This is a genomic window from Pseudosulfitobacter koreensis, assembly GCF_024733015.1.
GTDB lineage: Bacteria > Pseudomonadota > Alphaproteobacteria > Rhodobacterales > Rhodobacteraceae > Pseudosulfitobacter > Pseudosulfitobacter koreensis.
The window spans coordinates 164,153-220,112 of record NZ_JANKJG010000001.1; the positions used below are offsets into that span (position 1 = coordinate 164,153).

57 protein-coding genes (2 of these 57 cut by a window edge) are annotated in these 55,960 nt (G+C 62.8%); 26 read left to right on the plus strand and 31 right to left on the minus strand.

What is annotated here, in order from left to right; translation table 11 throughout:
* The 7 genes from NTA49_RS00925 to NTA49_RS00955 all read left to right on the plus strand — a co-directional run.
* Window positions 1–72, plus strand: the final stretch of a protein-coding gene (locus NTA49_RS00925) for a glycine zipper 2TM domain-containing protein (RefSeq protein WP_258292766.1). The gene continues 189 nt to the left of window position 1, outside the view; only the last 72 of its 261 coding nucleotides appear in the window; its start codon lies off the left edge, out of view; it ends in the stop codon at window positions 70–72.
* Between the two features lie 125 nt (window positions 73–197).
* Window positions 198–1,661, plus strand: a complete 1,464-nt coding sequence (gene pdxR / locus NTA49_RS00930) for a MocR-like pyridoxine biosynthesis transcription factor PdxR (RefSeq protein WP_258292767.1) — start codon at window positions 198–200, stop codon at window positions 1,659–1,661.
* Window positions 1,662–1,772: 111 nt separating this feature from the next.
* Complete coding sequence (xsc, locus tag NTA49_RS00935; protein ID WP_261368055.1) at window positions 1,773–3,551, plus strand: sulfoacetaldehyde acetyltransferase; 1,779 nt, start codon at window positions 1,773–1,775, stop codon at window positions 3,549–3,551.
* Between the two features lie 3 nt (window positions 3,552–3,554).
* Window positions 3,555–4,655, plus strand: coding sequence for an acetate/propionate family kinase (locus NTA49_RS00940; protein ID WP_258292769.1), 1,101 nt, complete (start codon window positions 3,555–3,557; stop codon window positions 4,653–4,655).
* Complete coding sequence (locus NTA49_RS00945; protein ID WP_258292770.1) at window positions 4,645–7,467, plus strand: molybdopterin oxidoreductase family protein; 2,823 nt, start codon at window positions 4,645–4,647, stop codon at window positions 7,465–7,467. The genes NTA49_RS00940 and NTA49_RS00945 overlap by 11 nt, the downstream gene beginning before the upstream one ends.
* Complete coding sequence (locus NTA49_RS00950; protein WP_261368056.1) at window positions 7,464–8,228, plus strand: 4Fe-4S dicluster domain-containing protein; 765 nt, start codon at window positions 7,464–7,466, stop codon at window positions 8,226–8,228. The genes NTA49_RS00945 and NTA49_RS00950 overlap by 4 nt, the downstream gene beginning before the upstream one ends.
* A 1-nt stretch (window position 8,229) precedes the next feature.
* Complete coding sequence (locus NTA49_RS00955) at window positions 8,230–9,102, plus strand: dimethyl sulfoxide reductase anchor subunit family protein (protein ID WP_258292771.1); 873 nt, start codon at window positions 8,230–8,232, stop codon at window positions 9,100–9,102.
* Between the two features lie 54 nt (window positions 9,103–9,156).
* On the opposite strand, the gene dapA is transcribed toward NTA49_RS00955, so the two are convergent.
* Complete coding sequence (dapA, locus tag NTA49_RS00960) at window positions 9,157–10,029, minus strand: 4-hydroxy-tetrahydrodipicolinate synthase (RefSeq protein ID WP_258292772.1); 873 nt, start codon at window positions 10,027–10,029, stop codon at window positions 9,157–9,159.
* A 126-nt stretch (window positions 10,030–10,155) separates the two neighbouring features.
* Here dapA and NTA49_RS00965 point away from each other — a divergent pair, with 126 nt between their 5' ends.
* Window positions 10,156–12,129, plus strand: a complete 1,974-nt coding sequence (locus NTA49_RS00965; RefSeq protein ID WP_258292773.1) for a lytic transglycosylase domain-containing protein — start codon at window positions 10,156–10,158, stop codon at window positions 12,127–12,129.
* Here NTA49_RS00965 and NTA49_RS00970 read toward each other — a convergent pair.
* Together NTA49_RS00970 and mnmD are read right to left on the minus strand one after the other, a co-directional pair.
* On the minus strand, window positions 12,094–12,963 hold the full coding sequence (locus NTA49_RS00970) for a DMT family transporter (protein WP_258292774.1): 870 nt from the start codon (window positions 12,961–12,963) through the stop codon (window positions 12,094–12,096). The two genes, NTA49_RS00965 and NTA49_RS00970, sit on opposite strands and share 36 nt — an antisense overlap.
* Window positions 12,960–13,619 (minus strand): tRNA (5-methylaminomethyl-2-thiouridine)(34)-methyltransferase MnmD, encoded by a 660-nt coding sequence (gene mnmD, locus NTA49_RS00975; protein WP_258292775.1) that lies wholly within the window; start codon window positions 13,617–13,619, stop codon window positions 12,960–12,962. Before mnmD ends, NTA49_RS00970 begins: the two co-directional genes overlap by 4 nt.
* 57 nt (window positions 13,620–13,676) lie before the next feature.
* On the opposite strand from mnmD, the gene NTA49_RS00980 reads away from it, so the two are divergent.
* On the plus strand, window positions 13,677–14,702 hold the full coding sequence (locus NTA49_RS00980) for an NAD(P)/FAD-dependent oxidoreductase (RefSeq protein WP_258292776.1): 1,026 nt from the start codon (window positions 13,677–13,679) through the stop codon (window positions 14,700–14,702).
* On the opposite strand, the gene NTA49_RS00985 is transcribed toward NTA49_RS00980, so the two are convergent.
* Window positions 14,694–15,440 carry a hypothetical protein gene (locus tag NTA49_RS00985; RefSeq protein ID WP_258292777.1) on the minus strand — a complete coding sequence of 249 codons (747 nt, stop codon included), beginning with the start codon at window positions 15,438–15,440 and terminating at the stop codon, window positions 14,694–14,696. The two genes, NTA49_RS00980 and NTA49_RS00985, sit on opposite strands and share 9 nt — an antisense overlap.
* A gap of 68 nt (window positions 15,441–15,508) precedes the next feature.
* Here NTA49_RS00985 and NTA49_RS00990 point away from each other — a divergent pair, with 68 nt between their 5' ends.
* Window positions 15,509–15,910, plus strand: a complete 402-nt coding sequence (locus NTA49_RS00990; protein ID WP_258292778.1) for a VOC family protein — start codon at window positions 15,509–15,511, stop codon at window positions 15,908–15,910.
* Between the two features lie 9 nt (window positions 15,911–15,919).
* On the opposite strand, the gene NTA49_RS00995 is transcribed toward NTA49_RS00990, so the two are convergent.
* The 4 genes from NTA49_RS00995 to NTA49_RS01010 form a co-directional block, all read right to left on the minus strand.
* Complete coding sequence (locus NTA49_RS00995; protein ID WP_258292779.1) at window positions 15,920–16,462, minus strand: NADPH-dependent FMN reductase; 543 nt, start codon at window positions 16,460–16,462, stop codon at window positions 15,920–15,922.
* Between the two features lie 110 nt (window positions 16,463–16,572).
* Window positions 16,573–17,241, minus strand: a complete 669-nt coding sequence (locus NTA49_RS01000) for an OmpA family protein (RefSeq protein ID WP_258292780.1) — start codon at window positions 17,239–17,241, stop codon at window positions 16,573–16,575.
* 165 nt (window positions 17,242–17,406) lie between these two features.
* Window positions 17,407–18,261 (minus strand): methylated-DNA--[protein]-cysteine S-methyltransferase, encoded by an 855-nt coding sequence (locus NTA49_RS01005; RefSeq protein WP_258292781.1) that lies wholly within the window; start codon window positions 18,259–18,261, stop codon window positions 17,407–17,409.
* Window positions 18,262–18,312: 51 nt separating this feature from the next.
* Window positions 18,313–18,984, minus strand: coding sequence for a Hint domain-containing protein (locus NTA49_RS01010; protein ID WP_258292782.1), 672 nt, complete (start codon window positions 18,982–18,984; stop codon window positions 18,313–18,315).
* Between the two features lie 152 nt (window positions 18,985–19,136).
* Here NTA49_RS01010 and nth point away from each other — a divergent pair, with 152 nt between their 5' ends.
* The 3 genes from nth to NTA49_RS01025 are packed head-to-tail and all read left to right on the plus strand — an operon-like array spanning window position 19,137 to window position 21,363.
* Entirely contained in the window at window positions 19,137–19,781 is a 645-nt protein-coding gene (gene nth, locus NTA49_RS01015; RefSeq protein ID WP_258292783.1) for an endonuclease III, read from the plus strand.
* Complete coding sequence (locus NTA49_RS01020; protein WP_258292784.1) at window positions 19,778–20,767, plus strand: adenosine kinase; 990 nt, start codon at window positions 19,778–19,780, stop codon at window positions 20,765–20,767. Before nth ends, NTA49_RS01020 begins: the two co-directional genes overlap by 4 nt.
* Entirely contained in the window at window positions 20,767–21,363 is a 597-nt protein-coding gene (locus NTA49_RS01025) for a GNAT family N-acetyltransferase (protein ID WP_258292785.1), read from the plus strand. The genes NTA49_RS01020 and NTA49_RS01025 overlap by 1 nt, the downstream gene beginning before the upstream one ends.
* A gap of 3 nt (window positions 21,364–21,366) precedes the next feature.
* Here NTA49_RS01025 and NTA49_RS01030 read toward each other — a convergent pair whose 3' ends face one another.
* The gene (locus NTA49_RS01030) at window positions 21,367–21,849 is read right to left on the minus strand and encodes an RNA pyrophosphohydrolase (RefSeq protein WP_258292786.1); all 483 of its coding nucleotides are present in this window, start codon (window positions 21,847–21,849) and stop codon (window positions 21,367–21,369) included.
* Between the two features lie 113 nt (window positions 21,850–21,962).
* Between NTA49_RS01030 and NTA49_RS01035 the strand changes: the two genes are divergently transcribed.
* From NTA49_RS01035 to NTA49_RS01050, 4 genes are all read left to right on the plus strand, one after another.
* Entirely contained in the window at window positions 21,963–23,993 is a 2,031-nt protein-coding gene (locus NTA49_RS01035; RefSeq protein ID WP_258292787.1) for an NADPH-dependent 2,4-dienoyl-CoA reductase, read from the plus strand.
* A gap of 190 nt (window positions 23,994–24,183) precedes the next feature.
* Complete coding sequence (locus NTA49_RS01040) at window positions 24,184–25,212, plus strand: IS110 family RNA-guided transposase (protein ID WP_258292788.1); 1,029 nt, start codon at window positions 24,184–24,186, stop codon at window positions 25,210–25,212.
* Window positions 25,213–25,510: 298 nt separating this feature from the next.
* Window positions 25,511–26,449, plus strand: coding sequence for a zinc transporter ZntB (locus tag NTA49_RS01045; RefSeq protein ID WP_258292789.1), 939 nt, complete (start codon window positions 25,511–25,513; stop codon window positions 26,447–26,449).
* Window positions 26,450–26,751: 302 nt separating this feature from the next.
* The gene (locus NTA49_RS01050) at window positions 26,752–27,657 is read left to right on the plus strand and encodes a LysR family transcriptional regulator (protein WP_258292790.1); all 906 of its coding nucleotides are present in this window, start codon (window positions 26,752–26,754) and stop codon (window positions 27,655–27,657) included.
* A 47-nt stretch (window positions 27,658–27,704) separates the two neighbouring features.
* On the opposite strand, the gene NTA49_RS01055 is transcribed toward NTA49_RS01050, so the two are convergent.
* From NTA49_RS01055 to NTA49_RS01070, 4 genes are read right to left on the minus strand one after another with little or no spacing between them, the layout of a single operon-like run.
* On the minus strand, window positions 27,705–28,667 hold the full coding sequence (locus tag NTA49_RS01055) for an OmpA family protein (protein WP_258292791.1): 963 nt from the start codon (window positions 28,665–28,667) through the stop codon (window positions 27,705–27,707).
* A complete protein-coding gene (locus NTA49_RS01060) occupies window positions 28,664–29,236 on the minus strand; it encodes a peroxidase-related enzyme (protein ID WP_258292792.1) in 573 nt (190 codons plus the stop codon). Before NTA49_RS01060 ends, NTA49_RS01055 begins: the two co-directional genes overlap by 4 nt.
* Window positions 29,233–29,955 carry a GNAT family N-acetyltransferase gene (locus NTA49_RS01065; protein WP_258292793.1) on the minus strand — a complete coding sequence of 241 codons (723 nt, stop codon included), beginning with the start codon at window positions 29,953–29,955 and terminating at the stop codon, window positions 29,233–29,235. The genes NTA49_RS01060 and NTA49_RS01065 overlap by 4 nt, the downstream gene beginning before the upstream one ends.
* Complete coding sequence (locus NTA49_RS01070) at window positions 29,952–30,674, minus strand: competence/damage-inducible protein A (RefSeq protein WP_258292794.1); 723 nt, start codon at window positions 30,672–30,674, stop codon at window positions 29,952–29,954. Before NTA49_RS01070 ends, NTA49_RS01065 begins: the two co-directional genes overlap by 4 nt.
* Before the next feature lie 49 nt (window positions 30,675–30,723).
* On the opposite strand from NTA49_RS01070, the gene sfsA reads away from it, so the two are divergent.
* Window positions 30,724–31,428 carry a DNA/RNA nuclease SfsA gene (sfsA, locus tag NTA49_RS01075; protein WP_258292795.1) on the plus strand — a complete coding sequence of 235 codons (705 nt, stop codon included), beginning with the start codon at window positions 30,724–30,726 and terminating at the stop codon, window positions 31,426–31,428.
* Window positions 31,429–31,497: 69 nt separating this feature from the next.
* Window positions 31,498–32,307: a type I methionyl aminopeptidase gene (gene map, locus NTA49_RS01080; RefSeq protein WP_258292796.1), complete on the plus strand. Its 810-nt coding sequence runs from the start codon at window positions 31,498–31,500 to the stop codon at window positions 32,305–32,307.
* Window positions 32,308–32,311: 4 nt separating this feature from the next.
* Here map and NTA49_RS01085 read toward each other — a convergent pair whose 3' ends face one another.
* From NTA49_RS01085 to NTA49_RS01095, 3 genes are all read right to left on the minus strand, one after another.
* Complete coding sequence (locus NTA49_RS01085) at window positions 32,312–33,109, minus strand: substrate-binding domain-containing protein (protein WP_258292797.1); 798 nt, start codon at window positions 33,107–33,109, stop codon at window positions 32,312–32,314.
* Between the two features lie 129 nt (window positions 33,110–33,238).
* On the minus strand, window positions 33,239–33,790 hold the full coding sequence (gene rsmD / locus NTA49_RS01090) for a 16S rRNA (guanine(966)-N(2))-methyltransferase RsmD (RefSeq protein WP_258292798.1): 552 nt from the start codon (window positions 33,788–33,790) through the stop codon (window positions 33,239–33,241).
* Window positions 33,787–34,989, minus strand: a complete 1,203-nt coding sequence (locus NTA49_RS01095; protein WP_258292799.1) for an NAD(P)/FAD-dependent oxidoreductase — start codon at window positions 34,987–34,989, stop codon at window positions 33,787–33,789. The genes rsmD and NTA49_RS01095 overlap by 4 nt, the downstream gene beginning before the upstream one ends.
* A gap of 103 nt (window positions 34,990–35,092) precedes the next feature.
* Here NTA49_RS01095 and NTA49_RS01100 point away from each other — a divergent pair, with 103 nt between their 5' ends.
* The gene (locus NTA49_RS01100; RefSeq protein ID WP_258292800.1) at window positions 35,093–35,605 is read left to right on the plus strand and encodes a peroxiredoxin; all 513 of its coding nucleotides are present in this window, start codon (window positions 35,093–35,095) and stop codon (window positions 35,603–35,605) included.
* Window positions 35,606–35,663: 58 nt separating this feature from the next.
* On the opposite strand, the gene NTA49_RS01105 is transcribed toward NTA49_RS01100, so the two are convergent.
* The 7 genes from NTA49_RS01105 to NTA49_RS01135 form a co-directional block, all read right to left on the minus strand.
* Entirely contained in the window at window positions 35,664–36,500 is an 837-nt protein-coding gene (locus NTA49_RS01105; protein WP_258292801.1) for a mechanosensitive ion channel family protein, read from the minus strand.
* Window positions 36,501–36,518: 18 nt separating this feature from the next.
* On the minus strand, window positions 36,519–36,815 hold the full coding sequence (locus NTA49_RS01110) for a 4a-hydroxytetrahydrobiopterin dehydratase (RefSeq protein WP_258292802.1): 297 nt from the start codon (window positions 36,813–36,815) through the stop codon (window positions 36,519–36,521).
* Window positions 36,812–37,999, minus strand: coding sequence for a GNAT family N-acetyltransferase (locus NTA49_RS01115; protein ID WP_258292803.1), 1,188 nt, complete (start codon window positions 37,997–37,999; stop codon window positions 36,812–36,814). The genes NTA49_RS01110 and NTA49_RS01115 overlap by 4 nt, the downstream gene beginning before the upstream one ends.
* 76 nt (window positions 38,000–38,075) lie before the next feature.
* Window positions 38,076–38,837, minus strand: coding sequence for a glycerophosphodiester phosphodiesterase family protein (locus NTA49_RS01120; RefSeq protein WP_258292804.1), 762 nt, complete (start codon window positions 38,835–38,837; stop codon window positions 38,076–38,078).
* On the minus strand, window positions 38,837–39,295 hold the full coding sequence (locus NTA49_RS01125) for a RidA family protein (RefSeq protein WP_258292805.1): 459 nt from the start codon (window positions 39,293–39,295) through the stop codon (window positions 38,837–38,839). The genes NTA49_RS01120 and NTA49_RS01125 overlap by 1 nt, the downstream gene beginning before the upstream one ends.
* Before the next feature lie 70 nt (window positions 39,296–39,365).
* Window positions 39,366–40,676 carry an HlyD family type I secretion periplasmic adaptor subunit gene (locus tag NTA49_RS01130; RefSeq protein ID WP_258292806.1) on the minus strand — a complete coding sequence of 437 codons (1,311 nt, stop codon included), beginning with the start codon at window positions 40,674–40,676 and terminating at the stop codon, window positions 39,366–39,368.
* On the minus strand, window positions 40,673–42,409 hold the full coding sequence (locus NTA49_RS01135; protein WP_258292807.1) for a type I secretion system permease/ATPase: 1,737 nt from the start codon (window positions 42,407–42,409) through the stop codon (window positions 40,673–40,675). The genes NTA49_RS01130 and NTA49_RS01135 overlap by 4 nt, the downstream gene beginning before the upstream one ends.
* 168 nt (window positions 42,410–42,577) lie before the next feature.
* Here NTA49_RS01135 and NTA49_RS01140 point away from each other — a divergent pair, with 168 nt between their 5' ends.
* The gene (locus NTA49_RS01140) at window positions 42,578–43,372 is read left to right on the plus strand and encodes an MlaA family lipoprotein (RefSeq protein ID WP_258292808.1); all 795 of its coding nucleotides are present in this window, start codon (window positions 42,578–42,580) and stop codon (window positions 43,370–43,372) included.
* Window positions 43,362–43,955 carry an MlaC/ttg2D family ABC transporter substrate-binding protein gene (locus NTA49_RS01145; protein ID WP_258292809.1) on the plus strand — a complete coding sequence of 198 codons (594 nt, stop codon included), beginning with the start codon at window positions 43,362–43,364 and terminating at the stop codon, window positions 43,953–43,955. Before NTA49_RS01140 ends, NTA49_RS01145 begins: the two co-directional genes overlap by 11 nt.
* Window positions 43,956–43,985: 30 nt before the next feature.
* Here NTA49_RS01145 and NTA49_RS01150 read toward each other — a convergent pair whose 3' ends face one another.
* Window positions 43,986–46,175 (minus strand): transglycosylase domain-containing protein, encoded by a 2,190-nt coding sequence (locus NTA49_RS01150; protein ID WP_258292810.1) that lies wholly within the window; start codon window positions 46,173–46,175, stop codon window positions 43,986–43,988.
* A gap of 258 nt (window positions 46,176–46,433) precedes the next feature.
* Between NTA49_RS01150 and NTA49_RS01155 the strand changes: the two genes are divergently transcribed.
* Window positions 46,434–46,772: a P-II family nitrogen regulator gene (locus NTA49_RS01155; RefSeq protein WP_258292811.1), complete on the plus strand. Its 339-nt coding sequence runs from the start codon at window positions 46,434–46,436 to the stop codon at window positions 46,770–46,772.
* Between the two features lie 28 nt (window positions 46,773–46,800).
* A complete protein-coding gene (locus tag NTA49_RS01160) occupies window positions 46,801–48,147 on the plus strand; it encodes an ammonium transporter (protein WP_261368057.1) in 1,347 nt (448 codons plus the stop codon).
* A 144-nt stretch (window positions 48,148–48,291) separates the two neighbouring features.
* Here the strand turns inward: NTA49_RS01160 and NTA49_RS01165 are convergent, their stop codons facing one another.
* The 3 genes from NTA49_RS01165 to smpB all read right to left on the minus strand — a co-directional run bounded on the left by NTA49_RS01165 (window position 48,292) and on the right by smpB (window position 50,912).
* Window positions 48,292–49,476 (minus strand): amino acid aminotransferase, encoded by a 1,185-nt coding sequence (locus NTA49_RS01165; RefSeq protein WP_261368088.1) that lies wholly within the window; start codon window positions 49,474–49,476, stop codon window positions 48,292–48,294.
* Window positions 49,476–50,330, minus strand: a complete 855-nt coding sequence (gene sseA / locus NTA49_RS01170; RefSeq protein WP_258292813.1) for a 3-mercaptopyruvate sulfurtransferase — start codon at window positions 50,328–50,330, stop codon at window positions 49,476–49,478. Before sseA ends, NTA49_RS01165 begins: the two co-directional genes overlap by 1 nt.
* A 102-nt stretch (window positions 50,331–50,432) precedes the next feature.
* Window positions 50,433–50,912, minus strand: a complete 480-nt coding sequence (smpB, locus tag NTA49_RS01175) for an SsrA-binding protein SmpB (protein ID WP_258292814.1) — start codon at window positions 50,910–50,912, stop codon at window positions 50,433–50,435.
* Window positions 50,913–51,025: 113 nt separating this feature from the next.
* Between smpB and NTA49_RS01180 the strand changes: the two genes are divergently transcribed.
* Window positions 51,026–51,694, plus strand: coding sequence for an SGNH/GDSL hydrolase family protein (locus NTA49_RS01180; RefSeq protein ID WP_258292815.1), 669 nt, complete (start codon window positions 51,026–51,028; stop codon window positions 51,692–51,694).
* Here the strand turns inward: NTA49_RS01180 and NTA49_RS01185 are convergent.
* On the minus strand, window positions 51,691–52,509 hold the full coding sequence (locus NTA49_RS01185) for a sulfotransferase family protein (protein ID WP_258292816.1): 819 nt from the start codon (window positions 52,507–52,509) through the stop codon (window positions 51,691–51,693). The genes NTA49_RS01180 and NTA49_RS01185 overlap by 4 nt on opposite strands.
* Before the next feature lie 144 nt (window positions 52,510–52,653).
* On the opposite strand from NTA49_RS01185, the gene NTA49_RS01190 reads away from it, so the two are divergent.
* Window positions 52,654–54,231 carry a beta-1,6-N-acetylglucosaminyltransferase gene (locus NTA49_RS01190; RefSeq protein WP_258292817.1) on the plus strand — a complete coding sequence of 526 codons (1,578 nt, stop codon included), beginning with the start codon at window positions 52,654–52,656 and terminating at the stop codon, window positions 54,229–54,231.
* A gap of 9 nt (window positions 54,232–54,240) precedes the next feature.
* Here NTA49_RS01190 and NTA49_RS01195 read toward each other — a convergent pair whose 3' ends face one another.
* From NTA49_RS01195 to NTA49_RS01205, 3 genes are all read right to left on the minus strand, one after another.
* Window positions 54,241–54,933, minus strand: coding sequence for a L,D-transpeptidase (locus NTA49_RS01195; protein ID WP_258292818.1), 693 nt, complete (start codon window positions 54,931–54,933; stop codon window positions 54,241–54,243).
* A 55-nt stretch (window positions 54,934–54,988) separates the two neighbouring features.
* Window positions 54,989–55,324 carry a hypothetical protein gene (locus NTA49_RS01200; RefSeq protein ID WP_258292819.1) on the minus strand — a complete coding sequence of 112 codons (336 nt, stop codon included), beginning with the start codon at window positions 55,322–55,324 and terminating at the stop codon, window positions 54,989–54,991.
* Between the two features lie 77 nt (window positions 55,325–55,401).
* On the minus strand, window positions 55,402–55,960 hold the 3' portion of the coding sequence (locus NTA49_RS01205; RefSeq protein ID WP_258292820.1) for a DUF1523 family protein. 89 nt of this gene lie beyond the right edge of the window; only the last 559 of its 648 coding nucleotides appear in the window; its start codon lies off the right edge, out of view; it ends in the stop codon at window positions 55,402–55,404.

Genomic DNA, 55,960 nt, shown 5'->3' on the forward strand with positions numbered 1-55,960 from the left:
GGCAAGACGCAAAACGGCCAATGTGTGTACCAGCGTGCAGACGGCTCGCGTTACTACGCTGCCTGCCCGTAAACGGCAGTTTACCCGACCGACACTTCACATGTCCAAGCAAAGGCCCCGGTTTCGACCGGGGTCTTTTGCTTACGGGGGCATAGCGCCACATTGCCGAGGCTATAGGTCCAGTGTAGACCCGCGGCATGACAGTCCCCGTCGAAACATTCTTTCTACACCCCGAGGCCGAGGGCACGCTGCAAAGCCAGATCCAGCAGATGATCGCCCAAGGCATCCTGTCGGGCCGGTTCCAGCCGGGTGAAAAGCTGCCCTCGACCCGCAAGCTGGCACAGCATCTGGGGATCAGCCGCATCACCGTCACGCTCAGCTACACCGAGCTTCTGTCGAACGACTACCTGACATCGCGCGGACGGTCGGGCTATTTCGTCTCTGATACCGCCCCCGTGCCGCCGGTCTTTGCGGCCTCGCCCGTCTCGCCCGACGCAGTGGATTGGACCCGCGCCATCGGGCAAAGGTTCTCGGGCGGGCAAACCCCGACCAAGCCGCAGGATTGGGCGCACTACCGGTTTCCGTTCATATACGGTCAGGCCGATCCGACGCTGTTCGATCACGCCAACTGGCGGCTGTGTGCGATGCAGGCGCTGGGGCAACGCGATTTCGGCCCGATGACGACCGATTATTTCGATCAGGACGACCCCAAGCTGATCGAATTCATCGTGCGCCATTCGCTGCCCCGTCGGGGCATCACCGCCCGCCCCGAACAGGTTCTGATCACGCTGGGCGCGCAGAATGCGCTGTGGCTGACGACGCAGGTGCTGCTGACCCAGCGCCGTCACGCCGCCCTGGAGGAACCCTGTTATCACGCGCTGCACGATATTCTGAACCAGTCGCGCTGCCGCATCAGCCATGTGCGTGTCGATCAGGACGGCCTGCCGCCCGATGCAATCCCGCCGGGAACCGACGTGATCTTCACCACGCCCAGCCACCAGTGCCCGACCACGGCCACCATGCCGATGGACAGACGCCGCGCGCTCTTGGACCGCGCCGCCGAGATGGATGCGCTGATCGTCGAGGATGACTATGAATTCGAGATGTCGTTCCTCAAACCGCCCTCGCCCGCGCTGAAATCTCTGGATGCGGACGGGCGGGTGATCTACGTCGGCTCGTTCTCGAAATCGCTGTTTCCGGGGCTGCGGCTGGGATACCTCGTGGGGTCCGAGCCGTTCATCCGCGAGGCGCGTGCCCTGCGCGCATCGGTGCTGCGGCACCCTCCGGGGCATATCCAGCGCACCGTCGCTTATTTTCTGTCACACGGCCATTATGACGCGCTGGTGCGCAAGATGAGCACGACATTGCACAAACGCCGCGACGCGATGCAGCAGGCGATCACAGACACCGGCCTGACCATCGCGGGTCAGGGTGCCTCGGGCGGATCGTCGTTCTGGATGCGCGCGCCTGCGTCGGTGGACACCAGTCAGCTGGCACAGATGCTCAAGCCGCAAAGCGTGCTGATCGAACCGGGCGAGTCCTTCTTTTCCGGCCACGACAGACCGCGCAATTTCTACCGGCTGGCCTATTCGTCGATCCCGTCCACCCGCATCGCCGAGGGCGTCGAACGCGTGGCCGAAATACTGTTGCGTCTGGCCTGACCTTCTGGCCTGATCCGCCAAAGTCATCTGGCCCTAACCGCCCCCGCCGTGCAATCGTACTCTGCGACGAAACGCGGAATCATTCCCTTAACCTGCCGGAGCCCCCTTGCCATGAAAATGACGACCGAAGAAGCATTTGTAAAAACACTGCAAGCGCATGGCATCGAACACGCCTTTGGCATCATCGGATCGGCCATGATGCCGATCTCGGATCTGTTTCCGCAGGCGGGTATCACGTTCTGGGACTGCGCCCACGAAGGGTCGGCGGGCATGATGTCCGACGGCTACACCCGTGCGACTGGCAAGATGTCGATGATGATCGCGCAGAACGGGCCCGGTATCACCAATTTCGTGACCGCCGTGAAAACCGCATACTGGAACCACACGCCGCTGTTGCTGGTCACCCCGCAGGCCGCGAACAAGACCATTGGCCAGGGCGGGTTTCAGGAAGTCGAGCAGATGAAGCTGTTCGAGGACATGGTCGCCTATCAGGAAGAGGTTCGCGATCCGACCCGCGTGGCCGAAGTGCTGACACGCGTGATCGCCAAGGCGAAACGGCTGTCAGGCCCTGCCCAGTTGAACATCCCCCGCGATTTCTGGACGCAAGTGGTCGATATCGAAATTCCCGAGCCGATCGAGTTCGAGCAATCGCCGGGCGGTGAAAATTCGGTCGCGGCGGCGGCTGCCCTGCTGTCGCAGGCCAAGAATCCCGTGATCCTGAACGGCGCGGGCGTGGTCCTGTCCAAGGGCGGCATCGCCGCGTCAAAGGATCTGGCCGAGCGTCTGGATGCGCCCGTCTGCGTCGGCTACCAGCACAACGACGCCTTTCCCGGATCGCACCCACTGTTCGCGGGGCCGCTGGGCTATAACGGGTCCAAGGCGGGGATGGACCTGATCAAGGACGCCGATGTCGTGCTGTGCCTCGGCACCCGTCTGAACCCGTTTTCGACATTGCCGGGCTATGGCATGGATTACTGGCCGACGGCAGCCAAGATCATTCAGGTCGACATCAACCCCGACCGCATCGGGCTGACCAAGAAGGTCACCGTGGGCATCGTCGGTGACGCCGCCAAGGTGGCAAAGGGCATTTTGGCGCAACTCTCTGACGACGCGGGCGATGCAGGCCGCGCGGATCGTAAAGCGCGCATCGCGCAGGCGAAATCCACATGGGCGCAGCAACTGTCCAGCATGGACCACGAGGACGACGACGAAGGCACCACATGGAACCAGCGCGCCCGCGCCGACAAACCCGACTGGATGAGCCCGCGCATGGCATGGCGCGCGATCCAGTCCGCCCTGCCGCGCAACGCGATCATCAGCTCGGACATCGGCAACAACTGCGCCATCGGCAACGCGTACCCTGACTTTGACGAGGGCCGCAAATACCTGGCACCCGGTCTCTTCGGCCCTTGCGGCTATGGCCTGCCCGCCATCGTCGGCGCCAAGATCGGCCAGCCGGATGTGCCCGTGGTCGGCTTTGCCGGAGACGGTGCGTTCGGCATCGCGGTGAACGAATTGACGGCGATTGGCCGAGGCGAATGGCCCGCGATCACCCAGGTGGTGTTCCGCAACTATCAATGGGGCGCGGAAAAGCGCAATTCGACCCTGTGGTTCGACGACAACTTTGTCGGCACCGAGCTGGACACCGAAGTCTCCTATGCGGGCATTGCGCAGGCCTGCGGGCTGCAAGGTGTCGTTGCGCGCACGATGGAAGAGCTGACAGCGGCCCTGACCAAGGCGGTGGACGACCAGATGAACCACGGCAAGACCACGCTGATCGAAGCGATGATCAATCAGGAACTGGGCGAGCCGTTCCGCCGCGACGCGATGAAAAAGCCGGTGTCGGTGGCGGGCGTGTCCAAGGCCGACATGCGCCCGCAATCGGTCTGAGGCATGGCGCGCGCGCATATCCTTGTCATCAATGCGGGATCGTCTTCGATCAAGGCGGCCCTGTTCGACACCGATCTGCACGAGGTCCTGCGGATCGAGGCGACAGGCATCGGCGGTGCGGGCGAGGTCAGGTCCGGTGACAGCCGGTCGGAAACGCCCCTGCCCGATCACAAAGCAGCACTTGGGGCGATATTCGACGCGCTTGCGGCACAAGGCATCGACGCCACCGATCTGCGCGCGGTAGCCCACCGGGTGGTTCACGGCGGGCCGGAATTGACGGCCTCGGCCCGGATCACGCCGCAGGTGCGCGCCGCCATCGCGGATGCGGTGCCGCTGGCACCTCTGCACAACCCGCACCATTTGGCCGCCATCGACGCGGTTGCCAAACTGATGCCCGACCTGCCCCAATGCGCCACCTTCGACACTGCGTTTCATGCGACCAACCCGGATGTGGCGCGCCGCTACGCGGTTCCCGATGTGCCCGAGACAGATGGTTTGCAACGCTATGGCTTTCACGGCACCAGCTTTGCGGCCCTGGTGAAAGGCTTCGAGGAAACCACCGGCACGCCGTTGCCGCGCCGCCTGCTGGCGCTGCATCTGGGCAACGGGGCCTCGCTCTGCGCGATCCGCGAAGGGCAATCGGTGGCGACCACGATGGGATTTTCCCCGCTCAGCGGTCTGACGATGGGCACCCGCGCCGGCGAGATCGACGCAGGTGCCGTGCTGCATCTGGTCGAAGTCATGGGCGCGGAGGCCGCGAGCGAGATGCTCTATCATGACAGCGGCCTTCTGGGCCTGTCGGGTATCAGCTCCGACATGCGCACGCTGACCGCCAGCGATGACCCCAGGGCCCGCTTTGCCCGCGAGCATTTCTGCTATTGGATCGCCCGTCAGTCCGGGTCGATGATCGCCGCGATGCAGGGCCTGGACGGCATCGTGTTCACCGGCGGCATCGGAGAGAACGACGCAGACATCAGGAATAATGTTCTTGCACAGCTATCATGGTTGGGAAATATTCCCCATTGGGTGATCCCCGCCGCCGAAGAGCAGCAGATCGCCCGCGACGCCATCACGCTGCTGAAGGATCACAGACTTGCCCCATAAGCAGCCCACACTGAACCTGTCACCCAAAGTGTCGGACGAGGTCCGCAAGACCACCTGTTACATGTGCGCCTGCCGCTGCGGCATCAACGTCCACATGAAGGGCGGCAAGGTCGCCTATATCGAAGGCAACCGTGACCACCCGGTGAACAAGGGCGTGCTTTGCGCCAAGGGCTCGGCCGGCATCATGCAGCACAACGCCCCCGCCCGCCTGCGCGCGCCGCTGAAACGTGTGGGCCCGCGCGGCTCGGGCGAATTCGAGGAAATCAGCTGGGACGAGGCGCTGGACATCGCCACCGGCTGGCTGGCACCGATCCGCCGCGACAACCCCGAAAAGCTGGCGTTCTTCACCGGACGCGATCAGTCGCAATCGTTCACGTCCTTCTGGGCGCAGAACTTCGGCACGCCCAACTACGCGGCCCACGGCGGGTTCTGTTCGGTCAACATGGCGGCGGCGGGCATCTACACGATGGGCGGCGCGTTCTGGGAATTTGGCCAGCCCGACTGGGACCACACCAAGCTGTTCATGCTGTTCGGCGTCGCGGAAGACCACGACAGCAACCCGATCAAGATGGGCATTGGCAAGATCAAGGCACGCGGCGCGCGGGTCATCGGGGTCAACCCGATCCGCACCGGCTATAATGCCGTGGCCGACGACTGGGTCGGGATCACGCCGGGCACCGACGGGCTGTTCATCATGGCGCTGATCCACTGCCTGATGAAGGCGGGCAAGATTGATCTGGACTATCTGGCGCGGTTCACCAATGCGCCTTGCCTTGTGAACAGCGACGAGAAATCGCCCGAGTACGGCCTGCTTTTGCGCGATCCGGACGGCAAGGAACTGGTGATCGACCGTAACACGGGCAAGCCTGCACCGTTCGACCAGAAAGGCGTGCGCCCCGATCTGGCCGCCACCCACCGCGCTGCTGGTGTCACGCACCGCCCCGTCATGCACCTGATGGCCGAGCGTTACCTGTCGGATGACCACGCCCCCGAGGCCGTGGCCGACCGCACCGGTATCTCTGCTGCGCGCATCCGCGCCATCGCGTCGGAACTGGCCCGCGTCGCCTTTGACGAGGCGTTCGAGCTGGATCATGCATGGACCGATTTCCGGGGCGAGCACCACACCAAGATGACGGGCCGCCCCGTCAGCTTTCACGCCATGCGCGGTATCAGCGCCCATGCCAACGGCTTTCAGACCTGCCGCGCGCTGCATGTCTTGCAGATCATCCTCGGTACGGTCGAGGTGCCGGGCGGGTTCCGGTTCAAACCGCCCTACCCCAAGCCCGCGACGGCGCACCCGAAACCGCATTGCCAGGCCACGTGTAACGGCCCGCTGGATGGCCCGCATCTGGGGTTCGTCCAGGGCCCAGAGGATCTGGCGCTGAAGCCCGACGGCACGGCGGCGCGGATCGACAAGGCGTTTACATGGGACAACCCGATGTCGGCCCACGGGCTGATGCACATGGTGATCTCCAACGCGCACGCGGGCGATCCCTACAAGATCGACACCCTGTTCATGTACATGGCCAACATGGCGTGGAATTCGTCGATGAACACGCGCGGCGTGATCGACATGCTGACCGACACGGACGAGAGCGGCGACTATGTGATCCCGCGCATCATCTATTCGGATGCGTATAGTTCCGAGATGGTCGCCTATGCCGACCTGATCCTGCCCGACACTACCTATCTGGAACGCCACGACTGTATCTCGCTGTTGGACCGTCCGATTTGCGAGGCGGACGCCGCCGCCGACGCGATCCGCTGGCCTGTGGTCGAGCCCGACCGCGACGTGCGCGGGTTCCAGTCGGTGCTGTGCGATCTGGGCGCGCGTCTGGACCTGCCGGGCTTTGTGACCGAAGCGGGCGACCAGAAATACGCAGACTATGCAGACTACATCATCAACCACGAACGCCGCCCCGGCATCGGCCCGCTTGCGGGCTGGCGCACGGGCGAACAGGGTCTGACCGCAGGACGCGGTGCGCCGAATGCCAGCCAGATCGACAATTACATCGAAAACGGCGGCTTTTTCGTCGAGCATATTCCCAAAGGGGCCAACTACTATAAACCGTGGAACATGGCCTATCAGGATTGGGCCGTGGGCATGGGCCTCTTCGACAAACCACTGCCCTATCTGTTTTCGCTTTACGTCGAGCCGATGCGCAGGTTCCAGTTGGCCGCCGAAGGCCACGGCGACCGCCAGCCGCCCGATCACCTGCGCGAGCGTATCCGCCGCACGATGGACCCGCTGCCGATCTGGTATGATCCGTCTGGCGACAACCGTGCGGAGGAGTATCCCATCACCGCGCTGACCCAGCGCCCGATGGCGATGTACCATTCGTGGGGCAGCCAGAACGCATGGCTCCGGCAATTGCACGGGCACAATCCGCTGTATCTGCCGCCGAACCTGATGCGGGACAATGGTCTGAAAGACGGCGATTGGGCCACTGTCACATCCCCCCACGGCGAGATCACCGTGCCGGTGCTGGAGATGGCGGCGCTGAACCCCAATACCGTCTGGACCTGGAACGCCATCGGCAAACGCAAGGGCGCTTGGGCGCTGGACAAGGACGCGCCCGAGGCCACGAAAGGCTTTCTGCTGAACCACCTGATCCACGAGCTGCTGCCGCCGAAAGGCGACGGGCTGCGTTGGGCCAATTCCGACCCGATCACCGGACAGGCGGCGTGGTTCGACCTGAAGGTGCGCATCGCCAAGGCTGCACCGCAAAACCAGTCGAAACCCGTGATGAAGCCGATCAAATCCCCAGTCGGCCAAGGCCCGGACAATCTGGCGTGGAAGGTGGGCAAATGACCGCGCTGCCCGACAAGACCGACCGCAAGCTGGGCCTTGTGATCGACCTGGATACTTGCGTCGGCTGCCATGCCTGCGTGATCTCGTGCAAGGGCTGGAACACCGAGAATTACGGCGCGCCGCTGTCTGATCAGGACGCCTATGGCGCGGCCCCCTCGGGCACGTTCCTGAACCGCGTCCACAGCTACGAAGTGCAGCCATTGGCAACCTCTGACAAGGTGCAGCCGCCCGCGCAACTGATCCACTTTCCCAAATCCTGCCTGCATTGCGACGACGCGCCCTGCGTCACCGTCTGCCCCACGGGGGCCAGTTACAAACGGGTCGAGGACGGCATCGTGTTGGTCAACGAAAGCGATTGCATCGGCTGCGGACTGTGCGCCTGGGCCTGCCCCTATGGCGCGCGCGAAAAGGACGAAGCCGAGGGCGTGATGAAGAAATGCACGCTTTGCGTCGACCGGATCTATAACGAGAACCTGGAAGAAATCGACCGCGTGCCGACCTGCGTGCGCACCTGCCCGTCGGGCGCGCGCCACTTCGGCGATCTTGCCGACCCCGACAGCCATGTGTCGCGCCTGACAGCCGAGCGTGGCGGCATGGACCTGATGCCGGAAATGGGCACCAGACCCGTGAACAAGTACCTGCCGCCACGACCCAAGGACGCGCTGCCCGAGATCGACGTGCTGGCGCCCTATCTGGCCCCCGTGGACGACGCGCCTGGCGGTTTTCTCGGCTGGCTGGACAAGACGCTGGAGAAGCTCTGAGATGCACCCGGCGCCTTCCGTCATCATCTTCACCACGTTTTCAGGCCTTGGCTTTGGCCTGCTGGCATGGCTGGGACTGGGATTTCCAGACGTCACCGGATGGTCGGCCTTTGCCTTTTTCACCATCGCCTATGTCTGTGCCGTGGGCGGGCTGATGGCGTCCGCCTTTCACCTTGGCCGCCCCGAACGCGCACTCAAGGCGTTCACCCAGTGGCGGACAAGTTGGCTGAGCCGCGAGGCCGTCACATCTGTCGCGGCGCTGCTGGTGATGGGCGTCTATGCCATCGGCACGATCTTTTTCGACAAGGCCCTGCCGCTGGTCGGGGTCATCGGTGCTGCGCTATCGCTGCTGACGGTCTTCACCACCTCGATGATCTACGCACAACTCAAGACCGTGCCGCGCTGGCACACGGCCCTGACGCCGGTGATGTTTCTGGCGCTGGCCATTGCGGGCGGTGCACTGCTGGCCGGAGAGGTGACCACCGCCGCCGTGTTGCTGGCATTGGCGGGCGTCGTGGTGATGGCGACGTGGCTACACGGCGATGGCGCCTTTGCACGATCAGGCACGACGCTGGCCACCGCCACGGGCCTGGGCTCCATCGGGACGCCCCGCGCGTTCGAGCCGCCGCACACCGGCACCAACTATCTGCTGCGTGAATTCGTGTTCGTCGTGGGCCGCAAGCACGGGACCAAGCTGCGGATCATCGCCTTTACCCTCGCCATAGCTCTGCCCGTGATCCTGCTGCTGGTCCCCTTTTCGCATTGGCTGGCTGCGGTTGCCGTCCTGAGCCACGTTGCGGGCGTTCTGGTCACCCGCTGGCTGTTCTTTGCGCAGGCCGAGCATGTGGTAGGGCTGTACTACGGCAAACGGTAAAGGGGCCGCGGATCGCAGCCCCTTTCAGGTAAAACCAGACGTTTTGTGCAATACTTACAACAGGCCCGCGTGTGCCAGCGCCTTGTCGACCAGCGCCCGCGTGGATTCGGTCAGCGGCACGTGCGGCAGGCGCACTTCGGCGCTGCACAGACCCAGACGCGACATCGCGTATTTCACCCCGACCAGACCCGGTTCGGTAAAGATCGCCTTGTGCAGCGGCATCAGTTTGTCCTGCAACGCCAAAGCCTTGGCATAGTCACCTGCAGCACAGGCGGCCTGCACATCAGCGCAGAGCTTCGGTGCGACGTTCGCGGTGACCGAGATGCAGCCGACGCCGCCCTGGGCGTTGAAGCCATGCGCGGTGCCGTCCTCGCCCGACAGCTGGATGAAATCCGGCCCGCACATCATCCGCTGGTCGTTGACCCGTTGCAGATCGCCGGTGGCATCCTTGACACCTACGATCCGCTCCATCTTGGCCAGTTCCGCCATCGTCGCATTCGAGATGTCCACGACGGACCGGCCCGGAATGTTGTACACAATGATCGGTAATTTGCACGCATCGTGAACGGCGGCGAAATGGGCGATCACGCCCGCCTGTGTCGGCTTGTTGTAATAGGGCGTCACCACCAGCACCGCGTCGGCACCCGCAGCTTCGGCGTGGCGGGCCAGACGCACGGATTCGACCGTATTGTTCGACCCGGCACCCGCAATCACCTTGATCCGGCCGGCGGCGGCCTTGACCACCTCCTCGACGACCTTGTCGTGTTCGCCATGCGACAGTGTCGGGCTTTCGCCGGTCGTGCCCACGGGCACCAGCCCCGAAGAACCCTGTTCGATCTGCCAATCCACCAGCTTCTTGAGCGTGTCCAGATCCAGTGCGCCGTCCTGGAACGGCGTGACGAGTGCGGGCATGGAACCCTTGAACATATTCACGCTCCTTTTTTCAGTGTCATGGCCGAATTTGGCCGGATTTCATGACCCTGCCGCAGACGTGAGTTGCAGAGCCGCGCCAAGATCATATGTTGGAACGCACTAGCCTTGCCACGACAGGAAATGCAAGTGATCACCCGCCTCGCAGTCCTTGTGCTGTGCCTTTTTGCCACCACCGCAACCGCTCAGCCAGAGCGCCCGCGCCCCCTGGGCTGGGCGATGGATGCGATGCGTGCGGGCAACTGGGAAACTGCCGAACGGCTGGCCGCACGCGACGGTCTGGTGGCGGCGGACGTGATCGAATGGCACCGCCTGCGCGCGGGGCGCGGCACCTACACCGAATACATGGATTTCCGCAATCGCCGCTTTGACTGGCCCGGCATGGACTATCTGCGCCGCCGTGGTGAAGAGGCCGCAGTGGCCGCAGGCCCCGCCGCCGTGCGCGCCTATTTCGCCGAGGCCGAACCGCAAACACCGCGCGGAATTCTGGCCTATGCCGATGCCAAGGCCGAGCAGGGGCAGACCGGCGAAGCGCAAGCGAGCGTGGTTTTGGCCTGGCACAGGATGCCGATGGACGCGGACGAGCAGGCGCAGTTCCTGTCCAGACACGGCGACCTGTTGCGCCCCCACCACGAGGCGCGTGCCGATACGATGCTGTGGCTGGGCGAGCGGACCGAGGCCCGACGTATGCGCCCGCTTCTGGATGCCGGTCACCAGGCCTTGCTGGACGCGCGGATCGCATTGGCCAACCTTGACAGCGATGTAGACGCAAAGATTGCAGCCGTTCCCGCTGCACTGAGTTCCTACGCGGGCCTGCAACACGCCCGTTTCGAATGGCGCATCCGCAAGGAGCGGACGGACGACGCCAAGGCGTTGCTCCTCGAACGCTCGACCAGCGCCGCCGCCCTGGGGCGGCCCGATGCATGGTCGAACCGCCGCCGCGCGCTGGCGCGGGACGAGATGCGCGATGGCGATGCCAATCGTGCCTACCTGCTGGCCGCGCAGCATTTCCTGACGACCGGCTCTGACTATGCCGATCTGGAGTGGATCGCGGGCTATGTCGCCCTGCGCAAGCTTGATGATCCCGCGACCGCGTTGACACACTTCCTGAACCATCGGCGGGCGGTTGAAAGCCCGATCTCGCGCGGGCGCGCAGGATACTGGACCGGCCTCGCTTACGAGGCGCTGGGGGATATGGCGGCGGCGGATCAGGCCTTTGCCGACGGCGCGCAATTCCAGACGTCGTTCTATGGCATCCTGGCTGCGGAAAGGGCGGATCTGCCGTTCGATGTGGGCCTTGCGCCACAGGACGCGGCACCTGACTGGCGCACCAGTCCGCTGATCCATGCGCCACTGTTCGAGGCCGGGATGCTGCTGCAAGCCTCGGGCGAGCGCAGCGTGGCCGAACGGTTCTGGACCCATCTGGCCGACCAGTTGGACGAAAAGCAGGCGGCGCAACTGGGCCAGGCCGCGATTGACACGGGCGAGCCGCATCTGGCGGTGATGATCGGCAAAAGCGTGGCCTATCGCGGCATCACGCTGGCCGAGCCATACTACCCGCTGCACCCGTTGGTGGATCAGGATCTGGCCATCGCGCCGGAAATGGCGCTGTCGATCGCGCGGCGCGAATCCGAGTTCGACCCCATCGTGCAATCGGGTGTTGGCGCGCGCGGGCTGATGCAGTTGATGCCCGCCACCGCACAGGAGGTCGCCGCCGGTCTGGGCCGAAGTGGCGAACATTCGACCGCGCGGCTGACCGCCGATCCGGTCTATAACGCCGAACTGGGTGCTACATTCCTGTCGACGCTTGCGGGCCGGTTCGATGGCAACGTGGTTATGATGTCGGCGGCTTACAACGCGGGCCCCTCGCGGCCGATCCGCTGGATGGACATCTATGGCGATCCGCGCACCGGTGCTGTCGATATCGTCGACTGGATCGAACACATCCCCTTCCGCGAGACCCGAAACTACGTGATGCGGGTGACCGAAAGCCTGCCTGTCTACCGCGCGCGGCTGGGCAAGGAGGCACTGCCGATCCCGTTCAGTGAAGAGCTGACCGGCTCAACCCTGCTGTCGTTCGCGCCAAAGGGTGAATAGCCCCGCAGCAACCACGATGCCCGCGCCCGTGGCCACATTCCACGCGATCACTTCGCCGAAGACGCTGACGCCGATCATCGAGCCAAAGACCAGTTGCAGATAGGCGAATGGCTGAACCGCGCTGGCCTCGGCTACCTCATAGACGCGGATCAGCAGCCAGTGCCCGAACGCGCCGGTCACGCACAGGGTCGCCATCCAGGCCCAGTCGGTCGGCATCATCGGCTCCCAGAACCAAATGCCCACGGCGGTCATCGCCACCGCACCGGCCACGCCGGTCCAGAAAAAGCTGGTAGCGGACGTGTCCTTGCGCGCGGCAAAGCGCGTCAGCAGCGCATAGAGCGCGAACATCATCGCCGCAAGCAGTGGGATCACCGCTGCCGGTTTGAACACACCGATGCCCGGTTGCAGAATGATCAGAACGCCCACAAACCCCACGCCGATCGCGGCCCACCGTCGCCAACCAACGCTTTCGCCCAGGATCGGACCGCTGAGGGCTGCGACCAGCAACGGATAGCAGGTGAAGACTGCCAGGCTTTCGACCAGCCCCAGGATGGTGAACGCCAGCACCATTACGCAGATCTCTGCCGCCAGCAGCAGGCCGCGAAACGCTTGCACCAGCGTCTGTTCAGACCGTGCCGCCGCGCGGATGCCGCCCGCGCGGGCGCGCGCGATGGCCACGACGAAGGCCGCGAAGAACCAATAGCGGACCATCACCACCATCAGCACGTTGTATTCCGAGGCCAGATGCCGCGAGATGCCATCCTGCATTGCAAAGACGAAAGTGGTCAACACCATCAGGCCGATGCCCAGCCGGGTGTTGTTGCCTGCGCTCATCTTCTGGTGCCCACGGTCATATGGCGCTTGCGGCCATAGCCGGAAATACGGCGCACGTCGAAGCCCGCCGCCTCCAGTCCGCGCCGCACGAAGCCAGCAGCGGTGTAGGTCGCGAAAGTTCCGAGCGTGTGCGTATGGTCAGCGACGGCTTGCATCAGTTGTTCATCCCAAAGCTCGGGGTTCTTCGCGGGCGAAAACCCGTCGAGATACCACGCATCCGCAGCGCCCTGCCACGCCGGCAGCGTTTCGCGCGCATCGCCCGCGATCACATCCAGCACCGCATCGCCGAAATCAAAACGCCCGCCACGCCCGTTCCAGACCGCGACCAGATCGTCCCCGACTCCAAATGCCCCAAGGGCCCGCGCCATCTCGTCCACCGACATCGGATAGGCCTCGAAGCTGGTAAAGTGTAGAACGCCCGAGACACCGGATGCCCGCCACGCGGCCAGCGTCACCACGAAATTCAGCCCGGTGCCGAAGCCCAATTCGCCCACATGGAACCCGTCACAGAATCGCTCGGGCAAGCCATTGCCCGTAAGGAACACGTGCCGGGTCTCGTCCAGACCGTTTTCAAGACTGAAATAAGGATCGTCGAACCGGGTGCTGACCGGCACGTCGCCGTCCCGCCATTCCAAGTCTGCGCGCTGGTCCTGCATCCCGTCACCCTGTAAGGATCGTCTCAGCATCCATGGCGAAAGGCTCCTACCTTGGCAATGCCCGACATCACCATCCACGGCGCGGGCATCTTCGGGCTGGCGACCGCCTGGGTCTGCATCCAGAAGGGCGCCACCGTGCGCATCATCGACCCCAACGGGCCCGCCAAGGGTGCGTCGGGGGGCGTGGTCGGCGCGCTTGCGCCGCATGTGCCGGAGAATTGGAACCCAAAAAAGCAGTTTCAGCTAGAGAGCCTGCTGATGGCCGACACCTTCTGGCGCGGGGTATCGGACGCGGGCGGCAGGCATTCGGGCTATGTCCGCTCCGGGCGGCTGCAACCGGTTGCCGACGACCACGCGCTGACGCTGGCACAGGCTCGTGTCGAAACTGCGCGCGAGCTGTGGCGAGGTCAGGCCGAGTGGTCCTTGCGCCCTGCCGCCGGACCGTGGGCACCGCAGAGCCCCACGGGACAGTTGATCTTTGACGATCTCAGCGCGCTTTTGCATCCTGGGCAGGCCTGTACCGCCCTGGTCAGCGCCCTGAACGCACATGGTGTCGAGGTCGAAGCGGATGGCACATCCGACGGCCCGACCCTCTGGGCTACGGGGATCGTCGGGCTGGAAGAGTTGAACAAGACCGCGCCGCGCCCGATGGGCACAGGCGTCAAGGGGCAGGCCGCTCTGCTGCAATACGACATGGCCGGGGCACCGCAGCTTTATGCCGACGGGCTGCACATCATTCCCCACGCGGACGGCACAACGGCGATCGGATCGACTTCGGAAAACGAGTACGACCATCTGCAACCTGACGCGCAACTGGACGACATCATCGCCCGCGCCCGCGCCGCGGTCCCGGCGCTGGAGTATGCGCAAGTCATCCAACGCTGGGCCGGGGTGCGCCCGCGTGCCCGCTCGCGCGCGCCGATGCTGGGGGCATGGCCGGGTCGTCCCGACCATTACATCGCAAACGGTGGTTTCAAGATCGGCTTTGGCATGGCCCCGAAGGTCGCCGAGACGATGGCGGCACTGATCCTCGACGGCGACGATACGATCCCGCAGGGGTTCGAGGTCGCCGCCTCAGCCTGAGGTCGCCAACATACACTGCCTTCCGTCCGGGCCGCGCACCCAAAGATCGCTGCCCTTCCGGCAAATTGCGGCCCGCTCGTGGTGCATCAGCGGCGCTGTCGCCTTGTAGGAAAACCGCTTGACCGCGCCCGCGTCCAGCATCAGCAGCTGCGCCAACAGCGGCCCGTGCACCACCAGCCCGTCGTAGCCCTCGACCTCGCGCGCATAGGGCTGATCGTAATGGATGCGGTGGCCGTTGAACGTCAGCGCCGAATAGCGAAACAGCAGCGTTGCATCGAAATCCACCGCGCGGCAGCTGTCCTCATCTGTGCGCGCCGCTGGAGCCATGGGCTTAGGCGCTGTCGCATCCGCCTCTGCGCGATAGACCAGATCCTGCCATTCGGTCAGGCGCAGCACGCCGCCCTGCGAAATCTCGTGCCGCAGGGTGACGATGCCCAGATCACCCGACCGGCCCACCTTGCGGTCGGCGCGTTCGCAAAACGACTGTTTCTCGGCCCCCGCGCCGAGACGGAGGGGACCATGAAACTCAAGCCTGCCACCGGCCCACATCCGGCGCGGCAATCCCATGTCGGGAATCAGCCCACCAACGCGCGGGTGCCCGTCACGGCCCAGACCATCAGGGGTCACTGGCTCCCAAAAATAGAGGTGGTGAAAGAACGGCGGCAGGGAATCGCCCGCCTGCAAGGTCGCAGCGCCGCCCAACGCCACCTGAAACGCCTGCGCACGAGCCGGGTCCATCACGTCCACTTGCACATGCGCCTCAACTGTTTCACCCTCTGCACACTCACGGTACGAAAGCCAACTTGATGAAACAACCTCAAATAGCCAGCCTCGACCACCTCGTGCTGACCGTCGGCGACCTCGAAGCGACGCTGACGTTTTATTCGGACGTTCTGGGCATGACGGTCGAACGGTTCACCGCGACAGATGGGTCGAAACGCCACGCGCTGAAGTTCGGAACCCAAAAGATCAACGTCCACCGCTGGGGCGCCGAATACGACCCCAAGGCGGCGCACCCCGGCCCCGGTTCGACCGATATGTGCCTGCTGTCCGAGACGCCGCTGGACGACTGGGAACAGCATTTCACGGCCCACAAGGTCGAGATCGAAGAGGGCCCCGTCAGCCGAACCGGCGCCACGGGACCGCTGCAATCGCTTTATATCCGCGATCCCGACGGCAACCTGATCGAGGTCAGCACGCCGGTTTGAGGCAGTGGCCTAGCGGTCGATCTCGGCCCGCAGTTGCTGCATCAGCTGGCTCAGTTCCTTGACGTAGATCTCGCCGGTCAGCTGACCCTGATCGTCGAACTGGTTGGTGCAATTGGCCAAATGTATTTCCGGCCCCTGCAGAATGCGTGGTCGGAACGCGACCATGAAGCTGCGCAGGATCAACTGCGCCCGCTCGCCGCCTGCGCGGCCTGCGGCGGCGGACATGACTGCCACCGGCTTGTCCGCCCAGCAGTTGCCCTCGCAGCGGCTGATCCAGTCCAGCGCATTCTTCAACGCGCCCGACGGGCCCTTGTTGTATTCCGTGGTCGAAATCACCACCGCGTCGGCCTCGGCGATCTGGCGCGCGACGGCCTGGACGTTTTCGGGCACGCCCGTCGCGCTTTCCTCGTCGCCGTCATAGAGCGAAAACCGGATGTCCGCCTCGGCAAAGCTGCAATTGCCGAACAGACGCGCCGCCTCGCGGATCAATTTGCTGTTGCAGGATTCAGCGCGCAACGATCCCGATATCCCAAGTAGTTTCGGCGTGGCCATCTCGGCTCCTTTTTGAACATGTCCCGCCGTAAGGTGTGGCAGCACCCCGCAATGGCAAGAGGGCGCAGCAATGCCGCGCCCTCAAGGTCGTTAACGATTTTGTCAGCCGATCAGGCGTTGGGCAGAATCACGATATCGACGCGGCGGTTCAGCGCCTTGCCGGCCGCGTTGAGGTTCGTGGCAACGGGCTGCGATTCGCCGCGACCAAAGGACTGGATGCGCGAATAGGGCACGCCATTCTGCAACAGCACTTCGGACACCGCAGTGGCGCGGCGTTCGCTCAATTGCTGGTTATAGGCGGCGTCACCATCGCTGTCGGTGTGACCGATCACCTGAACGGTGCTGCCGGGATAGCGCTGCAAGCTGGCGGCGACCGATGCCAGATCACCGCGCAGGGATGGCTGCACGGCAAAGCTGTCGGTGGCGAACAGGATGTCCTGCGGCAACGTCACGATCAGGCGGTCACCGGTGTTGGTGATCTGCACATTATTGTCGAGCGACTGGCGCAGCTCGGCCTCCTGGCGGTCGAGGTTATAGCCGATACCCGCACCGGCGGCACCGCCCAGAACGGCACCGATCAGGGCACCATCGCCCCGGTCGCCGTCATCGCTGACGGCCGCACCCAAAAGCGCACCGGCGACGGCGCCCGAAAGCGCGCCGGTCTTGGTGTTACGTTTGGGGTCGTTGGGGTTTCCGCCCAATTGGCCCGGGGCGGTACAAGCGGTCAGCGCCATGCTGCCCGTCAGGACCGCTGCTAGGGAAAACTTGGAAAACGTCATATTCTACTGCCTTGGTTGGGCCCCGTTCGGGCAGGGCATCATGTGAAGTACGCCTTAGTATATAGCGCTTTAAGTGGGAAAAATAAGGGGTGTGCGCACTCGGCAAAAACCCGCTCGCCTCGGCGCCCTGTGGGCGGCTCGAAACGGGCAGACGCACACTTGTCTTCAAGCCTCTGCGCGGGCCGCTTCATAGGCCAGCATGGCGCGTTTTACCGGCAGGCCCCAGTGATAGCCTCCGAGTCCGCCCGATTTGCGCAGGGCGCGGTGGCAGGGGATCAGCCAGCTGACAGGATTGCGGCCCACGGCTGTGCCCACGGCCCGAACCGCGCGCGGGTTGCCGATGCTCTGCGCGATTTCGGAATAGGTGGTGACATGGCCCGAGGGGACGCGCAGCAACGCCTCCCATACCTTGATCTGAAAGGGTGCGCCGATCAGGTAAAGCGGTGCGGGTTCCGGCCCTGCATCGCTGACCCCGAAGGTGGACATGACCCAAGGGCGCAACTGATCGGGGTCTTCGACGAACTGCGCGGCGGGCCAGCGCGCGATCAGATCGTCCAGCGCTGCCCTCTCGCCGGTTTCTGCGGCAAAGCCCATGCCACAAATGCCTTTCGCCGTGCCCATCACGATGGCGGGGCCAAAGGGACTGGGAAACCAGCCCCAGAATATCGTCAGCCCCGCGCCGCCCTTGGCATAGTCGCCGGGGCTCATCGCTTCCCAGCGCAGGAACAGGTCGTGCAACCGCCCGCCCCCCGACAGCCCCGACGCGTGGGCGGTTTCCAGCGTGGTGAACCGTTCCGCCAGCAGCGCCTTGGCATGGCCCAGCGCCAGGTATTGCTGGTAGCGTTTGGGCGACACGCCCACCCAGCGGCTGAACACCCGTTGGAAATGCGCCGGGCTCATGCCCATTTCACGCGCCAATCCGTCCAGCGTCAGGCTGCTGCCTTTGTCATCCACCAGTTCGATCGCGCGGCGCACGATGTGGTAGTGGTATCGGTCTTCGGTGTCGTTAAGCTGTTCCATACGCCCAATCTAGCGCGCGGATATCACCCCCGCGACCCGAAAGCTGCGCAATCAGTGCCCGGAAAGATCAAGCCGCGTCTGTATCGACCGGCCGCCCAGATCCTGAGCCAGCAGCGCGCGCGCCTCGGTTCGGGTCAGGATCGGGCGTGCCGCCACCATGGCTGTCTTGCCCAGAGCCGCGACCAGGGGATCGTCCTTCTCCGTGTCCATCGCATTCAGGTCGGCCACAAAGAGTGACCCGACCCACATCCCCTCGATGCTCAAGAGCTCGTGCCGTTGCATCAGGATCTGGGTGTAAACGAAAGTCGTGTCACCGGGGCGGCGCAGCGGCATGGGTTCGGCCAGCATGTTTCCGGATACCAACACCTCGCTTGAGCCAAAGTCCAGCTCGGCGCGCGGCGACCGATAGAGCACGAGGGAATTCGGAGAGATGCGCACATGGTGCCCCGGTATCGACGGGCCGAAGGTATCGGGCGGAAGGACCACGGGGCTCAACTCGGAATGGCGGCGCAGATCGGACCGCAACAGGCGGATGCGGTTGATTTGGACTATCGGCTGCGCGCCGTGATCCAGCGTCAGCAACTTGTGCCCCGTGTCGAGCCATTCAATCGGAACCTCGCCCTCGGTCGTATGAAGCATCGTGCCCGGCCCGAAACTGGTCAGCACTGCGGCGCTGCGCAGCACTTCGATACTGTCGTTTCCAGTTGTCTCATCTTTGTCCATGTGTCCCCGGCGCCCCTTCATTGCCTGATTGCCCAACCGATATCGGCCAAAACTTAAAAGGCCCTGATCACCGCACCGCACGATAGGTCGCATTGTCGCTATTTTGCGGTTGCACGCTTGCCCGCAAGCGCCAAAACCCGCATAGGAGTGGCATGGCAAAACAGCTTGATTATCACGCGATCTACCAGATCTTTGACCGTTTCCGTGAGGCGGACCCCGAACCCAAGGGCGAGCTGGATCACACCAACGCCTATACTCTGGTGGTTGCGGTGGCACTCAGCGCGCAGGCCACTGATGCGGGTGTGAACAAGGCGACGAAATCGCTGTTCGCCGTGATCGACACGCCGCAAAAGATGCTGGATCTGGGCCTCGAGGGGCTGACCGAACACATCAAGACCATCGGCCTGTTCCGCCAAAAGGCGAAGAACGTGATGAAACTGAGCCAGATCCTTGTCGATGACTACGGCGGCGAGGTGCCATCGTCCCGCGCCGCCCTGCAATCGTTACCGGGTGTGGGCCGCAAGACCGCCAACGTGGTGCTGAACATGTGGTGGAACTATCCGGCACAGGCCGTCGACACCCATATCTTTCGCGTCGGAAACCGCACCGGCATCTGCCCCGGCAAGACTGTCGACGCGGTCGAGCGCGCCATCGAAGACAACATTCCCGCTGAATTCCAGCAACATGCACATCACTGGCTGATCCTGCACGGACGCTATCACTGCAAGGCCCGCAAGCCGCAGTGCCCGACCTGCATCATCCGCGATCTCTGCCAATTCGAGGACAAGACCCTATGACGCAATACGAACTCGTGGGCATCGGCAACGCCGTTGTCGATGTTATCTCTCATGCCGACGACCAGTTCCTGGGCAATATGGGCATCGAAAAAGGCATCATGCAGTTGATCGAGCGCGAACGCGCCGAGGTTCTCTATGGCGCGATGCAGGACCGTCTGCAGACCCCCGGCGGATCGGTCGCCAACACGGTGGCCGGGGCCGGTGCGCTGGGGATGAAAACCGCCTTTATCGGGCGGGTGAACGACGACACGCTGGGCCGGTTCTATGCCGATGCGATGACCGATGTGGGCACCGATTTCGTCAATGCCCCCGTGGCGGGCGGCGATCTGCCCACCTCGCGGTCGATGATCTTCGTGTCGCCCGACGGCGAGCGTTCGATGAACACCTATCTGGGCATCTCGACCGACCTCGGGCCCGCCGATGTGCCCGATGCTGTCGCGTCGGCTGCGAAAATCATGTTCCTCGAAGGGTATCTTTTCGACAAGGACCACGGCAAGGAAGCGTTCCAGCAAGCCTCACGTCTGACCCGTGCTGCGGGCGGTATTGCGGGCATCGCCATTTCCGATCCCTTCTGCGTGGACCGTCACCGCGCCGATTTCCTGCGGATGATCGGCGAAGAGCTGGACTATGTCATCGGCAACGAGGCCGAGATCAGATCGCTGTTCGAAACCGACGACCTCGAGGCCGCGCTGACCAAAACCGCCGCGATGTGCCGCATCGTCGTGTGCACCCGTTCGGGCGATGGCGTCACCTTGATCCGCGACGGTGAACGCGTCGATGTGCCGGTGACCAAGATCGTGCCGGTCGATGCCACGGGCGCAGGCGACCAGTTTGCTGCCGGGTTCCTCTTTGGTCTGGCCTCGGGCCGCGATCTGGCGACCTGCGGGCGCATGGGCAACGCCTGCGCCGCCGAAGTTATCAGCCATGTTGGCCCCCGTCCCGAAGCGGACATGATGGAGGTGTTCCGCAAGGAAGGTCTGGTCTGATGCTGGCCGACGGACTGCACGACGTCCCTCTAGGCAAGATCGCCACTGTCGTCACCCATCTGGAAATGCGCGCCCGCGCCGACATCTCGGGGCGTGCCGCGCCCGAAGGCTGGACCCTGCGCCGCGTCGAAAACCCGTCACTGGGCTGGTATCGCCGCATCTTTCAGGCCGTGGGCGAAGACTGGCTCTGGTTCTCTCGCCGGGGCCTGTCGGACGATGCACTGGCCGCGATCATCCACAATGACGACGTGGCGATCTGGACCCTGTCCAACGGCGACACCGACGCCGCCCTGCTGGAGCTGGATTTTCGCCAGCGGGGTGAATGCGAACTGGCCTTCTTCGGCGTCACGCCGACGTTGATCGGCACAGGCGCAGGACGATACCTGATGGACGTGGCGATAGATCAGGCATGGTCACGCGATATTACCCGCTTCCACGTCCACACCTGCACGCTCGACAGCCCGCAGGCGCTGGGGTTCTACCGCCGCGCGGGCTTCACCCCGATCCGCCAGCAGATCGAGATCGACGATGACCCGCGCGTGGCCAAGGGCTTTGACCACGAGCTTGCACCGCATGTGCCGCTGCTCTTGCCCTGAGCGTCAGAGGTAGGGCTCGAACTCGGCCAGAACTGCGGCGTAGACATCGCGTTTGAACGGCACGATTCCCTCCACCACCGCGTGGGGGTCTATCCACTTCCAGGCGGTAAACTCAGGCTGTTCGGTCTGGATGTTCACATCCTCGTCCGACCCTTTGAACCGCAGCAGAAACCACTTCTGCTCCTGCCCACGATACTTGCCGCCCCAGATATTGGGCACCACGTCATGCGGCAGATTGTAGGGCAGCCAGGTGCCGGTTTCGGCCACCACCTCGACCATCGACGACGGCACGCCGGTTTCTTCCTCCAGCTCGCGCAGGGCCGCCGCACGGGCATCTTCGCCCTTGTCGACGCCGCCCTGCGGCATCTGCCAGAACTCCTTGAACCGGTCATGGCGCTGCCCGACCCAAACCTGGCCTTCCGCATTGACCAGCATCACGCCCACGTTGCGCCGGTACGGCAGTGCATCAATTTCTTCCGGTGTCATCGTCTTCTCCTCATCGCTCGAACCTCGTGATACAGTGCCTTACGCCGCGTTGCACATGACATTCGCCGACAACTGGGGCGAAATGGCGCGAAATCACACCGCCGGAGGATTCCATGACAGCTTACCGCCACATGCTCGCCCCGCTCGACCTTGGGTTTACCACGTTGAAAAATCGCGTGCTTATGGGGTCCATGCACACCGGCCTTGAGGAAACCCGCGACTGGAACCGCGTGGCGGAGTTCTACGCCGAGCGCGCGCGCGGCGATGTGGGCCTGATGGTCACGGGCGGCATCGGTCCCAACATGGAAGGCGCGGTTGCCCCGGGTGCGGCGATGCTGGCGAACGACGAAGACATCGCGAACCACAGCATCGTCACCGACCGGGTCCATCAGGCAGGCGGCAAGATCGCGATGCAGATCCTGCACGCGGGCCGTTATGCGTTCAGCCCGCATTGCGTGGCGCCCAGCCCGGTCAAATCGCCAATCTCGCCATTCCCGCCGAACGAGTTGGACGAGGACGGGATCGAAAAACAGATCAGCGACATCGTCGCCACCGCCGCCCGTGCCCGCGAGGCAGGCTACGACGGCGTCGAGATAATGGGGTCCGAAGGGTACTTCCTGAACCAGTTCCTCGTCGCCCACACCAACAAGCGCACCGACCGCTGGGGCGGCTCTTACGAGAACCGGATGCGCCTGCCGATCGAGGTGGTCCGCCGCACCCGCGAGGCCGTGGGGAGCGATTTCATCATCATCTACCGCCTGTCGATGATCGACCTGGTACCCGACGGCTCGACCTTTGAAGAGGTCGTGCAACTGGCCAAGGAAATCGAAAAAGCCGGAGCCACCATCATCAACACCGGCATCGGCTGGCACGAGGCGCGCATTCCCACCATCGCCACCTCGGTGCCGCGCGCGGCCTTTGCCTGGGTCACCAAGAAACTTATGGGTCAGGTGAACATCCCGATCATCACTTCGAACCGCATCAACACCCCCGAAGTCGCCGAAGAAGTGCTGGCGACAGGCTGCGCCGACATGGTCTCGATGGCCCGCCCGATGCTGGCCGACGCGCATTTCGTGTCCAAGGCCGCAGCGGGCAAGTCAGCCCAGATCGCGCCCTGCATTGCCTGCAATCAGGCCTGTCTCGACCACACCTTCGGCGGCAAGATTAGCTCGTGTCTGGTGAACCCGCAGGCCTGTCATGAAACCGAACTGGTGGTCGCCCCCGCGGACAGCCCCAAGACGATCGCCGTCGTAGGTGCTGGACCTGCGGGCCTCTCAACAGCGATCACTGCAGCGCAGCGCGGGCATACCGTGACGCTCTTCGACAAATCGGATGAGCTTGGCGGGCAACTGAACATGGCCAAGCAGATCCCCGGCAAGGAAGAATTCTGGGGCCTCGTCGACTGGTATCGCACGATGGTCGCGACGTTGGGCATCACCACGCAGCTGGGCACGACCGCCACGCCCGAGATGCTGCAAGGCTTCGACGAGGTCATCATCGCCACCGGCGTACTGCCCCGCGACCCGGCGATCCCCGGTCAGGATGGCGCCAACGTGATGGATTACATCGACGTTCTGCGCCACAAGAAACCCGTGGGCAAATCCGTCGCCGTCGTCGGCGCAGGCGGCATCGGCTTTGACGTGTCCGAGTTCCTGTCCGAGGAAGAGGGCCACAGCACCACCGAACACCTGCCCGAGTGGATGCGCGAATGGGGCGTCGCCGACCCGGCAGAACATCGCGGCGGTCTAAACCCCGAGGGGCCCAAACCCGGCCACCCCGCGCGCGCCATCACCTTGCTGCAACGCAAGGCGGAAAAACACGGCAAACGTCTGGGCAAGACGACGGGCTGGATTCACCGCGCCGCGCTCAAGATGAAAGAGGTCAACTTTGTCGGCGGCGTAAACTACGAACGCATCGACGCGGACGGGCTGCATGTCTCCTTCGGCGAGGCCCGCGAGAACCCGCAGACGATTAGCGCCGACACCATCGTGCTCTGCGCAGGCCAGGTCCCCGACCGCAGCCTTGCCGACGCGCTGGAACAGCAGGGCACCAAATGCCACGTCATCGGCGGCGCAGATGTGGCAGCCGAGCTTGACGCCAAACGCGCCATCGACCAGGGCACAAGACTGGCAGCAACCCTATAGCGCTTCTTTTGGCCAGAAATATCCTCGGGGGGAGTGTGAGGGGGCCGAAAGCCCCCTCGCAGCACCGTTTGATCTGGTAGCGGACCGGATTGCTTGGCACTACAGATGGAGTGGTTGCCGCCCTCCCTGACGGCATCGCAATGTGCCAAGGTCGTGGTGTTCAAAGCCACGCGAAGAGGAGGACGGCGAGATGAAGGATATGATGATCGGGGTCGATCTGGCAAAGGATGTTTTCCAGGTTCATGGTGCCCTACGCACGGGGGAGGTTCAGTTCCGCAAGAAGCTGACGCGCACTCAGTTTCCCGTGTTCATGGCTAAGCAGGAGCCCAACTTGGTTATCTTCGAGGCATGCGGCAGCGCACATTATTGGGCGCGCGAGATGGAAGCGCTTGGACATGAGGTAAAACTGATCGCACCCCAATACGCTCGTCCGTTCGTCAAGCGCCAGAAAAATGATGCTGCCGATGCCGAGGCGATCGTCATCGCGGCGCGCCAGCCCGAGATGCGTTTTGTTGAGCCTAAAACAATCGCGCAACAATCGCGCGCGGCAATTTTTCGTGGCCGGGAACGCCTAGTGCATCAGCGGACAGCGGATGTGAACGCCTTGCGGGCGCTGTTGTATGAGCACGGGCATGTGTTTCCGCAAGGAATACGCAGCCTTAATCGTATCACAGCGCTTGTAGAGGATAGGACTGCCGACTTGCAGCCATTGATCCGCGAGGAATGCTTGGACCTGCTGGCGCAGATTGCAGAGAAAACGGCACGTATTATAGATCGAACTGCGAAACTCAAGACGCTGGCTGCTGAGTCAGACAGGGCCCGCAGGCTTCAGACTATGCCAGGTGTAGGGCCACTGACGGCCATCGCTGTAGAGGCGTTTGGACCGGATATGGCGCAGTTCAAGACGGGACGTGACTTTGCAGCCTGGTTGGGTCTGGTGCCCAAGCAACATTCATCTGGAGGCAAGGAACGTTTGGGGCGGATGACCAAGGCTGGCCAAGCCGATATCCGACGCCTGCTGATCATTGGGGCAATGTCGCGGCTGGGTTGGCTTGGACGGCGCGCAATTACGGAGGGCAGCTGGCTGTCACGGATGCTGGCGCGTAAGCCCAAGATGTTAGTTGCGATCGCGCTGGCAAACAAGATGGCCCGGCAGATCTGGGCGATGCTGACGAAGAACGAAGATTATAAGGATCCGGCGCTGGCAGTCGCGGCATGAAGTCCATGTCGAACTGATAGCGACGGTGCCAAGGGGAGTGTAAGAAGACGATGACCTGAATGGGCAAAACGATCGAACAGATCCGGATTGGGAAAACCAGTTAGCAACTGCGAGCGATCAGCTCGTACTACAGATTTGGACCTGATCCGCTGATCACCATCCCGGCCCGCGGCTTTTGGAAGTGCCGCATCTTGAGGCCTGACAAAAGTTCGCACTCGATCACACGCCAATAGGGTCAAAAACTTCTTGCATTACGGGCGGCAACCACAAAAGTCTGCCTATTGCTCAAGGACGGACCATGCCGCTCTATATTTACGACATCGCCCCCGACGGGACATCGACGCCCACCACCGACACCGCGCCGACGGGCGCGCGCGGCTACCGTTGGTTTCACTATGACCTGAAAGACCCCGCGCTGCCCCACTGGGCGCAGACCCATCTGCACCCGATCCCAGCGGGTGCATTGATGCAAACCGAAACCCGACCGCGCTGCGACGTTCACGAGGACGGGCTGATGTTGAACCTGCGCGGGGTGAACCTGAACCTCGAAGGGCCCGCCGACCAGATGGTCGCGGTGCGCATGTGGGTGACGGATCAAACGGTGGTCACCGTCCGGGTGCGCCGGGTCTTCGCCATCGAGGATCTGCGCCAGCAGATCGAGGCAGGGGCCGCGCCCACCACCAGCGCCGCCTTTGTCGAGGCCTTGGCCAGCCGTCTGACCGCCCGCGTGCAGACCACCGTCTTCGAACTGGCAGACCAGACCGACGCGCTTGAGGATGCCATTCATGACGACGAAAATGCACCCCTACCCGACACTCTGGCCAGTATGCGCCGCACCGCGATCCGGCTGCGGCGCTATCTTGGTCCGCAGCGCGATGCGTTGATGGCCTTGGCAGCCACCGATATCCCTGCGGGCAGCAACCCGCAGCACCGCCGCGAACTGGCCAATCTGGCGATGCTGACAGTCGAGGAACTGGACGGGCTGCAGGGCCGTCTGACCGCGATCCACGACCACCACGCATCGAAAGCCGCGCAGGCGCAGAACCGCAACAGCTATATCCTCAGCATCGTCGCTGCGACCTTCTTGCCGCTTGGCTTTATCACCGGCCTGTTCGGCGTCAACGTGGGCGGGCTGCCGGGCGTGGACACACCTGCCGCTTTCGCGATCCTATGCGTGTCAATGGGCGTGATCTCGGGCGTGGCGCTTGGCGTGATGCGCTGGTTGAAGTGGATCTGACGCCTGCCACGGGGCACACAGCATTGCGCACCAATTCAAGAACCAAGTTCAACTTCATAGCGAAACAAAACCGGCACTACCGCTTAGGTTGCATGCCATTCAGCGCAGACAAGTCTGAATTTTATCCTTATTTATCATACACCTGACCTGAAAATACCGCCTCGGAAACACAGTGTTCTCGTGTTTCCCGGCCTGCAACGATATCGCAAGATACCCCAAGATTATCCCACCCGTGCCCCGATCTTGCCGCGATTGGGGTCGATAAGCGTGCCAACAACCCAATACCAAGAGAAGGGGACGGCATGGACCGCCTAACAGAAATGGAAGCTTTCGCCACAGTCGTGGATCAGGGCGGATTCACCGATGCGGCCAAGAAGATGGGCATCTCCAAATCCGCCGTCTCAAAGCACGTTTCTTCCCTGGAAGCGCGCCTTGGCGCCCGTTTGCTGAACCGGACGACACGGCGCGTGTCGCCCACGGAAATCGGGCTGGCCTATTACGACCGCGCCCGCCGGGTGCTGAACGACGCAGGCGAGGCCGACGCGCTGGTGACCTCGATGCAATCGGCCCCATCGGGGCTGTTGCGGATCAGCGTGGCGACCGACTTTGGTGTCAATCATCTGTCCCCGGCGCTGTCGTCGTTTCTGGAAGATTTCCCCGATATCACCGTGAATATGGTGCTGAACAACCGCTACGTCGAACTGATCTCGGAAGGGTTCGACATGGCCATCCGCATCGGCGAGCTGGAGGACAGCACCCTGCGCGCCCGCAAGCTGACCGAAACCACCAAGCGCATGATCGCCTCGCCATCATATTTCGCCAAATACGGCAAGCCCGAAAAGATCGACGACCTGAACGAGCACAAGCTGCTGCACTATTCCAACCAGTCGTCGGGCAACGTCTGGAAACTGACCGCCCCCTCGGGCGAAAAGCGTCAGGTGCGCACGGCAGGCTGGCTGTCGGTCAACGACGGGCAATCGCTGCTGAACGCCGCCATCTCGGGTCTGGGCATCGCCTATCTGCCGTCCTACCTCTATTCGGATGCGATGCAGAAGGGTCTGGTCGAAGACGCCATGCCCGATCTGCCGATGGACAGCCAGGGCATCTATGCCGTTTATCCGCCGGGCCGGTTCACTCAGCCCAAGGTGCGCGCGTTCATCGACTTTCTGGTGCATGAATTTGCGGACAAGGGCCCCTCGGGCTGGTAAGCCCGACGCCCCGGTGATCTTGAGAGCCCCGCCATCTGCGCGGGGCTTTATCGTTGCGACAGCAAAACCGCCTCGACGCGGCGGTTAAGCTCGCGGCCCTCGGCGCTGAGGTTCGAGGCGACGGGCGCAAGATAGCCCATGCCTTCGGCCTGCACCTGCGCCGGATCGACGTTATAGGCATCAATCAGTCGTTGCCGCACCGCAGAGGCGCGCTGCCGCGACAGGCCGATGTTCACGTCCTGGCTGCCGACACTGTCGGTATGGCCGACAACCGCAATGGTCACGTCGGGCTGTGCGGTCAGAAACGCGGCAAGGTTTTCCAGTGACGCGAACGGCCCCTGACCCAGTGCCGTGGTGCCGGTTTCAAAATCCAACCCGTCCAGAACGATATGCCCCCTGGTGCTCAAAACCTCGTCGAAATCACCATCTGCGGCCGGAGCGGCGACCGGTCCCGCCAGCGGCACCTGGACATCGCCCCCAGTGCCCACATCGACCTCATCCTGCCCAAGCGACCCGGCCTCGATGATCTGAACGAAGGCGGCGGTGGACGTGGTCGACACCATCAGGGTGACCACGCTCGACGGATCATCCTGTGGACCCTTGATCGCGGTGACAAAACGATAGGCGCGCATGTTCACGCGCATGTTGGGGGCGGGCAGCACCTCGACGTTAAAGCGGAAGTCAAAGCCACCGCAGCTGAACTGATCGCAGTCCAGGACCACCTCGTAGCCTGCCGCCTTGAGCTGTTTGCGCAGCGGGATCAGAACCTGCAATGTCGTCAGGCCGGGCGACGGGATGCGCCATGCCTGGCGGCGCACCTCGCCTTCGACAGCGATGCCGGGCACTCCGGTGCCGTATTCGAACGGCCCCGTCGGCGCCAGATAGCGGTCCAGCACGCTGTTGCGCGTCACAGTTTCGCGGGCATTGGGCGACAGTTCCAGTTGCAGCGCCTGAACGGGGGCTGCCGCGACGCAGGCGGCCAAGGCTATGATCGCCCCGCGCGCTGTCACCGAAACTGGCTGTGATACGCGTCGTTGGGGCGCATATCCGTGGCGCTGGCGACGCGGTTGGTCATGTTGAAGAAGGCCGCGACCGATGCGATGTCCCAGATGTCGCGGTCGGAAAAACCGTGATCGCGCAGCGCCTGACGGTCGGCTTCGGTGGTCTTGGCACTGGCGACGGTCAGATTCTCGGCGAACTCCAGCATCGCGGCGACGCGCGGTTCCAGATCGGCGGCGCGCCAGTTCATCACCATCTGCTCGCCCAGCATCGGATCGCCTGACAGTTGCCGAACGGCGGCACCATGTGCTGTCAGGCAATAATAGCATTTGTTCACCGAACTGACGACGACCGCGATCATCTCGCGCTCCAGCTTGGTCAGACCGGATGTGCCCAGCATCAGATCGTTGTAAAGCGCGGTAAAGCTGTTCAGCTTGTCGATGTCGAACGCATAGGCCTGCAGCACATTGGGCACCATCCCCAGCTTGTCCTGGCAGACGTCAAAGTATTTCTGCGTCTGCGCGGGCAACGGGTCGACCATCGGCAGGTTCAGGGCGGTGGGGTGTTTCTTGTCGCTCATGGGGTCTCCTCCAGATGTCTGTAATGATAGCGCCCGACTTCGCTAAATCCGCTTTTGCGGTAAAGCGTGTTGGCCGCCACGTTGTCCGCCACGCACAGCACCGACAGGCTGTGCGCGCCGTTTTCCTGCGCCCAGAAGGCCGCCTTGCGCATCATCCAGTCCGCGATGCCCTGACGGCGCTGGTGCGGCAAAACCTCGACGGCATGGACCATGCAGATGCCGTCGTGAATGGCGGCAAAGGCGACACCGCCCGGCTTTTCGTTCCAGCGCGACAGGATCGCGGTTTTCAGCTTGGCCCGCGCCATCACCGCCAGACGCGCAGGGCCGATGCCGCCCTTGGCCCAGATCTCTTCCATGATCGCCAGCGGTTCCCACACGGCGAATGCGGTGACCTTCGGGATCGGCTTGTCAGTCAGCGTCTCGACCGGTGTTTCGTACAGCACGACAGGGTCGATCACGGCAAAGCCGCGCGCCTCAAGCATTTCGTCCAACGCGGCATCGCCTTCGCGGATTTGAAACAGCGGTTTCTGATCAAGCTCGGCCAGCCCGGCGATGGCCGCGTCGATATCGGCCTCGCTCACTGGTCCGTTGGCAGAGGCCGCCGAGACACGTTTGCCACCACCCTGCCCCTCGCGCAGGGTCCACTGCCCTTGGCTGATAATCCGTGCGGCAGGCCATGTCGCGTCGCAGACGTCGTAAAGCTGTTGCACCGTCGTCATGCCGGAAACGCCGCCTCAAGTTTGGCCAGCGCTTCGTCCAGCAGACCCACATCGGTGCCGCGCAGCACGATGTTCGCGCCATAACGCCCGTCTTTCTGATAGGGATAGGACCCGATGGACAGCGCCGGGTAGGACCGCGCCAGATCGCCCAAGGGGCCCGCGATGTCACCCTCGCCGCGCTCGATCCGCCGGGTGCGGCTGATCAGGGGCGCGCCACCCGTCAGCATGGGCAGGACGCTTTCGACCATCGCCTGAAACACCGCAGGTACGCCGGCCATCACATGCACGTTTTCCAAGATGAAGCCGGGGGCAATCGACACGGGGTTTTCGATCAGAACCGCCCCGTCGGGGATACGCGCCATCCGCTTGCGCGCGTCGTTGAACTCGGACCCCTGCCGGTCGTAATGCGCCTGCAACAGCGCCCGCGCATCATCGCGCACGTCGATGTGCACGTTGAAGGCGGCGGCAATGCAGTCGGCGGTGATGTCGTCATGGGTCGGACCAATGCCGCCGCTGGTGAACACGTGGTCATAGGCCGCCGACAGCGTCCTGACGGCCCCCGTGATCGCATCCGCATCATCGCTGACCACGCGCACTTCGCGCAGGTCGATGCCGCGCTCGGTCAACTGCCCTGCCAGATGATGCATGTTGCTGTCGCGGGTGCGCCCCGACAGGATTTCGTCGCCGATCACCAGCATGGCTGCGGTTGGTTGTGTCATCTGGCGGGTTCCCCTAAGCATCTGTTGCCCAAGGTATAGGCCCGCCCACATGCGCTTTCAAACCCAACTTGTCCCCGCCCGCCTGATCCACCGATATAAACGGTTTCTGGCCGATTGCGTGCTGGACGACGGCACCGAAGTCATCGCCCATTGCGCCAATCCCGGCTCGATGATGGGGCTGGCGGAGCCGGGGATGAAGATCTGGATAGAACCGAACGACGACCCGAAGAAAAAGCTGAAATACGGCTGGCGGCTGGTCGATCACGAGAACGGGCATTTCACCGGCGTTGATACCTCTGTGCCGAACCGCGCGCTGCGCGCAGCAATTGAGGCAGGGCAGATCGCGCCATTGGCAGGCTACACGTCCGTGCGCCCAGAGGTGCAATATGGGCAGAACAGCCGCATCGACTTTCTGCTCAGCGCGCCGCAGCTGCCCGACGCCTATGTCGAGGTGAAGTCGGTGACCCTGAACCGCCGGCCCGGTCTGGCCGAATTTCCCGACAGCGTGACTGCGCGCGGGGCCAAGCATCTGGCCGAACTTGCGCGTATGGCGCAGGCGGGGCACCGCGCCGTCATGCTCTATCTGGTGCAGCGCACCGACTGCACGCGTTTCACGTTAGCGCATGACATCGACCCGGCATATTCCGACGCATACCGCGCCGCCAGGCAGGCCGGAGTGGAAACACTCTGCATCGGCACCTATATAACGCCACAGGCCATCACGGTGGGACAACCGCTGGCCGTTGATATGTAAGCAACTCTGGCAATTTTTCTGCACCTGCATTATGGTTGCAAAAATGTCCAGGACCAACGGAGACCTCTGTTGAAACAAGAAAACCGGGGCCGTCTGACCAAGGATGGCATACGCATCTACGATCCGTCCGATTCCGCCGGAATGTACGCCGCCGGCGCACTGGCCGCGCGCGTGCTGGATGCCATGTCGGAACATGTATTTCCCGGCCAGACCACAGCAGAAATCGACCGCATCATCACGCAGATGGTCGAGGACGCAGGCGCGAAATCGGCCACCATCGGCTACAAGGGTTATGAGCACGCCAGCTGCATCAGCGTGAACCACGTGGTGTGCCACGGCATCCCTGGCGACAAGAAGCTGAAGGACGGCGATATCCTGAACATCGACGTCACGGTGATTGTTGACGGATGGTTCGGTGACACCAGCCGCATGTATGTGGCGGGCAAGCTGCCCCGCAAGGCGGAACGGCTGATCGAAGTCACGCATGATGCGCTGATGCGCGGGATCGAAGCGGTCAAACCCGGCAACACCTTCGGTGACATCGGTTACGCAATCCAAAGCTTTGTCGAGGCGCACCGCATGTCGGTGGTCCGCGACTTCTGCGGTCACGGACTGGGCCGCGTATTCCACGCACCGCCGAATGTCCTGCACTATGGCCGCCCCGGCACGGGCGCACGGCTGGAGCCCGGAATGTTCTTCACCATCGAGCCGATGGTGAACCTGGGCCGTGCCGAGACCAAGACGCTTGCCGACGACTGGACCGCCGTGACCCGCGACAAGTCGCTGTCCGCACAGTTCGAACATTCGGTCGGCGTGACAGAGACGGGGGTCGAGATTTTCACCCTCTCCGAAGCCGGTACATTCCACCCGACCTACTGAGCCGTCATTCCGCGTTGAAGGTAAACGGCGTCTCGCCCGCGATCTCATAACTGTCGATCAGGTCGGCGGCGCGCGGCCCTGTCAGCCAGGCCTCGACCCGGCGGGCGGTGTCGAAGGACACATGCGGATGGCGTTCGGGATCGACAGGCACAAAGTTGTATTGACTGAACAGCACCGGATCGCCTGAAAACAGCACCGCCAGACCGTTCTTGCCCTCGAAGGTCAGCCAACTGGTCCGGTCCGTCAGGATATAGCCCTCGGCCTCTACTGCGGCACTCAGGCTCGCCTCGATCCCGGCATCCGCCGTCACGTACCAATTGGGAAACTGCTGCGGCATCAGGCCCGCATCGGCCCAAAGCGCCTGTTCCTTCTGATAGACCAGCCCATCGGTGCCCAGACTGACAAAATGCCGTTCGCTCTTGGCGATGCGCTGCAGGGCTTCGGTGACCGAAACCGATTGCGCGATGCCAGCATAGTCGTCCACTGGGCCGACCAGCACGAAATCGTCGTACATGATCTTGCGGCAATGGGTGCCAAAGCCTTCGGCGATGAACGCCTCTTCGTCCCTGCGGCTGTGAATGAGGATGGCATCAACTTGCCCGGTTTCGCCCAGCGCAAGCGCATTGGCGGTGTCGCCGACCAGCACCTGCACGTCGATCCCGGTGTCCTCCTGCAAGGCAGGCAGCAGGACGTCAGACAGCCCCGATGCGGCGAAAGACGTGGTCACAGCCAGCTTCAGCGTTTCAGCCTGCGCCGCATTGGCGCCGAGGACCAAAGCCACTGCGGCGAGAAAACGTATCATGCTGCACGGTCCTTTGGGCGGAATGCTGAAATATTAGGCTGATCACCTCTGGCATTACCTGCAAGGCTCAGTCCCCGTTTGTCAACAAACCTGTCAGCATTCATCCGGTTCCCCGAACGTCAGCAGACCTTAGCCCTTTTCCAGGATGGTCACGTGCGTGTCGCCGAACTTGCGCCCGTCCACCTGCAAAAAGCCGTCGGGCACCTGCATCGGCGCGCTTTCTTCCCAGACCACGCAGGCCCCTTTCGCGATCCATCCCCCGGCCACGGCCGAGCGCAGCGCGCTCTCGCCCATGCCCTTGCCATAGGGCGGATCGAGAAATACCAGATCGAAGGGCGCCGCGATCCAAGCCCCCAGCCGCGTCGCATCGTTGCGCATCAGCGTTGCCCGATCCTCGGCGCGCAGCTTCTTGATGTTCTCGCCGATCAACGACTGGCCCACGCGCCCGTTCTCTATCAGCACCGCCTGCGCGGCCCCGCGCGACAGCGCCTCAAGCGCCAGCGCGCCGGTGCCTGCAAACAGGTCCAGCACCCGCGCGCCTTCGATCACGCCCCGGCTGGTCAGGATTGAAAACAGGCTTTCGCGCACGCGGTCGGACGTGGGGCGCAGATGCGCGCCCGCGTCGCCCTTGCCCAGATGCGCCAGCGCCGTGCCGCGCCACGTGCCCGCGATGATCCTCATGGCTGCAACAGCGACTTCAGGTCGGCAGAGGCATCGGCCACCACCGCCGGATCAGCACTCTTGCCCGCCTCGATCAGGCGTTTGCCGATCATATAGGCACGAGGGTCGTTGGCGGCGTCCACGGCCAGCAACTGATCGCCCAGGTAATACCAGAACGACACCGCAGTGCCGCCATCGCGTGTCACCACACGGTCATAGCCCACGTTCAGCCCGGCGATCTGCAGTTTCACATCGTATTGATCCGACCAGAACCACGGCCTCGCGCCATATTCCTTGTCCGCGCCCATGATGTTTTCGGCCACCACCTCGGCCTGATCAATGGCGTTGGGCACGCTTTCCAGCCGGATGCGCGTGCCGCGGTAGGGGAACGATGCGCAGTCGCCCGCGGCCCAGATGTGCGGATCGGACGTGCGGCCATGCGTGTCGACCATGATGCCGTTGTCCATCGTCAGCCCTGCCGTCTCGGCCAGGGCCGATGCAGGCGCGATGCCGACACCGACGATCACGAAATCAACCTCGATCTCGGAGCCGTCGGTCAGACGCGCGCCACTGACTGCCCCCTCGCCCAGCAAGCGGTCCAGCCCGACACCCTCGCGGATGTCGACACCGTGGCGTGTGTGCAAGGCCCGGAAATAATCGCTGGTCTGGGGCGATGCGACCCGTTGCAGGATGCGGTCCGCCATTTCGACCAGTGTCACCCGCAGGCCCAGTTTCGACGCGACAGCCGCCGCCTCAAGCCCGATATAGCCGCCGCCGACGATCAGCACCCGCGCGTCCTTGGTAAAGCGCGGCGCCATGCTGTCGACGTCCAGCAGATCGCGCACGGTGCACACACCGTCGAGCGTACCGCCAATGGCCGCAGGCAAACGGCGCGGGTCCGACCCAGTGGTCAGCACCAGCTGATCGTAATGCAGCACCTCGCCGGGCACGGTCACCGTCTGTGCGGCGGGGTCGATCGCCTCGACCCGCGTGCCCATGCGCAGGGTGATGTCGTGGTCGGAATAAAAGCTTTCGGGGCGCAGGAACATCCGCTCAAGCGCCATGTCGCCCATCAGATAGGCCTTGGACAGGGGCGGACGCTGATAGGGCGGCACGGTTTCGGCACCGATCAGCGTGATCTGACCCTCAAACCCGCCGTTGCGCAGCTTGGCGACACAGGATGACCCGGCCTGCCCTGCTCCGATGACAATAACGTGCATTCTCGTCCCTTCCCTCATGTTTTGGCCGAATTTGATGGCTCAAAACCTTCGCGGACCTTATATCGGGGAACAGGATTAACACAATTCCCGAAAGGAACCGATCATGGCTCTCTCCCCCGGTGACACACTGCCCGACGCAACGATGGTTCAAATGGGCGCTGATGGCCCCGCGCCCGTCAGCCTGTCCGACAAGACCAAGGGCCGCAAGGTCGTGATCTTTGCCGTGCCCGGCGCGTTCACACCGACCTGCCATTCGGCGCATGTGCCGTCGTTCATCCGCACCAAGGACCAGTTCGACGCCAAGGGCGTGGACGAGATCATCTGCGTGTCGGTCAACGATCCTTTCGTGATGAAGGCATGGGGCGAGGCCACCGGGGCGACCGAGGCAGGCATCACCATGCTGTCTGACGCCGGCAGCGATTTTACAACCGCCATCGGCATGAACTTTGACGCGCCGCCCGCCGGTCTGGTGGCCCGGTCAAAGCGCTATGCGATGCTGGTCGACGACGGCAAGGTGACGCTGTTCCAGGCCGAGGAAAACCCCGGCGTCTGCGAAGTATCGGGCGGCGAAGGGCTGCTGGACAGCATGTTAGCCACAGCGCTTTCACAGATTTAAAAAGGCCCCCGAGAAATTTCGGGGGCCTTTTCCATGTCGGCATACTGAAACTGGCGAATTACTCGGCAGCAGCCTGAAAGATGGTGCGTGTCGGGAACGGAATGTCGACGCCATTGGCATCCAGCGCTTCCTTGACCTTGCGATTCATATCGTTGGTGAAGTTGAAATAATCCGATGCGCTGCACCAGACGCGCACCCGGAAGTCCACCGAACTGTCGCCCAGATTGCCGACCTGAATGAACGGCTCGGGCTCTTGGTGGGCGCGCGGATCGGCCATGATGGTGGCAAGGATCGTGTCCTCGGCCACCTTCAGGTTGGCACCGTAGCCCACGCCGAAATACCACTCGGCGCGGCGTGTCGGATAGACCGAATAGTTCTCGATCACGTTGCCCCAGACTTCCTTGTTGGGAATGATGACTTGGGTGTTCGACAGGCTGGCCAGTTCGGTAAAGTTCAACGTGACATCCTTGACCGTGCCCATCTGGCCCGCCACGTCGACGAAATCACCAATCTTGAGCGGGCGAAACATGATCAGCATGACACCCGCCGCCACGTTCGACAGCGTGCCCTGCAGGGCAAGACCAATGGCCAGACCCGCCGCACCGACCGCCGCAACAATCGACGTGGTCTGAATGCCGAAGGTGTTGAGCACGATCAGGAAGGTGAAACCGATAATCGTGTACTGCACGATCGAGCCCAGGAAATTGAACAACGTGTTGTCCAAATTCTTGTGGCTGGTCCCGATCTTGCGCACCCGGCTGCCCAGCCATGCGGCCATCACCCAGCCCACGATCAGGATCAGAACGGCCGCCACGACCGACCCGGCCATGGAGGCCAGCATTTCAAGTGTCAGAAAATCTGCAATGGTATTGCCGCTAAAAATCTCGGTATTCATTAAATCTTGAAACATTTACTACCCTGCTAAGCTGTCCAGTTTACGCGCCAGTTTGACGTCCAGGGTGCTTAGACCGTCTACATCATGCGTCGTCAACACCACGTTTACCGTGTTGTAGATGTTATCCCACTCGGGGTGGTGGTTCCATTTTTCGGCCCAGAACGCCACGCGGGTCATCCAGCCGAAGGCGTCGGCAAAGTCTCCGAACTTGAATGTCTTGCGGATCGCATCGCGGCCCTCGACCAGTTCCCAGCCGTTGTCGGTCAGCGGGGCCAGCAATGTCTTGCGGGTTTCTGTGCTTAGTTTCTCGGTCATTCCTGTTCCTCGATCTGTACTTTTCTGAACGGGCCATAATCCGTCAGAACTTCGATTTCCTCGGCTATGGCCGCGCCTTCGGCCCTAAGGTAGGACGCAATCGCATCAGAGAAACCCGGATCGCCGACCCAGTGCAGCGAATGCGTCGGCGTCGGCAGATAACCCCGCGCCAGCTTGTGTTCGCCCTGCGCGCCGGCCTCGACCGTGTCGAGCCCTTGGGCGATTGCGATGTCGATGGCCTGATAATAGCACAGCTCGAAATGCAGGCAGGGATGATGCTCGGAACAGCCCCAATAGCGGCCAAAGAGCCGGTGCGCGCCGACGAAATTCAGGGCACCGGCCACATAGTCACCGTCGCGTTTCGCCAGCACCAGGTAGATGTCATCGCGCAGATGGGCCTGCGCCTGATTGAAAAAGTCCCGCGTCAGATAGGGCGTGCCCCATTTGCGCGCACCGGTGTCCTGATAGAACTCCCAGAACGCATCCCAATGATGCGGCTGAATCTGATCGCCCGTCAGCACCTCGATCTCGCCGCCAAACCCTTGGGCCTGCGCGCGCTCCTTGCGGATGTTCTTGCGTTTGCGGCTGGAGAGATTGGCCAGGAACGCGTCGAAATCGGCATAGCCGTCGTTGTGCCAGTGAAACTGCTGGGTCGTACGGCGCATCAGGCCCATCTCGACCCCCAAGTCAGCCTCGGCTTCGGTGCAGAACGTGACGTGCAGGGTCGAGATGCCGTTGTTCTCGGCCAGTTGCACGGCCCCCTGCACCAATGCGGCGAACCCGGCCTCGGCAAAGTCGGGGTGCACCAGAAACCGCCGCCCCGTGGCCGGGGTATGCGGCACCGCTATCTGCAGCTTGGGGTAATAGCGCCCGCCCGCGCGCTCGTAGGCATGGGCCCAGTTGTGATCGAAGATATATTCGCCCTGACTGTGCGATTTGACGTACATCGGCGCGCAGCCAATCACCTGCCCCGCCATCGACGCCACCAGATATTGCGGCTGCCAGCCGGTGCCGGTGCCGACTGATCCGCTGTCCTCCAGCGCCCGCAAGAAGCGATAGGTGGTAAAGGGGTCGTTGGCGCGTCGGCCATCCACAGCTTCGGGACAGGCACAGGCGTCCCATTCCGCAGGGTCGATCTGTGCCAGCGTTGGCACGATCCTGATCTCTACCTCTTGCCCGCTCATGTCTGCCTGACTTCTCGTGATTTTGGCCGAGGGTGTTCCGGGCCCCGGTCTCTATGTGTGGCCCGACAGCCCGGTATCAACCTTTCAGAGGCGGCAGATAGTGCTCGAAGGTCACGTTTTGCGCGACCTCGCGCGCCTCCGCCTCTTCCTTGGGCGAACGGATGGTCCAGCACAGCACCCCGGCACCCTTTGCCTTCAGCTCGGAGACCCGCGCCCGGCCCAGATCGGCCGCCTCATGACTGATGAAACAGGCGCCCACGCGGTCGTAATCCGGGATCTCGCGCAGATGATCGCGCACCTTGGCGCTCAGGGGCCAATCGCCCTCGGCATAGGCGCTGGTGACCAGCCCGCGGGGCACATCCGGCAGAACCTCGGCCAGCCGCGCCACTGAATGTGGGTTGAACGACATCACGGCCAGCGGACCCTTATAGTCGCGCAAGACCTCCGCTGCCGCATCTTCCAGCGGGCCCACGTCGGGGCCCATCGCACCGTCCTGATCCTTGAACTCGACCAGCAGGGGCACACGGCCCGCGACGATCTCCAGCACCTCGGACAAATCCGGAATACCCTCGTCCGATCCGCGCAGTATCGTCTGGCCCAGCGTCGCCGCATCCAGCGTCCGCACCGTTCCGGTGCCGACCGTCAGCCGCTCCAGCGCATAGTCGTGAAACACCATAGCACGGCCATCGGCGCTCAGTTGCAGGTCGATCTCGATGCCATAGCCGTGGTCGATCGCCGCGCGGATCGCCGCGCGGCTGTTTTCTGGACGCCCGGCCGTCAGGTCGTGCAAGGCCCGATGCGCCAGCGGCACATCGAGCAATTGGCGCGGTAAGGTCATCATTTGATCTGAAAGATACCTTCGATCTCGACCGCCACGCCCAAGGGCAGAGAGGCCGCCGAAACCGCAGAGCGCGCGTGCCGACCGGCATCGCCAAACGCTTCGACCAGAAAGTCGGATGCGCCGTTCACAACCTTGGGCTGTTCGGTAAAGTCGACGGTCGAATTGACGAAAGCGGTCAGCTTGACCACACGCACCAGCTTGTCGATGTCACCGCCGCAGGCCGCCTTGACCTGTGCCAGCAGGCTGATCGCGCAGGTCCGTGCCGCAGCAGCGCCCGCTGCCACGTCCATGTCCGCGCCCAGCTTGCCAGTGATCAACCCGTCGGGACCATTGGAAATCTGGCCCGACACATAGACCATATCGCCCACCTGAACGAAGGGCACATAGTTTGCCGCAGGTGCGGGTGCATCCGGCAGATCCACACCCAGTTCGGCCAGTTTCTTCGCAAAGCTCATCGCAATCTCCAATGCTGAATTTCCACCGGGACGCTAGTGCGTCACTCGCCAAAGAAAAAGCCCAAAGTCGTCAGGTCTCGCGGAAGGCGCGTGTGAAGTAATCAGCAAAGGGCTTGATCAGATAGGCCATCGGCGTGCGGTCCGCGGTTCGAATGAACGCTTCGACCGGCATGCCGGGGATCAGCACGTCACCCTCGTTCAGCTTTTCAAGCTCGCCGGGGTTCAGCGTGATCTCGGCGCGGTAATAGGTCTGCCCCCGCGCCTCGTCCTCGAACGCATCCGCCGAGATCAGCGCGACCTGCCCCACCAGTTCCGGCGTGCTGCGCTGGTCCAGCGCGCTCAGCCGCAGGTTCACCTGCTGGCCCACATGGACCTGATCAATGTGGATCGTATCGACCTGCGCCACGATCACCAGCGGCCTGTCCTGCGGGATCAGGTATAAAATCGGATCGGCCCCGCGAATGACCGACCGGGGCGTCTGCACCCGCATTCCGTAGACGATGCCAGACACCGGCGCGCGCAGTTGAAGGCTCTCGATGTCTTCCATAAGCGATGCGCGCTGCTCGACCAGTTCCAGCTCGCGATAGCGCAGATCGCGCAGCTGCGTAATCGCCTCCTCGCGCCGTCCGACGCTCAGTTTCAGAATCTCGAGGTCGATCTCGGTGATCCGCCCCTCGGCCTGTGCCTTGTTCGCTGCCAATTCACCCAGTTGCCCCTCAAGGCTGGCCTGCTGGCGCTGCAATGCCAGCACCCGCGTGGCCTGTGCCAGCCCCTTGTCCAGAAGCGCCTGTTGACTGGTCAGCTCTTCCTTGATGAGGCCCAGTTGCAAGGCCAGCGCCAGTTCCTGCGCCTCGATCCCGTCGATCTGGTTCTGGATCTGGCTCTGCCGCTTTTGCAACTGTTCGGTTTCGCCCGCAACGCTGTCGCGCCGGGCAAGGAACAGATTGCGCTGGCCGCTGATCAACTCTTCCAAGTCGGGGTTACGGGCACCCGCCTGCAACAGCTCATCCTCGAACACCACATCATCGGTCTGGTCGCGCTCGACCTCCAGGCGGCCGCGGCGGGCCATCAATTCGTAAAGCTGGCCTTCGATGATCGCCAGTTGCGACTGTGCCTGCCGGTCGTCCAGCGACAGCAGCAGATCGCCCGCCATGACGGTATCGCCCTCCTGAACCGCAATTTCGGCCACGACGCCGCCCGTGGGGTGCTGGACGATCTGCCGGTTACGGTCGACCTCGATCCGGCCCGAGGCGATGATCGCCCCCGCGATGTTGGCCTGCGTGGCCCAGACGGCAAAGCCGCCGAACAGCACGAGCAGGCCAAAGAGGCCAAAGATCACCGGCGCGCGCGCGCTCCACGGGTTGTCGATTGCTCTGCTCATGATAGGCCCCCCGCGTGGCGCGGGGCCTGCACGATCTGCTGGTGGTTCTCGACGTTCGACTTCAGCACCTCGTCCTTCGGCCCGAAGGCAGCGCGCATCCCCTGATCCAGTATCAACAGCAGCTCGCATTCGGTAATCGCAGACGGCCTGTGCGCCATGATCATGATCGACCGCCCATCGGCCTTCATCGCGCAGATCGCCTTGTTCAGGGCCTCGGTGCCGTCGTTGTCGAGGTTCGAGTTCGGCTCGTCCAGCACCACGATCACCGGATCGGCGTAAAGCGCACGTGCCAGTCCGATGCGCTGGATCTGTCCGCCTGACAACCGCTGCTGCCCTGCATGAATGCGGGTGTCGTAACCATCGGGAAACTCCAGGATCATCTCGTGCGCGTCGGCCTGTCTGGCCGCTTCGACAACGGCGGCATCGTCAGGTGTCTCTGCCAAGCGGGCGATATTCTCGGCGATGGTGCCGTCAAACAGCTGCACGCGCTGCGGCAGGTATCCGATGTGCCGTCCCAGCACGTCCGGGTCGTATTGGTCCAGCGCCGCACCATCCAGCCGGATCGTCCCGCCGGCAGGCCGCCAGACCCCCGTCACACAGCGCGCCAGCGTCGATTTGCCCGCACCCGAGGGACCGATGACTCCCAGCGCCTCGCCCGGTCTCAATTCAAAGTTCACACCGCGCAGCGACGCCTGCCTTTCGCCCGGCGGCACGACGGTCAGCGATTTCGCAACCAGGCGCGCCCGTGGCTTGGGCAGGGCCGTCCGGGGTTGTTCCGGCTGCACCGTTCCCAAAAGCTCGGCCAGATTGTCCCACCCTTTCGACGCACGCTGGACCACGGGCCACTGGTTCAGCATCACTTCGATCGGGGCAAGCGCACGGCCCAGCAGGATCGACCCTGCAATCATCGCACCGGCGGTCATTTCGTTCTGCAGCACCAGATAGGCGCCCAGACCCAGCATGGCACTTTGCAGGAATAGCCGCAGCGTCTTGGTCAGCGACGTGAAGGTGCCGCCCACGTCCGTGGCCGACATCTGCGCGTGCAGCGCGCGGCTGCGCGTCTTGGACCACCGGGTAAAGGCGGCGTCGCGCATACCCATTGCCTGCACCATCTCGGCCTCGATCCTGATCTGGTCGGACATCGCCGCCGCCTGCTGGCCCGCGACACCGGCACGTAGTTGCGGATCGCGCGAAAGCCACTGGTTGAGAAACGCGATGACGACCAACAGGGCACCACCGCCCACCGCCAACCAGCCCAGCATCGGATGAAAGATGAAGATGCCCGCGAGAAAAATAGGCGTCCATGGCAGATCGAAGAACGCGATCAGCACCGGCGACGTCAGGAACCGCTGCACGGCTTCCAGATCGGCCAGCCCCGATTGGGTCTGCGCATCCGGGGCCACCGCCGATTTGCGCACCACCGCATCGAACAGCCGGCGATCCAGCCGCGTCTGGAACCGTGCCCCCACACGCGCCATGATCCGGCTGCGGCTATGGTCCAGAATGCCCATGACGCCGTACAGAAACAGAACCAGCAGCGACAGCGCGATCAGCGTCGCCTCGGACCGGCTGCCCAGCACGCGGTCATAGACCGACAGCATGTAAAGCGGGCCGGTCAGCATCAGCAGGTTGGCAAACAGGCTGAACACGCCGACCAGCCAATACAGGCTGCGGCTTTCGGCGCGGGTGCTGCGCAATTCGGCAATGCCCAACTTGTGAACCCGGTTCTGCATCGGCACCTTTTCGCCAGCGCTGTGGCGATTGTTATGCCCTCTCGGGCGAAATGACCTTAAGGTCTCTGTCGCGGAACTGCCACAGAGAGAGAATTCGCGCGTTGCCTGTCTGGGCAATGCCACTGAAAGCATTAGGTACGATCAAAGGTTAAAAAACGGAGATTTCCATTGCCAGTTCATCACTCCCTGCACCGCCTGAAGCGTCTGCCGATCATGATTCTGGCCTTGGCCCTTGTCAGCGCATGTGCCGCACCCGACCCTGCGGCTGTGTCGCGCGACGGCATCTACGACCCCAATGAGCGCTACAATCGCAAGGTCCACGCGTTCAATCGCAAGCTGGACACGGCCATTCTGCGGCCCGCAGGACGCGGGTATTCAAACACCGTTCCCGATGAATTCGAAGACAGCATCGGCAATTTCGCCACCAACCTTGCCCAGCCCAGCATGGTCGTAAATTCGCTGTTACAAGGCGATTTGCGCGGTGCGGGCCTGTCCACGGTGCGGTTTCTGACCAATACGGTCCTGGGCTTTGGCGGTTTCGTCGATGCCGCCACGGAATTCGACGTGCCGCAACACAACACCGATTTCGGCGAAACGCTCTATGTCTGGGGCGTGGGCGAAGGCCCCTATGTGGAACTGCCCGTGGTCGGCCCATCGACCCGTCGCGATCAGGTTGGCCGTGTGGTCGATCTGTTCACCAACCCGCTGACCTACCGCCTGCCCAGCCCTGAAAAATATTACAGCACCGGGGCAAAACTGGCCTCGCGCCTCAGTGATCGGGGCCGGTATTCCGACACGGTCGATTCGATTCTCTATGAAAGCGCCGACAGCTATGCGCAGGCGCGCCTGATCTATCTGCAGAACCGCCGCTTCGAGTTGGGCGCCAGCCCAACAGCCGGGGCTGCCGATCCCTATTCCGATGACCCGTACTCTGACATTTATGAGGACCCCTATGCTCAATAACCTTACGCGACGCACATTTCTTGCAGCATCCGGCGGCGCACTGGTGGCAGGGCCGGCCCTCGCGCTGAACGAGGCGCAGGCGCGGGGTCTGGTCGATGCGCTGGTCGCCGAGATCAACCGCGTCATCGCCTCGGGCAAGTCGCAGGGCGCGATGATCAAGGATTTCGAGAACATCTTTGCCACCTATGGTGACGTGCCGATCATGGCGCAATACGCCCTTGGCGTGGACGGCCGCCGCGCCTCTGCCGCGCAGAAACGCGCGTTCGGAGACGTCTTTGCGGGCTATATCTCGCGCAAATACGGCAAACGCTTTCACGAATTCATCGGGGGCCGCATCGAGGTGCAGTCCGCCCGTCAGATCAAGGCGGGATACGAGATCAGGACAACCGCCTATCTGCGCGGCGAGGCCCCGTTCGAGGTGACGTTCCTGGTGTCCGACAAATCGGGCCGCGACCTGTTCTTCAACATGTTCATCGAAGGCGTGAACCTGCTGCTGACCGAACGCACCGAAATCGGCGCACTGCTGGACCGCAACGGCGGTGACATCGACAAGATGATCGCAGACCTTGCCCGCATGGGCTGAGACACTGCCGCCGGTAGCGCCCTTGGGGTGCTACCGGTCGCCTCCCCGCACCTCTGGCGGCGGCTGAGAGTTTGAGCCACCACCGCCCAGGATATCACGCAACAGATTGTTGATGATCCCCTCGGTCGTGGTTGGCTGTTGCTGTCTGGGCGCGGGCGCATCCACCACCTGCTGCGTCGCACGTGGGGCATCCATTGGCAGCGGGGTCTGCGGCAGCCCTTCGTGCACGCGCATCATGACCTCGCGCCAGATTTCCGTGGGCAGACCGCCCCCCGTCACGCCCGTCAGCGGCGTGTTGTCGTCATAGCCCATCCAGACACCCGCCACATAGTCGCCGGTAAATCCGATGAACCACGCATCGCGCGCCGCCTGTGTGGTGCCGGTCTTGCCCGCAATCTCGCGCCCGCCGAACTGCGCACGCGCGCCGGTGCCTTCGCTGACGACCTTTTCCATCATCCAGACCAGTTGCCGTGCCGCATCCTGCTGGATGACACGCTCGCCGATGCCGCCGCCGGTGCCCATCAGCGGCGCGTCGTCGCCCAAAAGGCGCAGCTCGATCAGCCCGTAGGGCGTGACCGACGAGCCGCCATTCAGGAAACCCGCATAGGCCCCCGTCATCTCGATCAACGTGCTTTCCGAAGCGCCCAGTGCCAGAGCAGGCCCGGCGGCAAGATCGCTTTCGATGCCAAAGCCGCTGGCGACGGTGCGCACGTTTTCGCGGCCCACCTGTTCGGATATCTTGACCGCCGGAATATTCAGCGATTCCTCCAGCGCCTTGGCGAAGGTCACGTTGCCCAGATAATCATTCGTATAGTTCTTGGGCGACCATGGGCCCGATCCGGGAATATCTATCGTCAGCGGCGCATCGTTGATCGGGTCCAGCGGCGACGCCCCCAGATCCAGCGCCGTCGCATAGACGAAGGGTTTGAACGCCGATCCGGTCTGCCGCAGTGCTTGCGTGGCGCGGTTGAACGCGCCCGCGACCTGGTTGTCGCGCCCGCCGACCATTGCGCGCACCGCGCCGTCCGCGTCCATCACGACAATCGCGGCCTGCGCGTTCGAGCCGGGGCGCACCTTGTTCTCGAACACCCATTTCAGCCCGTCCTCGGCAGCGCGCTGAATGCGCTGATCCAGCGTGGTGCGGATGATCACGTCTTCGGTTGTCTTGCGGGTAAAGAACTCGGGCCCGGACGACATCACCCAATCGGCGAAATAACCCCCCGCACGGGCGGCTGCGGCTTCGCTCAGGACGGCCGGATTTGCCTGCGCCTGCTGCGCTTCGGTCTCGTTCAGATAGCCCTGTTCGTTCATCAGCCGGATGATCGTCGCCGCGCGGTTCTGCGACCGTGCCAGATCGTTCGTCGGCGCAAAACGGGTCGGCGCGACCAGCAGTCCCGCCAGCATCGCGGCCTCGGCAGGGTTCACCGTGGCGGCAGACTTGCCGAAATACCGCTGGCTTGCAGCCTCGAACCCGCGCGCACCGGCGCCCAGGAACGCGCGGTTCATATAGACTGTCAGGATATCGTCCTTGGAATACTTGGCCTCCATCGCCAGCGCATAGACGGCTTCGTCAATCTTGCGCTTGAGGGTGCTGCGGCGACATTCCTGTTCGTATTCCTTTTCGGTCTGGCCGGTCGCAGGGTCGTAAGGCGTGCCCAGACACAGCAGTTTCGCGACCTGTTGGGTGATCGTGGACCCGCCATGCCCTTCCAGCGGCCCGCGCCCTTCGCGCAGGTTGATGCTGACGGCGCTGGCGATGCCGCGCGGACTGACGCCGAGGTGTTTGTAGAACCGCTTGTCCTCTGTCGCGATGATAGCATTGCGCAGGTGGGGAGACACGGTCTGCGCCGTCACGACGCCGCCGAACTGGTCGCCACGCCAGGCAAAGGTCTGGCCCTTGTAGTCCTTCATCGTGACAGAGCCGCGCGCGCGCCCGTCCAGCAACTCTTCAAGGTCAGGCAGTGTGGTTGCGGTGTAACCGACCCAAAGACCGATGATCAGAGCGACAATCAAAGTCCCGCGCCAGGTCACGCCCCAGATCAGACGACCAATGAACCGGAACAGGCGCGAAAAGACACCGGAAATCCCGCCGCGCCGGGGCGGTGCGGGCTTGCGCCGCTTCACCGGACGCTTGCGCGCAGGTGTCGGTTTCTTTCTGGACGTGCTGCCAGAACGTTTTTCCGCCACCAAAGGACGCTTGCCGCGTGTCGAATTGCTCATCTAGACCCCTGCTCGGCCCTGTTTGTTTGCGCCATGATAACCAACTGCGCCCGGAGATACACGTGGAACTCTCCCCGGCCCTCCATCATTTTTTCGATTAATTTTTAGTCGATTTTCCATAATTGCGCATTTTTTATGCACATACCGCCGATCCGCGCCGCGGAATCATGCGCCCGACCTTCCCCCAAAGCCCCTCATTCACTCTGTTGCCCTCAGGAAAACGGCCAGAAACTGGGCCAAACGACAAGGGGAATATGTGTGAAACTGATCATTGCAACGATCAAACCATTCAAGCTGGAGGACGTTCGTCAAGCTCTGACCGAAGCAGGCGTCCGCGGCATGATGGTGACCGAGATCAAGGGCTTTGGGTCCCAATCCGGTCATACCGAAATTTATCGCGGCGCAGAGTACGCCGTGAACTTCGTTCCGAAAATCAAGCTTGAGCTCGTGGTTGATGCCGCCACCGCCGATCAGGTGGTCGAGACGATCAAGAAAACGGCCCACACCGGCAAGATCGGCGACGGCAAGATTTTCGTGCTCGACGTCGAACAGGCCGTGCGTGTGCGTACCGGCGAAACCAACCATGACGCGCTTTAACGCGACCGCAAACAGGGACATTCCGACAATGAAACGTACCACATTCTTTACCCTTGCAGCCGCCGCGCCCGTCGCACTGCTGCCGACGCTGGGCCTGGCCCAGGACGCAGGACCTGTGGCGGGCGTCAATGCCTCGACCGACATGGTCTTCATCATGAACTCGCTGTTGTTCCTCGTGGGCGGCTTTCTGGTGTTCTTCATGGCCGCAGGCTTTGCGATGCTCGAAGGCGGGCTTGTCCGCTCGAAGAACGTCACCATGCAGATGACCAAGAACATCGCGCTGTTCTCGCTCGCGTCGATCTTCTATTACCTCATCGGCTACAACCTGATGTACCCCTTGGGCACATGGGCCGTCGAAGGCGTGTTCTCCGGCGTCTGGGGCCCCGGTGTTCTGGAAGCGGTCGGTGTGACCGCCGATGCAGCCGATGACTATTCGTATGCCACGACCGGCTCCGACTTCTTCTTTCAGCTGATGTTCTGTGCCGCCACCGCCTCGATCGTTTCGGGCGCCCTGGCCGAGCGTATCAAACTGTGGCCGTTCCTCGCCTTCACCATCGTCCTCACCGCCGTGATCTATCCAATTCAGGCGTCGTGGAAATGGGGCGGCGGCTTCCTGGACGCGATGGGCTTCCTGGACTTTGCCGGTTCGACCGTCGTGCACTCTGTCGGTGGCTGGGCCGCTCTGGTCGGCGCGCTGATCCTGGGTCCGCGTATCGGCAAGTACAACAAGGAAGGCCGCACCGTGCCGATCCCCGGCTCGAACCTGACGCTGGCGACACTGGGCACGTTCATCCTGTGGCTGGGTTGGTTCGGCTTCAACGGCGGCTCGCAGCTGGCGATGGGCACCGTGGGCGATGTGGCTGACGTCAGCCGGATCTTTGCCAACACCAACACGGCGGCTGCCGGTGGTGCAATCGCGGCGCTGATCCTGACGCAGCTTCTGTACAAGAAACCTGACCTCACGATGGTGCTGAACGGCGCGCTTGCCGGTCTGGTGTCGATCACAGCAGAACCGCTGACCCCCTCGCTGGGTGCGGCCACGCTGATCGGTGCCGTGGGTGGCGTGATCGTGGTCTTCGCGGTTCCGTTCCTGGACAAGCTGAAGATCGACGACGTCGTCGGCGCGATCCCGGTTCACCTGTTCTGCGGCATCTGGGGCACCATCGCGGTGGTCCTGACCAACGGCGACGCGTCGCTGGGCACGCAGCTCTATTCAATCTTCGTGGTCGGCGCTTTCACGGTGATTGCATCGGGCATCGTCTGGTTCATCCTGAAGGCCGTGGTCGGCATCCGCGTGTCGGAAGAGGACGAGATCAGAGGCCTGGACATGTCCGAAATGGGCATGGAAGCCTACCCCGAGTTCTCCAAGGGCTGAGGTCACTCTCCTCCCAACTCTCAGTCTTGAGAAAGCACGAACCGGGCGCAGAGATGCGCCCGGTTTTTTCGTGGCGCATATCCGCGCAGCAAAAAGGGCGAACCCGCAAAGGTCCGCCCCTGATTTTGACGCAATGGCGGTGTGTCAGATGCCCGCGTCGATGATCGCACGCGCCAGCACGGGGATCGTATTGGCGTTCAGCCCCGCGATGTTCATGCGGCTGTCGCCCACCATGTAGATGCCGTGGTCCACGCGCAGCTTCTCGACCATCTCGGGCGTCGTGCCCAGCCGCGAGAACATGCCACGATGCTCGGCCAGAAAATCAAAGCGATCGGAGTTCGACAGGCGTTTCAGCTCGCCCGCCAGTTGCTTGCGCAGCTCCAACATGCCCAGCCGCACGTCTTCCAACTCGGCCTGCCAGTCGGCGCGCAAGGCATCGTCGGTCAGGATCATCGTCACCACCCGCGCCCCGTGGTCGGGCGGAAAGCTGAAGTTCTGGCGGTTGAGGAAGGCCAGCGTGCCCTGGTTCAGGGCAAAGGCCCCGGTGTCAGCCGCGACCACCATCAGAATGCCCGTGCGCTCGCGATAGACACCGAAGTTCTTCGAGCAGCTTGCAGCGATCAGGCACTCGGGCACGGCAGCGGCGACCGCACGGGTGGCCTCGGCATCCGCGTCCAGACCGTCTCCAAAGCCCTGATAGGCGATGTCGACCATGGGGGTGGCGCCGGTCTCTTGCAGCACCTTTATGACTTCCGCCCATTGGTCCATCGTCAGGTTGGCGCCGGTCGGGTTGTGACAGCATCCGTGCAAAAGGATCACGTCGTTCTTGGTCGCGGTCTTCAGGTCCGCGATCATCGCATCGAACGACACGCTGCGGGTCTCGCTGTCGAAATAGCGATAGGGCACCATCTCAATGCCAAGATATTGCACGATAGAGACGTGGTTGGGCCATGTCGGATCAGAGACGAAAACCCGCGCCTTGGGGTTGGCCATCCGGATCATCTCGAATGCCTGACGCACGGCACCCGTGCCGCCGGGTGTGGCGGCTGCGGCAACCGTATTGCGCGGCACGGCATCGCCCAGAACCAGTTTCACCATCGCATCGGAAAAGGCAGGGTCGCCGGTCAGCCCGACATATGACTTGCTATCCTGTGCCTCCCACAGTGCGTGCTCGGCGGATTTGACCGCGCGCATCACCGGGGTCAGGCCCGACGCATCCTTGTAGACCCCCACACCAAGGTCGATCTTGGTGCTGCGCGGGTCTTCCTTGTATTGAGCCATCAGCGACAGGATCTTGTCGGGGGCCTGTGCCTTGAGGGTTTCGAACATCATGCGTCTCCAGTTGCGACGGGTACGGTGGGGAACATCCCCCACTCGGCCCAGGAACCATCGTATAGCGACCAGGCATCCACGCCGATCCGCTCAAGCGCCAGCGCCAGAACTGCGGCAGTAATGCCCGACCCGCAGGTGGTGATCAGCGGCGCGCCTAAATCAACGCCAGCCGCCTCGAACACCGCGCGGGTGTCTTCGGGCGACTTCAGCGTGTTATCTTCGTTCAGCAGCGTGCCATAGGGCACATTGCGCGAACCGGGGATGTGCCCGGCGCGCAGCCCTTCGCGCGGCTCTGGCGCCTCGCCGCGAAAGCGGGGGGCAGAGCGGGCATCGACAATCTGCGCATCGCCCAGCTTGGACGCCTGCGACACTTGCGTGACATCGCGCACCAGCTGGTTCTGGAACCGCACGGTAAGGTGCCGGTCCTTGACCACTGGGGGCATGTCCTCGACCGCGCGGCCCTCGGCCTGCCATTTGGGCAGACCGCCATCCAGCACGGCGACGTTTTCGTGCCCCATCAGCCGGAACACCCACCACACGCGCGGCGCCGACAGGATACCGGCACCATCATAGACCACGACCTGATGGCCGTCGCCCACGCCCATCGCCCGCATCCGCGACATGAACTTTTCGACGGGCGGTGCCATATGCGGCAGGTCCGACCGGGCGTCCGAAATGTCGTCAATGTCAAAGAACCGCGCACCGGGAATGTGGGCGGCGTCATATTCGGCCTTCGGATCGCGTTTTGCGTCGGGCAGATACCACGAGGCATCCAGTATCCGCAGATCGGGGTCCTTGAGGTGTTTGGCCAGCCACTCTGTCGAGACAAGTGTTTTGGGATCATCGGACATGGGTGGCCTCCGTACCTGCGTAAACTGTGCGTGCTTAAACGTGCTTTCCCTACCCTTGCGGGGACGGCTTCGCAAGATAGAACGCCTTGCGCAGGGCCGAGCCTAGCCGTGATCCTTGAGCAGGCGCGCCTTTTGACGGCTCCAGTCACGCTTGGCGCTGGCTTCGCGCTTGTCGTGGTTCTTCTTGCCCTTGGCGACGCCGATCTTGATCTTGGCCATGCCGCGATGGTTGAAGTACAGCACCAGCGGCACCAGCGTCATGCCCTTGCGCTGGGTCTCGTTCCACAGATGCGCCATCTGCTTGCGACTGACCAGCAGCTTGCGACGTCGGCGTTCATCGTGGCGAAAGGTCTTGGCCTGATCGTAGGGGGCCACATAGCTGTTCACCAGCCACAGCTCGCCATCCTCGACGGCGGCATAGCTCTCGGCGATGTTCGATCCGCCCTGGCGCATCGACTTGACCTCGGACCCCTCAAGGATGATCCCGCATTCAAGATCTTCCTCGATGGCATAGTCGAACCGCGCCCGCCGGTTCTCGGCGATCACTTTATAATTCGGGTCTGCATTCTTAACCTGTGCCATAGGAATGGGATGTAAGGTGAAGCGGCGCGTTTCACAATATCGCCGCACCACTTTCACATTTTCTCGCAACTGTGGTGCAACGAAACGGTATGCTTTGGGGGAAGGGAATCGAAATGAAACCGGTCTTGATGATGATTTTGCTGCTGATCTGCACGCCCGTGGGCGCGGAACAGGCGCGCATTCTGGCGATCGGGGATTCGTTCTTCGCGACGCACTCGGGCTCTGAACGGTCGATCCCCGACGTGGTCGAACGCGAGTTGAGCCAGCGTGTCGCCAACCGCTCGGTCATGGGCGCGCGGATCATCTACAACCTGCCGCTGACCGGCGCGATGGGGTTCAACATCTCGCGCCAGTATCGCGGTGGTCCGTGGAACTGGGTCATCATGAATGGCGGTGGCAATGACCTGTGGCTGGGCTGCGGCTGTTCACGCTGCGACCGGAAAATGACCAAGATGATATCAAAGGACGGGACGCGCGGCGAAATCCCCGCGCTGGTGTCCAAGATGCGCCGCGCCGGATCGCGGGTGGTTTATGTGGGCTATCTGCGCAGCCCCGGCCGCGGCTCTCCGATCGAGCATTGCCGCGACGAGGGCAATGAGCTGGACGCGCGCGTGACCCGAATGGCGGCACGCGACAAGGGCGTGTATTTCGTGCCGATGGCCGATCTGGTGCCCTCTGGCGACAGATCGTTTCACACTGCGGACATGATCCATCCCAGCCCGAAGGGCACCGCGGCGGTGGGCAAACGCGTGGCCAAGGTGATTGCAGAAGCGGGCGGTTAATCGCCCAGCTTCTTGTGAACCTCGTCTAGGTCAATCTCGGCAATCGGCATCTTGTTGGCGGGGTTTTCAAAGTCGTATTTGAACACCTCGAAATCGCGTTTGTAGATTTCGTAAACCAGATGCATCGACAGATCGTCAAAGTAATCCTCGACCGGGTGCGCCCGCTTGGGCCCGTGCCCTTCGCTTTCGTTAAAGCGGGGAATCTCGGCGAGATTGATCTTGTTCGGTGTCTCGACGGCCTGCAGCACCTCGTCCATGCCTTCGTTGAACTTTTCCGTCCAGATGATCTTGTCGTACTTGCCACCATTCACGATGAACGTGGACACATGCCCTGACATCGCCGACCAGTGAATGTCGGGCTCCATCGGCTTGCGCCAGCGGATGGTGTCACGGGCAAACAGCAGGAAGCGGCGAAAGCTGGCAATCTGGTCGAACTCCTGCTTGCCATCGTCGCCGCCCACTTCGATCCCGTATTTCTGGATCAAAAGCGGCACCAGATTGCCGCGATAGCGTTTGCCGTTGCGTTGGATGCCGCAGATCTTGTCAAAGAACGACGACAGGATGCGCGTGTAGGGATTGCGCACGCAGGTGAACGAATAGGAGCTGTGGTTCTGCACGTTGGCCGTGATCGGCGCCTGACTTTCCTCAAGCGCCCACTTGTGCAATCCGCTCTTGGCATCGTGGATGTCACCGTCGAAAAATTCACCGTGATCCGAATAATACATGATCTGGCCGATGGTCGAGCAGGCGCATTTGGGCACCACGCGGTACACCACGCTTTCGCTTTCCGTCATCCACGTTCCGGGGAAACCCATACCTGTCGTCCTCTGTTTTCCTGCTGCTTCATCGGGCAGCAGTTGCCTGTCGGAGCAAAAAAGCAAATAAATGCTGTTTATTCAATCTCCCTTCACCACTATCTAGGTAAACATCTTCAGGTAAAGGGTCCGTGAATCATTGGTATGGCAAAAATCGCCTACATATTGCTGTGTCACAAAGACCCCGACGCCATCATCAAGCAGGCGGAGCGTCTGACTGCGGCGGGCGACTACATGTCGATTCACTTCGATGCGTCGGCCAAGCCCGAACATTTCAAGAGGATCCGTGACGCACTGGACGAAAATCCCAACGTCACCTTTTCGCACAAGCGGATCAAATGCGGATGGGGGGAATGGTCGCTGGTTCAGGCCACGCTTTACGCCGTGGAATCCGCCACCAAGGCGTTCCCGCGCGCCACGCATTTCTACATGCTGTCCGGCGATTGCATGGCGATAAAATCCGCCGAATACACCCACAAGTTCCTCGATGACAACGACGCCGACTTCATCGAAAGCTTCGATTATTTCGAAAGCGACTGGATCAAGACCGGCATGAAGGAAGAGCGGCTGATCTACCGCCATTTCTTCAATGAACGCACCCACAAGCGCCTCTTTTACGCAAGCTATCACCTGCAGCAGCGCCTGGGCCTGACACGCGAAGTGCCCAGTGACATCCAGATCCAGATCGGCAGCCAGTGGTGGTGCCTGCGCAGGCGCACCGTCGAATGGGTGCTGGAGTTCACCAAGAAACGCCGTGACGTGATGCGGTTTTTCCGCACCACCTGGATACCCGACGAGACCTTTTTTCAGACCGTCGTGCGGCACGTCGTACCGGAAACCGAAATTCGCAGCCGCACGCTGACATTTCTGATGTTCACCGATTATGGCATGCCAGTGGTGTTCTACGATGACCACTACGATCTTTTGCTCAGCCAGGATTTCCTGTTCGCGCGTAAAATCAGCCCCGAGGCCTTTGATCTCAAGCGCCGTCTGGGGCTGCTTTATGCGGCGAAAGGGGTGCAGTTCCAGATCTCGAACGAGGGGCGCAGCCTGTTCAAGTTCCTCAGCGGGCGGGGCCGCATCGGTCGGCGCTTTGCCACGCGGTTCTGGGAAACCGAATCGACGCTGGGCCGCGAACGCGAACTGATGATCGTGATCTGCAAGAAGTGGCACGTCGCCAAACGGGTGCTCGAGCGTATCCGACAGGTCACCAACGTGCCCGCCATCGAATACCTCTTCAACGAGGAAAGCACGCCGCTGCCCGATCTGGGCGGCATCCAGAAAACTCTGGGCAAGCGCACGCGCCACCGCCGCGCGCTGATGCGGATGCTGTTCGACTATTACGAAACCGACCGTCTGATTGTCTGCATGGACCCCGGAGAGCTGGACCTGTTGCAGGATTTCGCAGGTGACCGTTCGGTGACGCGGATGCTGGAAATCCAGTGCAAGTTCACCGACGATTACCTGATCGGTCACGCCATGCGCGTGGGCCTCGCGGGCGAGCAGACCAGTTCGGAAACGCTGGAACGGCTGCTGCCGACGATCCGCAACGACATGGTGTTCGAAAGCGACCGCATCCGCGACGCGGACTTCGAAAACCTCAGCCGCATGCGCGAGGGCGCGACCGTCGAGGAAAACGCCCGCGCCCTGTCTGAATTCCTCGGTATCGCCGAAGACCAAAGCCAGAAGGTCGCGAGCGCCCATTACCTCTTTGCCGACTGAAGCCGCCGCCTAATAGACACCCCCGATGCCGGACGATTTCATCGAGGGCAACACGATCACCGAAGCACCGTGCAGTGCCCGGTCGTACAGGTGGATCGCGTCCTGGTTCAGCATCCGGATACAGCCCGATGACACCGACCGCCCCAACTCGCGCGGGTCCGCATCTCCGTGTATCCGGTAGAGCGTGTCGACACCGTCCTGAAACAGATAAAGCGCCCGCGCGCCCATCGGATTGCCCGGACCGGGCGGCATCCCGCCCTTATTCACCGAATAGGGGGCCAGTTCCGGTTTCCGGGCGATCATGGCGGCGGGCACCTTCCACACCGGCCATTCCCGGCGAAACTGTAGTCGCGCGGTGCCGTTCCACGCAAAGCCCGCCGCGCCCACGCTGACGCCATAGCGGGTCGCGGTCTGCGGGCTTTCGACAAAATACAGCAGCGCATCGTCGGGATCGACGACAATGGTGCCACGGGCGTGCTGCGGCCAAAGGTTCGCGACCTCCTGCCGCCACAAGTGCGGTTCCAGAATGCCCTCGGGCACGGCAGGCACGGGAAACGGCTCATCGGGCACCGCCTGATAGAATGCGGGCAAGGGCGGGATCACGGGTGCGGGCGGTGCCACGGGCACAGGCTCGGGGGTGGTGGCACAGGCACCAAGGCCTGCCATCGCCCCGCAGGCGACAAACATACGTCGGGTCAACATCTTGAGGTATCCTTTTGATCTGATCGGGAATGGCGCGGGCGCGCCGGGGCTCCGGTCAGATCAGGCGCGGTGGACCCTGCGGGGGCGGCTTGTCCACGCCGCTGCGCAGCACAGTGTCGTGGGACAGGGGTCGGACGACCTCCCCCACAGGTGCCGTCAGCGCGATCCCGTCATCCAGCCGCACATCCTGCGCACAGGGCGATCCCGGCAAGGTTGCGGTGCGGCACCGCTTGCGCGGCCGCTCGACCGATGCAGGCGCGGCCACGACGGACGACGCATCGCCGGAAACGATATGAGAGGGCGCGGCCAAAGCCGGATAGACGGCGGAAAACGCGCCCCAGGGCATCGCCACAAAGACCATCACGGCCAGAAGAAGAGAACGCAGAACCATCATATAGCTGGCAATGGCCCAGGTGCCGCGCCAAGTCCAGCCTTGGCGCGATCACATAGCCATGAGCGCACGCGGCCCTACTTGGACCGCCACGTCCCCAGCCAGCGCGAAAACCGGCTGCGGCGGTCGGACATGGCATCGCCTGCCGCCTCCCAATTGTCCTGCATTTCCTCGAGCCTTGGGTCCAGCCGCGCCCTGCGGAACCGACGCCAGCGCACCCAGATGAAATAAACCACCATGAAGAACAGCGTCAGGATGATGATGTTCAGGAACGGAATGCCCTTGGACGCATCGGGCCCATCGACCGGCGTTATGCTGATCGCATTGGGAAAGGCGGTCAGAAACTCAAAGCGCCAGCCATAGTGTTTGATTATTACATAACTCGGATCGGCTTGGGTCGACTTCAGGTTGGCAGCTTCGGCTTGCAGGTTCGATGTATCGAACTTGAAATAGGGCGGCCAACCCCAGCCGGTGTCTTCGTTGCGATAGACGATCACACGCCCGTTTTCGCGCACCGCCTGGATGAAAAAGACATCGCGGTTGGGAACGGTGCCGTCCGTGCCCACATCCGCCTGCGCCCAGAACCACCAGTTTTCGCCCGGATCAATACGCTTTTCGTAGGTGTCCACGATCCGC

Bases quoted from the DNA above. Each gene is read 5' to 3' on its own strand.
- pdxR (WP_258292767.1), top strand. From the start codon at position 198: ATGACAGTCCCCGTCGAAACATTCTTTCTACACCCCGAGGCCGAGGGC.
- xsc (WP_261368055.1), top strand. From the start codon at position 1,773: ATGAAAATGACGACCGAAGAAGCATTTGTAAAAACACTGCAAGCGCAT.
- NTA49_RS00940 (WP_258292769.1), top strand. From the start codon at position 3,555: ATGGCGCGCGCGCATATCCTTGTCATCAATGCGGGATCGTCTTCGATC.
- NTA49_RS00950 (WP_261368056.1), top strand. From the start codon at position 7,464: ATGACCGCGCTGCCCGACAAGACCGACCGCAAGCTGGGCCTTGTGATC.
- NTA49_RS00955 (WP_258292771.1), top strand. From the start codon at position 8,230: ATGCACCCGGCGCCTTCCGTCATCATCTTCACCACGTTTTCAGGCCTT.
- dapA (WP_258292772.1), bottom strand. From the start codon at position 10,029: ATGTTCAAGGGTTCCATGCCCGCACTCGTCACGCCGTTCCAGGACGGC.
- NTA49_RS00965 (WP_258292773.1), top strand. From the start codon at position 10,156: ATGCAAGTGATCACCCGCCTCGCAGTCCTTGTGCTGTGCCTTTTTGCC.
- NTA49_RS00970 (WP_258292774.1), bottom strand. From the start codon at position 12,963: ATGAGCGCAGGCAACAACACCCGGCTGGGCATCGGCCTGATGGTGTTG.
- mnmD (WP_258292775.1), bottom strand. From the start codon at position 13,619: ATGCAGGACCAGCGCGCAGACTTGGAATGGCGGGACGGCGACGTGCCG.
- NTA49_RS00980 (WP_258292776.1), top strand. From the start codon at position 13,677: ATGCCCGACATCACCATCCACGGCGCGGGCATCTTCGGGCTGGCGACC.
- NTA49_RS00985 (WP_258292777.1), bottom strand. From the start codon at position 15,440: ATGGACCCGGCTCGTGCGCAGGCGTTTCAGGTGGCGTTGGGCGGCGCT.
- NTA49_RS00990 (WP_258292778.1), top strand. From the start codon at position 15,509: ATGAAACAACCTCAAATAGCCAGCCTCGACCACCTCGTGCTGACCGTC.
- NTA49_RS00995 (WP_258292779.1), bottom strand. From the start codon at position 16,462: ATGGCCACGCCGAAACTACTTGGGATATCGGGATCGTTGCGCGCTGAA.
- NTA49_RS01000 (WP_258292780.1), bottom strand. From the start codon at position 17,241: ATGACGTTTTCCAAGTTTTCCCTAGCAGCGGTCCTGACGGGCAGCATG.
- NTA49_RS01005 (WP_258292781.1), bottom strand. From the start codon at position 18,261: ATGGAACAGCTTAACGACACCGAAGACCGATACCACTACCACATCGTG.
- NTA49_RS01010 (WP_258292782.1), bottom strand. From the start codon at position 18,984: ATGGACAAAGATGAGACAACTGGAAACGACAGTATCGAAGTGCTGCGC.
- nth (WP_258292783.1), top strand. From the start codon at position 19,137: ATGGCAAAACAGCTTGATTATCACGCGATCTACCAGATCTTTGACCGT.
- NTA49_RS01020 (WP_258292784.1), top strand. From the start codon at position 19,778: ATGACGCAATACGAACTCGTGGGCATCGGCAACGCCGTTGTCGATGTT.
- NTA49_RS01025 (WP_258292785.1), top strand. From the start codon at position 20,767: ATGCTGGCCGACGGACTGCACGACGTCCCTCTAGGCAAGATCGCCACT.
- NTA49_RS01030 (WP_258292786.1), bottom strand. From the start codon at position 21,849: ATGACACCGGAAGAAATTGATGCACTGCCGTACCGGCGCAACGTGGGC.
- NTA49_RS01035 (WP_258292787.1), top strand. From the start codon at position 21,963: ATGACAGCTTACCGCCACATGCTCGCCCCGCTCGACCTTGGGTTTACC.
- NTA49_RS01040 (WP_258292788.1), top strand. From the start codon at position 24,184: ATGAAGGATATGATGATCGGGGTCGATCTGGCAAAGGATGTTTTCCAG.
- NTA49_RS01045 (WP_258292789.1), top strand. From the start codon at position 25,511: ATGCCGCTCTATATTTACGACATCGCCCCCGACGGGACATCGACGCCC.
- NTA49_RS01050 (WP_258292790.1), top strand. From the start codon at position 26,752: ATGGACCGCCTAACAGAAATGGAAGCTTTCGCCACAGTCGTGGATCAG.
- NTA49_RS01060 (WP_258292792.1), bottom strand. From the start codon at position 29,236: ATGAGCGACAAGAAACACCCCACCGCCCTGAACCTGCCGATGGTCGAC.
- NTA49_RS01065 (WP_258292793.1), bottom strand. From the start codon at position 29,955: ATGACGACGGTGCAACAGCTTTACGACGTCTGCGACGCGACATGGCCT.
- NTA49_RS01070 (WP_258292794.1), bottom strand. From the start codon at position 30,674: ATGACACAACCAACCGCAGCCATGCTGGTGATCGGCGACGAAATCCTG.
- sfsA (WP_258292795.1), top strand. From the start codon at position 30,724: ATGCGCTTTCAAACCCAACTTGTCCCCGCCCGCCTGATCCACCGATAT.
- NTA49_RS01085 (WP_258292797.1), bottom strand. From the start codon at position 33,109: ATGATACGTTTTCTCGCCGCAGTGGCTTTGGTCCTCGGCGCCAATGCG.
- rsmD (WP_258292798.1), bottom strand. From the start codon at position 33,790: ATGAGGATCATCGCGGGCACGTGGCGCGGCACGGCGCTGGCGCATCTG.
- NTA49_RS01095 (WP_258292799.1), bottom strand. From the start codon at position 34,989: ATGCACGTTATTGTCATCGGAGCAGGGCAGGCCGGGTCATCCTGTGTC.
- NTA49_RS01100 (WP_258292800.1), top strand. From the start codon at position 35,093: ATGGCTCTCTCCCCCGGTGACACACTGCCCGACGCAACGATGGTTCAA.
- NTA49_RS01105 (WP_258292801.1), bottom strand. From the start codon at position 36,500: ATGAATACCGAGATTTTTAGCGGCAATACCATTGCAGATTTTCTGACA.
- NTA49_RS01110 (WP_258292802.1), bottom strand. From the start codon at position 36,815: ATGACCGAGAAACTAAGCACAGAAACCCGCAAGACATTGCTGGCCCCG.
- NTA49_RS01115 (WP_258292803.1), bottom strand. From the start codon at position 37,999: ATGAGCGGGCAAGAGGTAGAGATCAGGATCGTGCCAACGCTGGCACAG.
- NTA49_RS01120 (WP_258292804.1), bottom strand. From the start codon at position 38,837: ATGACCTTACCGCGCCAATTGCTCGATGTGCCGCTGGCGCATCGGGCC.
- NTA49_RS01125 (WP_258292805.1), bottom strand. From the start codon at position 39,295: ATGAGCTTTGCGAAGAAACTGGCCGAACTGGGTGTGGATCTGCCGGAT.
- NTA49_RS01130 (WP_258292806.1), bottom strand. From the start codon at position 40,676: ATGAGCAGAGCAATCGACAACCCGTGGAGCGCGCGCGCGCCGGTGATC.
- NTA49_RS01135 (WP_258292807.1), bottom strand. From the start codon at position 42,409: ATGCAGAACCGGGTTCACAAGTTGGGCATTGCCGAATTGCGCAGCACC.
- NTA49_RS01145 (WP_258292809.1), top strand. From the start codon at position 43,362: ATGCTCAATAACCTTACGCGACGCACATTTCTTGCAGCATCCGGCGGC.
- NTA49_RS01150 (WP_258292810.1), bottom strand. From the start codon at position 46,175: ATGAGCAATTCGACACGCGGCAAGCGTCCTTTGGTGGCGGAAAAACGT.
- NTA49_RS01160 (WP_261368057.1), top strand. From the start codon at position 46,801: ATGAAACGTACCACATTCTTTACCCTTGCAGCCGCCGCGCCCGTCGCA.
- NTA49_RS01165 (WP_261368088.1), bottom strand. From the start codon at position 49,476: ATGTTCGAAACCCTCAAGGCACAGGCCCCCGACAAGATCCTGTCGCTG.
- sseA (WP_258292813.1), bottom strand. From the start codon at position 50,330: ATGTCCGATGATCCCAAAACACTTGTCTCGACAGAGTGGCTGGCCAAA.
- smpB (WP_258292814.1), bottom strand. From the start codon at position 50,912: ATGGCACAGGTTAAGAATGCAGACCCGAATTATAAAGTGATCGCCGAG.
- NTA49_RS01180 (WP_258292815.1), top strand. From the start codon at position 51,026: ATGAAACCGGTCTTGATGATGATTTTGCTGCTGATCTGCACGCCCGTG.
- NTA49_RS01185 (WP_258292816.1), bottom strand. From the start codon at position 52,509: ATGGGTTTCCCCGGAACGTGGATGACGGAAAGCGAAAGCGTGGTGTAC.
- NTA49_RS01190 (WP_258292817.1), top strand. From the start codon at position 52,654: ATGGCAAAAATCGCCTACATATTGCTGTGTCACAAAGACCCCGACGCC.
- NTA49_RS01195 (WP_258292818.1), bottom strand. From the start codon at position 54,933: ATGTTGACCCGACGTATGTTTGTCGCCTGCGGGGCGATGGCAGGCCTT.
- NTA49_RS01200 (WP_258292819.1), bottom strand. From the start codon at position 55,324: ATGGTTCTGCGTTCTCTTCTTCTGGCCGTGATGGTCTTTGTGGCGATG.